Here is a 56,622-nt window from a genome sequence, read left to right on the forward strand (position 1 = left end):
CAGGGCGACCTCGGGGATGGCGGCGATTTCCAAAGGTTGAGGATCAAGGTGTCGGCGGCGTTGAAATACTGCACCCACCACACACCGTCGAGCGCGGTGGCGGTGATCCGGCAATTGCCATAGCCCCGCGATAGCAGGCTGACCCCGCCCCCGGCCCAGCGCGGCGTCGAGATAGGCCAAATCCTCCGGGGTCATCGGCAACAGGGTGAGGTTGACGACATGGCCGGTGCCGTGTTCGCGGTAGCGCCCGGCGCGGGCCAGGATTTCGGCCAAGAGGGCGGGGCGTTCATCAAACCGGGCGGGTGGGCGGAATCTCGATGCCGGTCGCACCCCTGGCCCGTTCGCGGACCCGGCGCGGCAGGGTCGAGGCTTCCAATGTATCGGAAACCGGTTCCCCGGACCGGCGATGCGCACCCGCCAGATGCCGGCGAAGGCGGTTTCCTGGACCTCGGTGCGGTCGCCCAGCTTGGCGGAAACCTCGCCTTCGCCCAGGGTTTCGTTGAGGACACGGATAACGCCGGGCGGCAGGCCGTGTAAATCGAAACCGGGCTGCTCCGCCCCATCGATCTCCTGGGCGTCCATCCGGGCCAGGAATTCGGCGATGACGGCGGCGGCGGCGTGTTCCTCCTCGCGGGTCGCCGGGGCGCGGCGTAGGGGCATACGGAACACGGCCATCTCGCCGGGGCTGACGATGGCGAGGGCTTCGTCTTCTTCCTGCGGGGGAAAGGGCGACTCGCCGAACACGGGGATGGGGAAGGGTTTCATCGGTGGCTCCGGGATCAATGGCAGGCGGGGGAATCGCCTGCCACGGGAATATTCAAGTTCAGCGGCGGTCGGCTGGCCGGGCGCGACAGGATTTGGCGGGCCTCGGCCAGGAACACCGCCCAGTCCTTCATCCCCTCGATGGCCCCGAGATAGCCGCCATCGCGTAGGAAGACCAGGGCAGGCCAACGTTTGAAACCATAGCGCTCGCGCAATAGGCGGCCGTTGGCGGGTGGAACCACACCGACCCGGCAAGATTCGGGCAGGCCTTGAGCAACTCGGGCAGGATCGCCGCCACGTCCCAGCTTTCCGGCACGCGCTCGGGGTCTTCGGGGAAAAACAGCAGGTTGACGCCGGACGCGGCGGCGAAAACCTCCACGCCGGTCTCGTCCAAGAGGGGAAGGCCGTGATGCTTCACCAGCCGGGCCAATAGCGTGGCGAGCCGGTCCATCGGAATATCGTCGTTCATGAGTGGCCACCACGCAGGAAATCCGGGAGTTGCGGTTCCCGGTCGATCAGGTCGGCGAAATAGGCCGAGACATCTTCCGCGCCCGCCAGCACGGCGTCGAGCGCGTCCAGGGCGGCGTTGCCCTGCCGGGCTTCCTCCTCGGTCAGCGGGGCGCGGGCGGCGTCGAGGAAGGTCATCAGCCATTGGCCCGGTTCCGCTTCGCCCACCAGCATGAGGTCGATCCTGGGGTGTTCCGCGCCGTGGCGGTCGCGGCAGCGGGCGTAGCGGCCTTCCACGGCCAGGATTTGCATGGGTATCCCTAAGCACATGGCTAGCGCCCGTAGAGTACGCGCCCGTCGCCGTGGCGGCAGGCGGCTTGTTCGGAGGGACGCCCCGATTCGTAGGCGTCCAGTTCCAGGCTGGCGTCGTTCAGCGGGTCGGAGGCGTTGCCCAAGGTTCCAGGACGTGCCCCATTGCGCCAGCCGCGCCGCCGCCAAGATTACCGCCGGCCGATCTGCGCTTGATGGCGCCGGAGGCTGCCGCCGTAATCGTCCAGTTCCACCGGCTGTACGCCGATCAGGAGGCATGTGTTCCGGTAGTTGGCCTGTGAGCAGGGCCGCCGCCAGCACCTCCTGAAAGCCGGTCTGGTGCAGGCTCATTTTCTTCGCGCCCATGAAGCGCGGCACGGCATCGTCTTCGACCCAATGCAGTGGTGGCGGGCGGTAGGCCGAAATCTACTGCGTCGAATACCACCAAGCGCCGGGCTGATTGCACATAGGGGCAGGAGGTATAGACCTTGGGTACCGCCGTCCATGGCCGTCACCCGGGCGGTAGGCGGTAGCCCCGTGCGAATTCCTCCACGCAGCGCACTCCGAAGCCTTCGTCGGCCCATTAGGAGATTGCCGATGCCCAGGACCAGGGTTCCGCCGTCCACCGCCATAGCCTAGCCCTTGAAACTGCGCCAGCCGGTGGCGATGGTCTTCAACATGCTCTGACCGGACATCTTGTCCTCGCGGATGGCGATGTAGACATGGATCATCACGAACCAGACCAAGACCCAGGCTATCAGATGATGCCAGGTATGCACATCCTGGCTCTGCCCGAACAGCGGGATGATCCAGCCGAACAGCCGGTCTTGCCAGGAACCTTGGCCCTCGCCTTCGCCATAGAGCGCGAAGCCGGTGCCGATCATGAACACCGCGCCCAGGGTGAACGCGGCGAACATGGAAAGCTGGGCCAGGGGGTTGTGGCCCAGATAGCGGCGCGGTGCGGAATCGAGGAAGAAGAACCAACGCAGTTCGTGCCACAGCCCATCCCACCAAGCGGGCCTGTGGACCGGCACGATGAACAACTCGCGGGCGTGGTGGTTGCCTGCAAAAGCCCAGTACACCCGTCCCAGGAATCCCACCGCGAACACATAGGCGGCGGCGAAATGGGCGAAGCGGATATAACCCATCAGGAAGTTGGCGCTGGCTTCACCTTCGGGCGTGGCCAGGGGATGGGCGATGAGGTAGCCCGTCACCGCCAGCACCACCACGCTGAGGGCGTTGACGGCGTGCCAGAGGCGCACCGGCAGTTCGTAGACATAGACCGGGGCGTCCGGCGCGATTTTCGGTTGAGCGGACATGGTTCCCGTTCTCCCCTCAACGGACCTTGACCCGCGCCATTTCCTCGCCTTCCGGCGACATGACGTGGGTGGAGCAGGCAAGGCATGGGTCGAAGCTGTGGATGGTCCTCAGGATTTCTAGTGGCTCGTCGGCCTTGGCCAGCGGGGTATCCATCAGGGACGCCTCGTAGGCACCGATCTGGCCCTTGGGATCGCGGGGGCTGCCATTCCAGGTGGTCGGTACCACGCACTGGTAGTTCTCGATCTTGCCGTCGGCGATATGCACCCAATGGCCCAGCGCGCCACGTGGGGCTTCGGTGAAACCGACGCCCTTGGTTTGCTTGGGCCAGGTCGAGGGTTCCCATTTCTGGATGTTCGCGGTGGCCAGGTCGCCTGTCTTGATATTGGCGATCATCTTGTCGAAGAAATAGCGCATCTTGTACGCGGCCCATTCGCATTCCAGGGCGCGGGCGGCGGTGCGGCCCAAGGTCGAGAACAGCGCGTTCAAGGGTAGCCCCAAGTCTTTCAGCAGTTTGTCGGTCGGTTCCTTGAACTCCGGGTTGCCCTGGGCGTAGCCCACGATGTAGCGGGCCAGGGGACCGACTTCCATGGCGTGGCCCTTCCAACGCGGCGCTTTGATCCAGGAATACTTGGCGGCTTCGTCCAATTCCTTGATATCGGTCTTGGTGCCTTTGAAATTGGGACCCAGCTCGAAATTGGGAACCGTCACGCCGTCCCAGGGATGCAAGCCTTTTTGCTCGTCGTCGTAGCGATACCAGGAATGGGTGACGAATTCCTGGATTTCCTCCGGGTCGCGCATGTCCACGGCATGGACCTTGGAGAGGTCGCCGCCGACGATGGCCCCGCGTGGCAATAGCAGGTTCCCGGCGGAATAGTCGTTGGCCTTTTCGGGAATATCGCCGTAGGACAGCACGCAGGTCGAGGACAGGCCACCCCCGTATTGCCAATCCTTGTAGAACGAAGCGATAGCTTTGATGTCCGGTAGGTATACCTGTTCGACGAACTCGATGGTCCGGTCGATGATGCTGGATACCAGGTTCAGCCGTTCCATGTTGATGGCTCCGACCGCGCCGACACCGTCCAGATTGATGGCGCAGGGCATCCCGCCGACCAGCCAGTTCGGGTGCGGATTCTTGCCGCCGAACACGGTATGGATTTTGACGATTTCCTTTTGGAAATCGAGGGCTTCCAGGTAATGCGCCACCGCCATGAGATTGGCTTCGGGCGGCAGTTTGTAGGCGGGGCTGCCCCAATAGCCGTTCATGAACGGGCCGAGCTGGCCGGATTCCACGAATTTTTTCAAGCGGCTTTGCAAATCGCGGAAATAGCCGGGCGAAGACAGCGGCCAGGGCGAAATGCTTTGGGCCAGTTCCGAGGTCGCCTTCGGGTCGGCGGACAGGGCGCTGACCACGTCCACCCAGTCCAGGGCGTGCAGGTGATAGAAATGCACCAGGTGGTCATGGACCTGTAGGCACAATTGCATCAGGTTGCGGATGCTGTTGGCGTTTTCGGGAATGGCGATCCCGAGGGCATCCTCCACCGCCCGTACGCTGGTCAGGGCGTGGGTGCCGGTGCAAACACCGCAAATCCTCTCGGTGAAGGCCCAGGCGTCGCGGGGGTCGCGGCCTTTGAGGATGACTTCCAGTCCACGCCACATGGTGCCGGTGGATACGGCGTTGCGGATGACATTGTTTGCGTCGAGGTTGACCTCGACCCGGAGGTGCCCTCGATCCGGCACACCGGATCGACCACGACCCGCTTGCCGCTGTTGTCGAGGTTGAAGCCCTGGGTTGAGTAGGCGGCCATGGCTTAGTTCCCCCCTGGCTGGTTGTTGTTGTCGGATGGCTTGTTCTGCGCCTTCTTGAGGGCGCTGACGGCGGCATGGACGGCGATGGCCGCGCCTACGCCCCCGGCGACGCCGATGCCGATTTGGTCGGCGTTGGATTCGATACCGAACTGGTGGATGCCGGTCACACGGTCGTAGAACCCGCCCTTATCCCAGAAACCGTCCTCCGAACAACCGATGCAGCCGTGCCCGGACTGGATCGGGAAGGAAACGCCGTCGTTCCAGCGCACGGTGGAGCAGGCGTTGTAGGTAGTGGGTCCCTTGCAGCCGACCTTGTACAGGCAATAGCCCTTGCGCGCCGATTCGTCGTCGAAGGCTTCCACGAACTGCCCGGCGTCGAAATGCGGTCGTCGATAGCATTTGTCGTGGATGCGCTGGCCGTAGAACATCTTGGGACGGCCTTGGCGGTCGAGGTCGGGAATCTTGTCGAAGGTCAGCATGTAGGTCACGACGGCTGTCATCACCTCGGCGATGGGCGGGCAACCCGGTACTTTCACGACGGGTTTGTCGATGATGACCTTGTGGACCGGGGTGGCTTTGGTCGGGTTGGGATGGGCGGCTTGTACGCAACCCCAGGAGGCGCAGGAACCCCACGCGATGATGGCTTTGCAATCCTTCGCTACCCGGCGCAGCACTTCCACGAAAGGCTTGCCGCCGTGGATGCAATACATCCCGTCCTCGTTCAGTGGTGGGTTGCCTTCCACGGCCAGGATGTAGTTGCCTTTATATTTTTCGATGATCTCGTCGAAGATGGCCTCGGCTTGATGGCCCGCCGCCGCCATGAGTGTATCGTCATAGTCGAGTGACAGCATGGATAGTACCACATCCTTCGCCAGCGGATGGGCCGAGCGGATGAAGGATTCGGAGCAGCAGGTGCATTCCAGGCCGTGCAGCCACAGGACCGGGGTGCGGGGTTTGGTTTCCAGGGCTTCGGCGATCCTGGGGACGTAGGCTGCGCCCAGTCCCAGGGAGGAAGCCGTGAGGCTACAGAATTTCATGAAGCTGCGGCGGGTGATCCCCTGGCGGCGCAGCACCTCGTAAAACGTTTCGGTCATTGTTCTCCCCTCTGTTCCGCGTGATGTTCCAACCGTTCTTGGCGGTTGTCTGCCTTGTCGGTGGGTGTGGGCGCGTGTTATGGCGGCGAACCCGGAAGCAGGGTTCGGGCCAGATGTGATATCCCGTATTGAATGGGTGGAAAAGGCTCCCGTATCCGCCCCTGCCCTGTCGGCTTTGTTACAACGGCTTACGAATTGTCGGGTTTTGTTGGTTTCACGACAGCCATCGTTTCCCAGTGTCGATTGTCCCGCTTCGTCGTCGGGCCGGGTCGATGTGGATTGGCTGGTTAGGGCCGCTGTAATCGATTTTAAGGCGGGTTTCTGTGTGGGGCGCTGTGTTGGGGTGGGGGATTGGCTTTCCAGCGCTTGGTTGGCGTTTTAGAGGGCTTTCCGGCGCTTTGCGGCCATTGGCTTTCGGCGGTGTTCCCGGATTTGGCTTGATCGGGCCGGCTTGGATTTCCGTTTCCCGCTGTTTTCGGGCGGTGTTGTTTCCGGTTGCGCCGGACCTGGTTTGGTTGCGGGGTTGGGGGCGCGTGGGATGGCCGGTCGGTGCTTCCCGGTTTCGGGGTTGTTTCCTCCGCGTCGCCCGGCTCCGGGAAGGGGTGTCCGGGGTGGATTCCCGCGGCGCGGGGCCGGTGGGTCGGGCATCCGTTTTCGGTCGGGTGGAGGCGGTGTCCGGGCACCGTTTCCGGGGTGGCTCCAGGGTCGATTCGGAGGGCGATTCCGGAAGGAATATTAAAAGGAAGAAGGATAAGAAAAGGAGGAGGCGAAAAATGGATGATAAGTTTTTGTTTTTTTAAGTTTTTTTTTTTGACTTGCGGCTTAAACCTACCACTTCCTGCGGCTTAAACCTACCACTTTGGCCGTTTTTTCGGCCTTTCCGGCGCGACCTGCGGCTTAAACCTACCACTTTTTGGCTGAGTTGCGGGTTAAACCTACCACCTTTTCGGCCAGTTGCGGGTTAAACCTACCATAGTTGCGGCTTAAACCTACCACCTTGGCCTTCCAGCCTGTGGATAACTTTCGATTTTTTGCACATTTTTGGTGCAAAAAAATCAGTTGCGGCTTAAACCTACCACCAGTTGCGGCTTAAACCTACCACTTCCTGCGGCTTAAACCTACCACCCACCCGCGGCTTAAACCTACCACCTGGAGAGGCTCCCCGGAGGGTTCGGCTAGGCGGGGTTTTTGACGGACTGTTGGCGCTTGTTGGCGGCCTTGATTTCGCGGACGAAGTCGGGATGCGGGGTGAGGTCGAAATGGATATCGACGATCTTGTTCCTGGCTTCGCGTTCGTCGCGCCGGACATGGTCGAGCAGCACCCGGTGTTCCTTCAGTTCGTTCAGGGCCGCCTCCAGCTTGCGGAGGTCGTCGTTGTTGCGCTTGCTGCCAAGGAGCCCGCTATCCCTCCGCACGGAGGCGAGGCTCAGGGTGTAGGAGACCAGGATCGAGGCGTTCACGTAGTTATGGGCCAGTATCTTGTGCAGCCAGCGGGCGAGCTGGTTGGTATAGGACATGACCAGGTGGTAGTTGTATTGGCGGTAGGAGAGGGCGTCGATGCTTTGTGTCACCAGGGGGTGGAAATGCGCCACCCAGCGGGCGTCGGGGTCCTTCATCCAGTCGGAGCGCGAGACTGTGGCCAGCGAGGGCAGGTAGCTGGTCTTGGCGAAGCCCTTGCCGTCGGGCAGGCTGATCTCGATATGGCTGCCGACCAGGATGTTGAGGCTACGGATGATCTCCTGGTAGGAGCGGGCGTGGCCGCGCTTCTTGAGTTCGCGGCGTAGCAGGCTGAGCGAGAACACCACGCCGCTCTTGAATTCCGGCTTGTCGAAGAAGCCCTTCTGCTGCTCGGCGGCGATCTTGCGCAGGGCGTCCTCGACGATCTCCTCGTTGCCGCTGGGATAGAACGCTTTGTCCCCGCCGCCTTCGACATCGATGATGGCGGGCGAGATGCGCACTTTATATTCGCGTTTTTTATAGATGAAGGTCTTTTCCAGCCGCGGCAACAATCCTTCCTTGGTCCGGGCCTGGTTCATGGCTTGCTGGGTGGTGGCGTACTTGGGGATGCTGTCCCAGAGTTCGATGGTGTTGGAGAGCCGGTCGCGCTCGTCGTCGCTGTTGCAGAGGAAGGTCTGGAACAGCGAGAGCTGGGGGCTGTTGAAGGCGGAGACGGGCGGGGAAGTGGCGTTGTTGGCGATCTTGGATTTGGGCATGGGTCTGCGTCCGCTTGGGGTAATGGCCGGTGAAACCATTATATATAGCGTCGCGCCCGCTCCCATGCGGGGGGTGGCGAATAGGGAAACCCCTTCGAATCAAGGACTTGGTTCGAAGGTGCCGGGAATCGTGGCCGGTTTGGCGTTCTGGGCGTCCCACAGGGTCTTGTAGGCGGTGTCGAGGCGGGATAGGCGGCGGTTGGCGCTTTCGAGCCGGGCGTATTCCGGGAAGCGGCCTGCGGACCTCCCATACCAATTCTCCATCGCGGCGTTCAGGCGTTCCTTCTCGGCGAACACCGCCGAGATCCGCCGTTTCAGCCATTCCAGCCGGTGGGGCGCGCCCAACTCGGCCAGCCGGTAGCCCACGGCCCCCTCGAAGATGCGGACGCCGCCGCCCTCGGCCACGGTTTGGCGCAGGGTTTCCGGGTCCAGGACTTCGATCCCGGCCAGGGCGTCCACGCCCCAATCGGCCAATTCCGGCAGCCAGGGCACGGTCGGTCCCATCAGCACGGTGTATGCGGAACGGGACAATTCGGCCAGCCGGGGGAAGGTCTTATTGGTCAGGGAACTGCCCGTGAGGAAAACCCAATCGGCTTCCGGGAGCAGGAATTCGCAGGCGGGGTCGGGGAAATCGTTCCCTTCGGGCGTCCGCTCCAGGACGCCGAGGCGGCAATATTCGCCCAGTTTGGCGAGGCCGGGATAGCGGCCCACCACCACCACCTTCTTGCCGGCGAGGCGCGGCAGGAAATACTCGAACAGCGCCAAATTGGCGGGCAATACGGAGCCGGGCCGTACCGCCACGGTTTCCGGCGGCGGGGCGAGGTCGGCCAACGCGGCATTGGTGGCGGCCATGCCGACGGTGGCTTGGTAGGGTTCCCAGGCCGCGAGCCAAGCCGCCAGTTCGGCCACCGGCCTCCCGTACAGTGTGCCCGGCCAGGACAATGTGCGGGTCGGAATTTGCGGGCTCATCGCCAAACCGATGCCCCGGTCGGTGCGGCACAGGGTCCAGATCGGCCCGATGACGACTTCCCGCACCGGGTCGGGCGGGGAAGCGTAGTCGGTCAGGAGTTCGTAGAGGGCTTGGGGAGTCATCGGTGCGGGTTTATTCCAGGGCCGGGATCAATTGCGGTTCGGCCTTGATTTCGGTGCCTTGGCCCCAGGCGGTCACGCTTTCCACGAACCAGCGGCGGTCGGTCGGATGCGGTTCGGCCACGTCGAATTCGGCGTAGAAGCTGCCGTTGCCGTGGAATTTCAGTCCGCCGATGCGGTAGCCGCGGGCGTTGGTCCAGGTGCCGACCAGGGTTTCCTCGCCGCTGTAGGGATCGGTCTCGGAGTGGTAATGGGCCAAGTCTGGCAACGGGCGGGGCCGGGATTCCCGCGGCGGGAAGCCGAGCTTGCTGATTTCGGTTTCGAGCCGGGCGCAAATGGCCTCGGCCAGGGGCCGGATTGCCGCCAGCTTGGCGTCCAGCATGGGATGGCTCATGGCGCTACTCCTTAATATATGGTCTACGGTCCCGCCGCCCGCCACGCCTCGTAGCCATCGATGAGGTCGTAGACTTCCTTGAAGCCGAAATCCTTGAACATCTGGGCGTAGGTCTGGCTGGCGTTGCCGTGGTAGCAATAGATCAAGACGGGATCGGCCTTGGGCGTGCCGAACAGCACCCGTTCGAGGTTGGCCTCCGACAGGCGCTCCGCCGTGCCGATCCGGCCCGCTTCGAACGAGGCCGGGTCGCGGGCGTCGTAGACCCGGAGCGCGGGGTTGTCGAGCAGGGTCCGGGTTTCGGTGGCGGTGATCCGCCGCCATGCGTTGTCCGCTGCCATGTTTTTTCCTCCCATGGGTTCAGAGTTCGTCGTCGTGGACCGCCATCCAGCTATAGCCGCCCTGGTCCCAGAGCTGGGCCAGCACTTGGTCGGCGGTATAGCCGGGATATTGCGATTTCACGGATTCGTATTCGGCCAGGAAGGCATCGCGCTCCTCGCCCTCGAAATAGACGGCGCTGTGTTCCTCCTTGGCGCGGAGGGCGTAGGTGGAGCCGTCGCCGTAGGACAGCAGCGCGAATTCCGCGCCTTCCGCCACCACCGCGACGGGTTCTGATAATTCGGGCATGGTCATCCTCCTGGGGTTGGATCGCGCCCGGCGTAGGGCGGCAAGGTGAGTATCCGGGTATCCACCAGCGGGAAACCCACGGTGAAATGGTAGAGCGATTGGAAGGCCGGCCCTTCGAGGCCCAGCAGTTGATGGAATACATCGTCGAAATAGCAGCCGATGCCGGTGCCGCGCACACCCAGGGCTTCGGCCTCCAGGTACAAGGCTTGTCCCAACAGCCCGGCTTCCCAATAGAGCCGCCGGTAGGCCCAGGGTGCTTCAGCCAGGGACGCCTCGAATTCGGCCAGCATCCCCAGCGCGAACGAGCTATCCGCGCCGATAGCCTGATGGCAGTTGATGGCCCGCCCGATCTTGGCGCAATCGCCCGCCACCAGCCGGAACAGCGGCAAATGGCCGGGACAGCCCGCGGGCCGGGTCCACTCGAAATCCGGCTTGCAGGCGGCGCGTAGATCGGTTTCGATCCCGGCGCGGCGGGGCAGGGCGTAGAGTCCCGGTTCCAGTCCTGCCACCCGGTGTACGAACAGCACCGGATGCAGCCGGGGCGCGGCGTTCCAGGTGTCGAAGGGCGCGGTATCGGCGCGGGGCAATAGGCCGTCCAACAGCCGGTAGAAGGCGGCGGCGCTCATGGTCTGTTTGCGGTCGAAATGCTGGGCGCTGCGGCGTTGGCGGATCAGCGCCGCCACCGGGGTGGGGTCCAGACCTGGCAGGGATGGATAAGCCACCGCTGTCGATCCGGGCGTTTCGGGCACTGCTTCGGGTGTGCGGCTGGCTTCCGCGACTTCGTCGATCACCGGCCAGTGGTACATGGGATGCGGGTCGAGCCGGTTGGCCTGTCCGCGCCAAGCTTCGGGCGGGAGGACGAAATCGGGCGCGGCGGCGCTTGGGGCGGCGTCGGCCAGCAGTTCCAGCAGTAGTTCCGGTTCTTCCTCCTCCACGCCCAGGAAATCCCCGCGCCGGTCCAAACCGAGCAGCGCCGCCAAGCCGGCGGAACCCAAGCCCGCCACGATACCGACCCGCCAACCCAGGGCCGCCGCCGCATAGCGCAAAGCGCCGATGGCATGGCCGGTGTCGAGCTGGCAATAGCGGAACGCCCGCTCGCCGTATTTCCAGGCTTCCCGCCAATGGATGGAACTCAGGGCCACGAAGACCCGTGATTCCACAACGGACGCCGGGTCGCACGCAGCGCGTTGTTCCAGCACATGGTCGCGGCTGAGGTAGTGATAAACACCGTCGGCGAGGTCGGCCACGCCCCGGCACAGCACATAACCCTCGGTCGGGTGCAGGTTCCCGCTGGAAGGATTACAGCGCAAGGCCCAACGGTCGGGTCCGTATTCCTTCCAGGCCGACAGGCCCAGCGACAGTTCCAGCAGGAGGGCGAGGTTTTCCAGCGAGAAGGGGCGCGGCGGCACGCCCCCCGGCCGGCTCAGCGCGGCGTAGGGCGTGGCGGGGCCGGCCGCCGCCAGGGGCAGCCGGACCTGCGGGGCACCTTCGTACCAGCGGAAAGGTTCCGGCTGGGCCGACCAATCCAGGGTTTCCGGTCCCGCCGCGTAGCGCTCGAAACGGTGCTTGGTGCGCTCGTGATAGGCCAAAACCGCGGCCAGCGCCGGAGCGCCGGGTTCCAAGGGGGGATTCATGGGGTTGTGGACTCCGGGGGCGGGCAGGGGTGGGGGCGTTGGCATTGTTCCAGGTGGGCGGCGGGCGCGTCGGCGGCGGAACCCAGGCCGATCCAGGCGGCGACTTTTCCGGGGTCGAAACCGACTTCCCGTGCTTCCCCGACCTGCATCAGCGGGCGGCGGATCAACAGCGGGTCTTTGAGCATCAAGGCCAGGGCTTCGGTTTCGTCCAGGTTTTCCGGGACCACTTCGCCCGCCTTTACCCTGGGGGCGGCGCGGTTGAACCATTCCGCCACCGGACGCCCGCCGAAGAAGGGCCGCAGGGTCTCGACGGTCCAGGGGGTGGTCAGGAGGTTCCGCACGATCAATTCATGGCCGGCCTCGGCCAGCAGGTTTTTTTGCCGGGTGTTGTTGCCGCAGCCGGGTTTTTCGTAGAAGACGATGGTCGCCATGGGTGGGGTTCCGGGCGTTGGGATGGGGTTAGGCGGTGGAAAACCGTTTGGCCAGGAAGGCGGCGGCCCCCGATAGCGCGAAGGCGGTGCCTTCCGCCAAGGGCGCGGCCTCCGGGGCGGGGTTTTCCGGCGGCTTGTTGCGGCGGACCAGGGCGGCGGCGTAGGCCCGGCACTGTTCGGGCGCGGCCTCGGCGTAGCTGTAGCACAGTTCCTCCCCGGTATCGATATGGCTTTCCCAGCCTTCCAGACCTTCGGGGTTTTTGAGGCTGGCCCGGACATCTTCCGCCGCGCCGATGTACACCAGCTTTTGTGGCGAACACGCCTGCTTCTTGCCGCTGTAGATGCAGGTGTAGACGCAATAAATCCCCGGTGCCGCCGGGACGGAGGCTTTTTTCTTGTCGCGCCAATAGCCCTGGAATTCGAGGGTGATTGCGGGGGATGCGTCCATGGTCGTGTCCTCTAGGGATGGGACGGCAACGGGGCCGACGCCCGCCGCAACAGGCCCATCCCGCCGCCGATGTGGGTGGGTTCGAGCAAATCGCCGCGCTCGGCGAGGTCGAGCAGGGCGTCGGCCTGCCATTCGATCTGGCGGCGGATATCGGGGTCCAGCGCCTTCAGCCAGCGGGTGGGGATCGCCGCCGCGCCATAGGCCGCGCCCGCCACCATGCCGGCGATGGCTCCGGTGGTGTCGGCGTCGTCGCCGCGGTTCACCACCCAGGTCAGGCAGTCGGCGAAGTTCTCGGTGCTGAACAGGCCATACAGCACGGTCTGCAAGGTATCGACGATATAGCCGCTGGCCCGGCCCGGATAGGGATCGAAGCGGAATTCGGGATGGCGCGCGATCAGGTCGGCGGCGATGGACCGGCAATCGTCCAGGGTTCCGCCCAGGATCAAGCTTTGCGCCATCTGTCCGGTCGCCAGGGTGGCGGCGTCCGACAGCGGATGGTGGTGGGTGATATGGGATTGCTCGACCGTGCAGCGGGTGAACGTGGCCGGTTCCCCCAGGGTGGCGAGGACCACCGGCACATTCCTCATGCACGCGCCGTTGCCGCCGTCGCCCGGATTCAAGGGTGCCTCCAGGCTGCCGTCGGTCATGAAACGGCGGATGCCGCGGCGGCAGGTGTTGCCGACATCGGGCGGGCGGCGTTTGAGCCAGGCCGTGAAGGATTCGGCCACGGCGTGGAGGTCCCAGCCGCCGCTCTCGACGATGGCCCGGCCCAGGGCCAGGGACATCTCGGTGTCGTCGGTGATCTGCCCGGCCTTGAGCTTGAGCCAGCCGCCGCCGACGATCTTGTCGTGGACGCCGTAGCGGTGGCTGATCTCCCGGGGTGTCATGAATTCCACGGTGGCTCCCAGGGCGTCGCCGATGGCGACGCCGAGATAAGCGCCCAGGGCGCGTTCGCGGCGGATCGAGGTGTTCATCAGTAATAGGTGGCCTTCACCCGGTATTCGCCGCCGACGATCATGTACTCCGATTCGGCCTTGAGTCCGTGGCCCGGCAGCAGGTCGTTGAAAAACAGGATCTTCACCAGGGGCACTTTCACCTCCAGGATGAAATCGCCGAATTCGCAGGCGATATCGCGGTTGGCGGTGAACGACACCAGGTTGTTGAGCCTGACCGTCATCCAGCGGCCCTCGCGCGGGCCGATCTGGCGTTGTTCGTGGAAGCCGTTCTCGCCCCGGTAGAGGGTGACATGGCGGCGTTCCAGAAGGCTAAAGCGTTGCATCGTCCATTGGCAGAATTCGTACAACAGGTCGAGTTGCAGGTTGATGCTGTTGTTGTGGAAGCGGCTGGACATCTTCTCCTCGACATAGCCCATCCAGGCGGGCGAGGGGAAGCGGCCCAAAGGCTCCTTGTGGAAGGTCGGGAACAGGCCGAAGCGGCTTTCCACCCAGCCTTTCAACACCGCGCCCTGCGGGTTGTTGGAATCGAACCCCCAACCGCTCAGGAGCTTGAGGTAACTGGAACGGAACCGCCTGGGCCCGTCCCCGCTTTTTGGTTTTTCCCCGTACAGGCCGAACACCAGGTACATGTAGTCCTGGAAGATTTCCGCCGCCGCCTGGGGGTCGGGGGCGGTGTCGAGGCGGTCGAACAGGCCGTAGTTGGCTTCCCTAACGCCCGCGATCCGCAGCGGCTGCGGATACTCGTTGAAGGCGCTGCTGGCCAGCAACCGGGTGGGAATCCCCACCAGGTGGTTGATGCTGTGGCCGATGCTGGCGGGTTCGTCTGCCATGGTGCGGGCGCTGCCTCTGTGGGGTTTTGTAGGGTGGGCATGCGCCCACCCAGTCCGGGCCATCCCGGTGGGCATGAATACATGCCCACCCTACCGTCCTTACACCGGGCGGTTTTCCGGGATTTTGATCGGACCCATGACCTGCAGGCCTTCCTCGAAGCTGATCTCGGGGAATTTCTCGTCGAACCCGGCGGCGGCGTCGGCCACGATTTGCAGCTTGCCGGCGGTGTCCATCTTCTTCAGGTCGCCGCGGTCGATCATGAACATATCCCTGAGTTCGTTATATACCGTGGCTTCTTCCAGGGGCAGCACCCAGAAGGTCGCGCCGCCGTAGCTGATCTGGAATTTCTTGTCGATGGGCAGGTTGCCGGCGAAGAAGAAATACTTGCCGGTCGGCGACAGCTTATCGCCCAGCACTTCGCACAGGAGCTTCAGGTATTCCAGGGACAAGGCCACCCCGGCCAGGAATTCGATGGTCGGTTCGCCTGCTTTGGCGACGATCATCACCTGGTCGAAGCGGATTTCCGGCGGGCGGGCCTCGTCGCTGAACTGCTGGGCGAACTTCAGGGCGATTTCGCCGCGGAAGCCGAAATAGCCCGGTTTGGTTTGGCCTTTGAAGACCGGGGACAGCAAACGCTTTTCGGCGTCCAGGCTGGCGAGGGCGGTTTCGGTGATGGTGGTCATAAGACTCCTTATTTGAGGGTGGTTGCGAAATCTAGGGTTGGTTGCGGAGGAAATCGGCGGTCTTGTGGAAGGACGCGGCCAGTTGGGCACGGAGTTCCGCGTCGGGCACCTGTTCCTCCAGGGCTTGATTCATACAGGACAGCCAGGCATCCCGCGCCGCCGCGTCGATGGGGAACGGGAGATGGCGTTGCCTGAGCTTGGGCGGGCCGAAACGCTCGGTGAACAGCGGCGGTCCCCCCAGCCAGCCCGACAGGAACAAGTACAGCTTCTCCTTCGAGGAGGCCAAGTCCTCCGGGTGCATGGCGCGGATGGCCCGGGCTTCCGGCTTCCGGTCCATCAGTTCGTAGAAGCGCTCGACCAGGTTGCGCACGGCGGTTTCCCCGCCGAGCCGCTGGTAATGCGGATTGTTCGGGGTCTGCGGGAGGGCGTTGGAAGGGACCGACATCGTTACATCACCTGGACCGGGATGCTGAGCTTCACCGAGCGCCCGAGCTGGGCGTCCACCTTCTGGCGGGCCTTCTCGATGGTCAGGGGCTTGGCCAGGATGGAGTTCGCGCCATTCCTGAGGCATTCCTGGGCCAAGGGGTCGGTGGCGGAATCGGCCACCATCACGATCTTGAGGTTGGAAATCTTGGAGCGGATTTCGGCCAGGACGCCGACGCCCTTCTCCTTGACGATGCTTATGCCCAGGAAGATCAAGTCCGGCTTCCAGTCCACGGCCTTGCGGTAGACCGCTTCGAGGTCGGGGATTTCGTGGGTCTCGTTCTCGTCGTGCAGCATGAATTGCAGCGCCGCGCTCATGATTTCGTCGTTGTCCACCACGAACACGCGCTTGTTATCCACGGCCTTATTACTGTCTACACCGATCTGCATGGAGGGTTCCTCGGGTTGGTGGATGGAAGCTGGGCATTCCCGGACTGCGGTCCCGCCTGGCTTCTTATAGGAGCGGGGATCATCCGGGAAGCTTGAATCGAAAGCTAACAGCCATTCAGCAATATCCATTCCACGTTTGTTTGATTCCCGACAAAATCCGGGGGGATTGGGCCAAGCAATTGATTCGCAAGGGGAAGCCGGAGCTTGTGCGAATTTACCCGCAAATTGAGGGGTTTGTGTCGTTCCTTACAAACTCAATGGTTTTGTCCACTTGATAACACGGGAGCGCATCCCCATGGGGGTCGGCCATATCCGGTTTTTTCCTTTTAAAACAAGTGGATATAAATTCAAAACGAACATGGCACGGTCTCTGCAACATAGGGTTCGGGCGGTATCCACACCGGGAGAAACGGTGAAGCCACCAAGAAAAAAAAGAAATGCACACCGATTTCGGCGCAGATTTTTTCTTTCGGCGGAGTTTACCGGTCCATACACCCAGAGATCGTTTTCGATTAACACCTGTTACAACTGGAGATAAACCATGGCTAGTTTGAGACAGATTGCTTTCTACGGCAAAGGCGGCATCGGTAAGTCCACCACCTCCCAGAACACCCTGGCCGCTCTGGCCGAAATGGGCCAACGCATCCTGATCGTGGGCTGCGACCCCAAGGCCGACTCCACCCGTCTGATCCTGCACGCCAAGGCCCAGGACACCATCCTGTCCCTGGCCGCCGACGCCGGCAGCGTGGAGGACCTGGAGCTGGAAGACGTGATGAAGGTCGGTTTCCGCGACATCCGTTGCGTGGAATCCGGTGGCCCGGAGCCGGGCGTCGGCTGCGCCGGCCGCGGTGTCATCACCTCCATCAACTTCCTGGAGGAAGAAGGCGCGTATGAGGACATCGACTATGTGTCCTACGACGTGTTGGGCGACGTGGTCTGCGGTGGTTTCGCCATGCCGATCCGCGAGAACAAGGCCCAGGAAATCTACATCGTCATGTCCGGCGAAATGATGGCCATGTACGCGGCCAACAACATCTCCAAGGGCATTCTGAAGTACGCGAACAGCGGCGGCGTGCGCCTGGGCGGCTTGGTCTGCAACGAGCGCCAGACCGACAAGGAACTGGAACTGGCCGAGTCCCTCGCCGCCAAGCTGGGCACCAAGCTGATCTACTTCGTACCGCGCGACAACATCGTGCAGCACGCCGAACTCCGCCGCATGACCGTTATCGAGTATGCCCCGGAATCCAAGCAGGCCCAGCACTACCGCAACCTGGCCGAGAAGGTCCACGCCAATTCCGGCAACGGCATCATTCCGACCCCCATCACCATGGACGAGTTGGAAGACCTGTTGATGGAACACGGCGTCATGGCCCAGGTCGACGAAAGCCAAGTCGGCAAGACCGCGTCCGAACTGGCCGCCTAAACCGGTAGCCCGGACGGGACCGCGCCCTAGTTACACCGCCGGGCGCGGTTCCGGTCCCTCTTGCGGGTCGTTCGAGTAGCCCGGCCCGCCGGGAGGGAACCGCGCCGCCCGCCCTAACCCTACGAACCCCATCAGGAGCGACCATGAGCCTCACCGCAGAGCAAACCAAAGAACGCAACAAGGCCCTCATCAAAGAGGTTCTTGAAGTCTACCCGGACAAGACCGCCAAGCGCCGTGCCAAGCACCTCAACACCTACGAGCAAGGCAAACCGGACTGCGGCACCAAGTCCAACATCAAATCCGTCCCCGGCGTCATGACCATCCGTGGTTGCGCCTACGCCGGTTCCAAGGGCGTGGTGTGGGGTCCGATCAAGGACATGATCCACATTTCCCACGGCCCGGTCGGTTGCGGCCAGTACTCCTGGGCTTCCCGCCGCAACTACTACATCGGCACCACCGGCATCGACACCTTCGTCACCATGCAGTTCACCTCCGACTTCCAGGAGAAGGACATCGTGTTCGGCGGCGATAAGAAGCTGGAAAAGATCATCGACGAAATCGAGGAGCTGTTCCCGCTCAACCACGGCATCACCGTGCAGTCGGAATGCCCCATTGGCCTGATCGGCGACGACATCGAAGCGGTGTCGAAGAAGAAGTCGAAGGAATACAACGGCAAGACCATCGTGCCGGTGCGTTGCGAAGGTTTCCGCGGCGTGTCCCAGTCCCTCGGCCACCACATCGCCAACGACGCCGTCCGCGACTGGATCTTCGACAAGGCCGACAAGCGTCCGGAATTCAAGACCACCCCGTATGACGTCGCGATCATCGGCGACTACAACATCGGCGGCGATGCTTGGTCCTCGCGCATCCTGCTGGAAGAAATGGGCCTCCGCGTGATCGCCCAGTGGTCCGGCGACGGCTCCCTGGCCGAACTGGAAAACACCCCGAAGGCCAAGTTGAACGTGCTGCACTGCTACCGTTCGATGAACTACATCTCCCGCCACCTGGAAGAGAAGTACGGCGTGCCGTGGGTCGAGTACAACTTCTTCGGCCCGACCAAGATCGCGGAATCCCTGCGCAAGATCGCCAGCTACTTCGACGACACCATCAAGGCCAACGCCGAACTGGTCATCGCCAAGTACCAGCCGCTGATGGATGCCGTCATCGCCAAGTACCGTCCGCGCCTCGAAGGCAAGAAGGTCATGCTGTACGTCGGCGGCCTGCGTCCCCGCCACGTCATCGGCGCCTATGAGGACTTAGGGATGGAAATCGTCGGCACCGGCTACGAGTTCGGCCATAACGACGACTACCAGCGCACCACCCACTACGTCAAGGACGGTACCCTGATCTATGACGACGTGACCGGCTACGAATTCGAGAAATTCGTCGAAGCCATCCAGCCCGACCTGGTCGGTTCCGGCATCAAGGAAAAGTACGTGTTCCAGAAGATGGGCGTGCCGTTCCGCCAGATGCACTCCTGGGATTATTCCGGTCCCTATCACGGCTACGACGGCTTCGCCATCTTCGCCCGTGATATGGACATGGCGATCAACAACCCGGTGTGGGCCATGACCAAGGCTCCCTGGAAGAAGGCCGCCGCCTGATCCCGTAGGGTGGGCCGGTATTCCCGGCCCACCGCGACGCTACGGAAAGCTGGGCATGGGTAACATGCCCACCCTACGAGTACCACGAGTACTAGCCGTATAAGAAGACCCAGGGCGTGTCCGGCCACGCCACAAGAATCGTCCGGTGAGCCCCGCAAAGGCCCGCCCCGCCACCCGCCATTTAGGAGTTACTTCCATGAGTCAGAGCGCAGAAAAGGTCCTAGACCATTTCAATCTTTTCCGTCAGCCCGAGTACGTCGAGCTGTTCGAGAACAAAAAGAAGGAATTCGAGTTCATGCCCCCCGACGAGCAGGTGGAGCAGGTTCGCGAGTGGGCCAAGACCGAAGAGTACAAGGAAAAGAACTTCGCCCGCGAAGCGTTGGTCGTGAACCCGGCCAAGGCCTGCCAACCGCTGGGCGCGGTGTTCGCCGCCGTCGGTTTCGAGGGCACCATTCCCTTCGTCCATGGTTCCCAGGGTTGCGTGGCGTACTACCGCAGCCATTTCAGCCGCCATTTCAAGGAGCCGACTTCCTGCGTCTCCTCCTCCATGACCGAGGACGCGGCGGTGTTCGGCGGCCTCAACAACATGATCGACGGCCTCGCCAACACCTACAACATGTACAAGCCGAAGATGATTTCGGTTTCGACCACCTGCATGGCGGAAGTGATCGGCGACGATTTGAACGCCTTCATCAAGACCTCGAAGGAAAAGGGCAGCATCCCGGCCGATTACAACGTGCCGTTCGCCCACACCCCGGCCTTCGTCGGCAGCCACATCACCGGTTTCGACAATGTGATGAAGGGCGTGCTGTGGCACTTCTGGGATGGCAAGGCCGGCACCGTGCCGCCGATGGTGCGCGTCCCCAATGACAGCATCAACTTCATCGGCGGCTTCGACGGCTACACCGTCGGCAACCTCCGCGAGATCAAGCGCATCTTCAACCTGTTCGATGTGAACTACACCATCCTGTGCGATAACAGCGACGTGTGGGATACCCCGACCGACGGCGAATTCCGCATGTACGACGGCGGCACCACCATCGAACAGACCGAGAACGCCCTGCACGCCAAGGCCACCATCTCCATGCAGGAATACTGCACCGAGAAGACCCTACCGCTGATCGCGGACCATGGCCAGGAAGTCGTCGCCCTCAACCACCCCATCGGCATCAAGGGCACCGACAAGTTCATGATGGAAATCTCCCGCCTGACCGGCAAGCCGATCCCGGCGGAACTGGAGAAGGAGCGTGGCCGTCTGGTGGACGCCATCGCCGACTCCACCACCCATATCCACGGCCTGAAGTTCGCCATCTACGGCGACCCGGACCTGTGCTACGGCCTAGCCGAGTTCCTGTTGGAACTGGGCGCGGAACCGACCCACGTCCTGGCCACCAACGGCGGCAAGGCTTGGGAAAAGAAGATGCAGGCCTTGTTCGATTCTTCGCCCTTCGGCAAGAACTGCAAGGTCTATCCGGGCAAGGACCTGTGGCATATGCGCTCCCTGCTGTTCACCGATCCGGTCGATTTCTTGATCGGCAACACCTACGGCAAATACCTGGAGCGCGATACCGGTACCCCGTTGATCCGCATCGGCTTCCCGATCTTCGACCGCCACCACAAGCACCGCTACCCGGTGTGGGGCTATCAGGGCGGCATGAACGTGCTGGTCTGGATCCTCGACAAGATCTTCGACGAGTTCGACAAGAACACCATCATCCCGGCCAAGACCGACTACAGCTACGACATCATCCGTTGATGGGCTGACCAGTTCAGGGTTGGAAAAGGAATACCGGCGGCCTTCGGGCCGCCGGTTTTTTTGTGCCTGGAATTTTCGGGTGCGGGCTTTCACGCGTGAAAGTGCCGGGGCGTGGCGTTCGCGTATCGGCCCGGACCAGGGTAAAGGCGGAAAAAAAGGGGCGGATATGGACCGCCCCGGTGGAGGAAATGTCTGCGCGGTCCTACTGGTTCCAGTCGGTCGCGCTCACCCCGTTCGGCGTCCAATACTTGCCGTCGTCGGCGCTGTTCTTGTAGTAGCTGTTCGGCACCACACGCCATTTGTTGCGCCGCCACAGGTTGCCGTTGCCATCGGTCCAACCCGGATACAGCGGTCCGAAATAGGGCTGGATATCGGTGCCGAAGGTATTATCGGTGAAGACGACGTTTTTATTGTTCTGCTTCCCGCCGATGGCCACGGTATAGCCGAATCCCGAAAAATAGTTATTGGTGATTGTTACATTGGTATATCCAGCGCCACCGGCCAAGGATAAACCCTGGGTATTGCCGACCGATGAAATCTTATTGTGGTCGAATATCATATAACCCTGTCCACCCCAGTTATCCAATATCCCGTCGGTGTGGTCCACCCCACCGCCATCGTCCCTGGCGTCGTGGAACCAGGTGTTCCTCACCACAACGGGCCGGGCCTGACTCGAATACTGCATCTGGATACCTCCGCCGAAACCCCAGAAATCGGAATGATCGATGGTGATCTGCACGGCGCCGCGCTGATCGATACCGTAGCCATAGCCTTGGCTATAGGCCGTGGGCGGCGCGGAAACCACCCGCGGCTGGAAGGTGACATAATCGAAAACGATATTGTTCCCGCAGGTTTTGTAATGGTCGCCGATGACGACGTTGGCGTTGTTGTTGGGGTCGGTCTGGGTGTAGGCGAACCGGCTGCCGTAGAAGGTGACGTTGCTCACATCGCAGGGCACGGTCAGCCCCTGCGTGAAATCGTAGAACTTATAGGTCTGGCCGCTCTGTAGGGTCCCGGTGAACGGGGTGAGGTATCCCGGATAGCCCGGCGCGTTCTTGTATCCGGTATTGGTCGCGTCCGGCCATTGTCCCGCTGTCGGTGGCGGGGAGGTCGGAGCGCCGATGCGGAGGTTGGCCGGGGGTGAAAGGGCCGCCCCGGCTGCGGGGCCGTACAGGCAGGAGACCGCGACCAGGGCGGTGAGGGTGCGAGGAGTCGATATATTCATGGAATGCTCTTTTCAGGCAGGGTGCCGACGGGATTATGCCGTCGGCACGGGGGATTAATACATGGCGCGATGGACGTACGGGCATCTTATGGCAAGGCGCTTGGCATCGAGGCAATAGGATATGGCCGGGCTAAAAAAGGATGGGAGACCGATTTTGCCGTCGATCTGGATTCTCCCATCCAAGCTTCACCCATGATCCTATCGATACCCATGGCTATCAAGGCTTGAATACCACGTCCACCCAGTAATTGGTGGATTGATAGCTGCTATCCGGGAAGGCCGGGGTGGCGCTGTAGCGATAGACGCCATTGGCATTGCCGGACCCGCCCAGGGCGTGCAGTGGCGCGTTGTCGTAGCCCGCGGTGGCGAAGAAGCTGATGTTATGGGCATACTGGCCGACATTGGTATGGTAGGACGCCACATAAACGGTATTGGCCGCGATTTTCACCGGGGTGGCGAAATTGACCTGCTGCCAGCCGGAAGCGGTTTCGCCGCTGAAGGTAGCCCGCGCCAACTGTTGGCCGCCGACGCTCCATAGGGTGGCGACATGGGTGCCGGTGTTGGTCGTGCCCTTATAGAAGCGGATACCCGTGATGGCACCGGCCACGTCGGATTTGAACTTCAGGCCCACTTCCACCGGCGAAGTATCGCCCGGTTCGGTCGGGTTGGCCGGCACGGTGGAGGTTTTCCACAGGCTGTTCAGGATCGGCTTGTTACGGTCGGCGGCGATCTCGGCCTGGTTCAAGGCCCGGTTGTACAGCCTCACCTCGTCGATGCGGCCCGCGAAATAATCGCCCAGCACGCTATGCCCGCCGATACGCAGCGCCCCGCCGGAGACCTGGATGGCGCCGTTCACCGCGCCCTGGGCCACCGGGTTGGCGTCCACGTAGAGCTTGAGCAGGCTGCCGTCGTAGGTGGCGGCCAGGTGTTTCCAGGTGGTGGCGGGCAGGCTGGTCCCGCCGGGCAATTGCCACCAAGTGCTGGTCATGACGCCCGCCGCCGCTTGGTTGGTCGCGGCGTTGGCGAACAGGCCATAGGCCGAACCGGAGCCGGATTCCTTGTTCAGGACGCCGGACACGCCGCTCATCGCGGCCTGCGGATAGACCCAGGCTTCCAGGGTCATGCCGCTGGTGAGGTCGAGCGAGGCGGCGTCCTTGACCGAGACCCAGGCGCTCGTGCCGTTGAAGCTCAAGGCCCGTCCGAATTTGCCGCTGTTGGTCCGCGTCGCCGCGCTGAGCGTGCCGTGGTTGTTGAGGCCGGACGAATCCAGCGCGGTGTTGCCGGTCGGTTCCTCGAAGCCGTAGGCCGCGACCAAGCCATTGGCCCCATCGCCGGAGCCGCCGGAACTGGAACCCGTGACCGTGACCGTGCCGGTCTTGTTGCTGGAACCACTGGCGTTGCGGGCGGTGAGGGTGACGGTATAGGTGCCCGCCGCCGCGTAGGTGTGCGAGGGACTGGCGACCGTGGCAGTGCCGCCGTCGCCGAACGACCAGGACCAGGCCGTGGGGCTGCCGGTCGAGGTGTCGGTGAAGCTCACCGGCAGGGGCGCGGTCCCCGTGGCCGGGGTGGCGGTGAAATTGGCGACCGGTGCGGCCACCTGGGTGGCCTGCACGACATAGGCTTGGGTGGCGGTATTGCTGCCGCCGGGGCCGGTCACCTTGAGGGTGACGGTATAGGTGCCCGCCGCGCTGTAATTGGTGGAAGCGGACTGGGCGGTGCTGGTGACACCGTTGCCGAGGTTCCAGGAACGGCTGGTCACGCTGCCCTGGGAAGTGTCGGTGAAGGTCACGGTCTGCCCGGCCTTGGCCGAGCCCGAGGCCGGGCTGGCCGCGATCTGGGCGGCCGGGGCGGCGACGTAGGAGACTTGGTTGGAATAGCCGCTTTGCACGGTCCGGGTAGTGTCGTAGGCCTGGGCGGCGATGTAATAGGTCGCGCCGTCGGCCAGGTTGTTCAAGGTGTAGGTGGTGGCCTTGCCGACATCGACATTGGTGGTGTAGTTGCCGCTGCTGGTCCCGTAATAGAGTTTGTAGCCCCCGAGGCTGGATTCGGTGTTGGCGTCCCAGGAGAGCGTGACCTGGCCGGCTCCCGCCGTCGCGGCGTGGCCTAGGAGCGCGAGCCATCCGCACAGCGCGGTGCGGCCGATCTTATGGGGTTTGGGGTTGGTTGCCTTGCTGCTGAACATGATGGTCCTCATGGCTATTGTGTCCCCCGCCGGGCTTGCCGGGACGCGGGGCCGGGGCTGGTTTCAGCCCGGTGGGCATGATGGGTGTCCTTACGTTGGCCGCCGTGGGCGGGTCATGGATTGGGGCTTCCCTGTTCACGCCGGGGAAAGCGCAAAAGCCGGGCCAAACGGGTTCGGGCGGGGTGGCGGGACGCTGTCCCGGAGCGGGCAAAACCCTGTATCCATAAAGGATTGGGTGGATCGTGGGGCGGCGGGAACCGGAGGCGGGAGGCGGGGAATGGCGCTGGCCCGGACGTCCGGCGGGTGCCATCGGCGTCGTCGATCACAGACAGGATACGCAGGACTACCTATGCCCCCGGCGGCGACAGGGGGGTGTCGCCACGCGCTGCTGGCTTGGGCAACCCCGGTCCGGCAGGGTGCGGACCTGTCCGTGGCCGGGAAGGGCGGGGGACGGTTTTGTCGCTAGCGCTGGGCGGGCGTAGGGATTCCGGGATGGTCTGGCCGGGAAAGAGGCGGAATCCGGGGGGATTGCCATGGCGGCGGCACAGCCGGGGCGGGATGGAACGGTGGACGATGGCGCGGGACGGAGGATCGGGAAGGGCCGTCGCCGGACGGAGACGCCGCTAAAAATCCTGGGACTTGCGCCGGTCCGGGCTGGAGTGGCCGCGAGGATGGGCGCGGCGTTCCCCGCGCCTGCGCTCGGGGCCTACCCCATCGCGTGGCAGGGCGAGCCAGCGGCGGCAGACCCAGGGGCTGGCGATCCAGACCAGGAGGCAGTTGAGGAGGATCGTTCCCAGCATAATCAGGATGCCATCCAGCATGGCTCGTCCTCCCTGGCCGGTTCGGTGGAAGCGTCCCGCGCCGTCCGGGCCGGGCGGGATGCGGAATTCCATCATCTTACCGACCACCGGACCCGGCCAGTCGGGAGGATTACCTAAGCCGGCGGGGGACCGGCCGTGGCGGATTCATTCCAGGAACCGCGCCGGGGCCAGGTGTTCCATGCCGAAGGCCGCCGCCACGCCCGCGTGGGTCACATAGCCCTGGGCGATGTTCAAGCCTTTGCGCAGCGCCTCGTCGCCGCGCAACGCCTGTTTCCAGCCCTGGTTCGCCAAGCGCAGCAAATAGGGGAAGGTGGCGTTGGTCAGGGCCAGGGTCGAGGTGCGCGGCACCCCGCCCGGCATGTTGGCGACGCCGTAATGGATGATGCCATCCACCACGTAGGTGGGGTCTTCGTGGGTGGTGGCGTGGATGGTCTCGACGCAGCCACCCTGGTCGATGGCGACATCGACGATCACCGCGCCGGGCCGCATCAGCTTGAGGTCTTCCCGGCGCAGGAGCTTGGGGGCCACCGCGCCGGGAATCAGCACCCCGCCGATCACGAGGTCGGCCTGGGCCAGGTATTCCAGCACGTTGTGGCGGTTGGAGAACACCAACTGCACATTGGCCGGCAGCACATCGCTGAGGTAGCGCAGCCGTTCCAGCGAAATATCCAGGATCACCACCTGGGCACCCAGCCCCGCCGCCATCTTGGCGGCGTTGATCCCGACCACCCCGCCGCCCAGGACCACCACCTTGGCCGGGGGCACGCCCGGCACCCCGCCCAGCAGCACGCCGCGCCCGCCGTGCAGTTTCTCCAGGTATTTGGCCCCTTCGTGGACCGCCATCCGGCCCGCCACTTCCGACATGGGCGTCAGCAAGGGCAGTTCGCGCGAGGGCAGCTCGACGGTTTCGTAGGCGATGCAGACCGCCCCGGAATCGAGGTGCGCCCGCGTCAGTTTCTCGTTGGCGGCGAAATGGAAATAGGTGAACAAGGTCTGGCCGGAGCGGATGCGCTTCCATTCGGGTTCGATGGGTTCCTTGACCTTGACGATCAGGTCGGCCCCGGCCCAGACGCTGTCGGCGTCGGGCAGGATCTGGGCGCCGACGGCGGTGTATTGGGCATCCTCGAAGCCGCTGCCGACCCCGGCCCCGGTTTCGAGCAGCACCTCGTGGCCGGCGGCGGTCAGCGCCTCGACCCCGGCGGGGACCACGGAGACGCGGTTTTCGTTGGTTTTGATTTCTTTGGGGACACCGATTTTCATGGGGATGGTCTCGCTATTCTTGGGGGATGGTGGGTGTGGCCGGCTTGGGGATGGCGGGGGAGCGGCACCGGGCCGGACCCTGCTGGGAGGGATGCGGAAGCCGTCCCGCTCCCGCCGGTCGTTGTGATGCAATCAATCACGGGAAGCAAAGCCCGAGCCAGGACGCGCGGATGTGCCGGAAGCCGCGCCGGGCTTGGGATCGGGGGGGATGGGCGGGGGCGGGCGTGGTGGGATGGAACCGGGGATTTGTTGCAATCGGCACAAGCCGGCGCGGGCATGGCTCAATGGCTGGTGGCCCGCATCTTCCGCCAATCCGCTTCCGGCACCTTGGCCAAACGGCCATCTGGCAAGACCCAGAGGCGTCCGGTCTCGACCCGGCCCAGCACCTCCACGCCCCAAGGGTTCAAGCGGCAGACCTCGCCGTTATCGACCACGCGCACGGCGGGGACGTGGCTGTGCCGGGCCACGGCGGCGTTGGCGGCCAGATGGCGCGGCGTGCCGTGCACCGGGATCACCACCGGCGGCTGCACCCAGCCATACAGGCGTTCGAGGTCGGCCTGGGCCGGATGGCCCGAGACATGGACCAGGGCGTCGTGGTCGGTGGCCACCCGCACGCCCAAATCCCGCAGCCGCTGTTGGATGCGTTCCACCGAGCGTTCGTTGCCGGGGATCATGCGCGAGGAGAAGATCACCAGATCGCCGGGGTCCAGTAGCAAATCGCGGTGGCGGTCCGCCGCCAGCCGCGCCAGGGCCGAATTGGGTTCGCCCTGGCTGCCGGTGCAGGCGGCGAACAGGGCTTCCGGCGGCAGGTGGCCGAGGTGCGGGCCGTCGACCGGCTCGGGCAGCTTGTCCGGCCAATAGCCCAGGCCGCGGGCGGTCGCCAGCATCCGTTCCATGGCCGGGCCGACCACGCCGAAGCGCCGCCCCAGGGCGTCCGCCACCCGCGCCAGGGTCGCCAGCCGGGCGACATTGCTGGCGAAGGCGGTGGCGACGATCCGGCCCTTGGCGGTCTTGCCCAGGTCCAGCAGGGGTTTGAACAAATCGCTCTCGGAGCCGGTGCTGCCCGGCACCATGGCGTTGGTGGAATCGCAGACCATCGCCAGCAAGGGTTCGCGCCGGAGTCCCACCAAGCGCCGATGGTCGTAGACCGGGCCGATCACCGGGCGCTCGTCCAGCTTCCAGTCGCCGGTATGCAACACCGAACCCACCGGGGTGCGGATCAACACCGCGTTGGGTTCGGGGATGGAATGGGTCATGCCGATATATTCCAGCGCGAACGGGCCGGCCTCGAAACGCCCGCCCAGGCCCACCTCGACGATGGGTGCGTCCTCCAACCCCACGCGGGCCAGCTTGGCGCGGACCAGGGCCGCCGTGAACGGGGTGGCGTAGATCGGGCAGCGCAGCCGTTGCCAGAGGTAGGGCAGGGCGCCGATGTGGTCCTCGTGGCCGTGGGTCAGGACCAGCCCGGCCAGCCGGTCGCGGCGGGCGGCGATGAAGGCCGGGTCCGCCATCATGACCTCGTAGTCGGGAAAATCGTCGCCGCCGAAGGTGATGCCGAAATCGACGGCGATCCAACTGCCGCCGTAGCCGTACAGGCTGAGGTTCATGCCGATCTCGCCGACGCCGCCCAAGGGAAGGAACAGCAGTTCTTCGGTGCTGGGGGTGGGGTAGAAGCTCATCCGGGGTGGGCGGTCCTGGGTGGATGGGAAGGGGTCGCGCCCCATCCTGCTCGATATGGCGGCGTTTGTCGAGACCGATGCCGCTCCGGCCAAGCTTCAAGGGTGGGCGGCCCGGCGGCTCCACCCGGACCATGCGCGGGCCGGATTCAATTGCAGACGGACCCATTCACCGTTGGATTTTGGTTGTCGATGTTTTGGCCGGTTTCCAAGATCACATTGCCGCTGCGATGCCAGCCATCGGTGGGCGCGGCCCTGGGATACCACACCCCGAAATAACCGGCGCAAGGGTAAAGCGCCGTGGAGAATTTATTATTGGTATGGGTGACGTTGGTGGTGGTGTTTCCATTGGCGGCATAGGCGTAGACGATGAACCCGCCACCGGCCATCAGATTATTAGTGATGGCGATGTTGGCGGTCGAGCCGAAATAATCATCGACCATGATGGCCGAGGTTTGCTGATAAGCATTGTGCAGGGTATTGTGGATGATCGATATATTGGAAGTGCCGCCATCGATTTGGATATTGTCATAATGCGGCGAACCCGGTGCCCCCAGGTCGTGTATATAACTATCCTGGAGGCTCGAACCACTGAGCGGGGTGAAGCCGTTTTCCACCCCGTAGATATTCGAGCGCAAGACCGTGGCGGGACCGATGACCCCCATGGAATTGGTGCCGCCCGCCGTGCCCCGGCCATCGAGCTCGCAATCCTCGATCCGGGCACCGCTGATGCCGTCCTTGACTTGGATCAGGGCGAAAGCGCTGCCGCGGACACGCGAGCGCTTGATGGTCACGTTATTGGCGCTGATATAGATATTGCCGCTGATATCGCGGCTATCGATCACGGTGCCGGGCGTGGTGATGGTCATGCTGCCGCCGGGTGTCAGGGTAACTCCGGTGGGTTGCCAGCCGGTATTGCCGGGGCCGGGCCAACCGCAGGCTTCGAGGTTTTGCCAAACCTTGTGGACGCAATCGACACCGCTCCCGGAGCCGATACGCAGGTTGGCCGGGGGATTGAGCGCCGAGACGCTTTCCGTATACAACGATCCACAGGCCAGGGAGACGAGGGGTAGAACCCATAGGGTGGGAGCGATGCGTGCGCGGTATTTCATGGTGATACCTATAGCCCATGGGGATATGGGCGGCGATTAGAAACTCCTTGGAAAGCGGTGGATTCCTTGTATTCCACAGGGTATCTGGCCGGTCGCGATCCGGCCAAATCCAGACGCCGACGATAGTGCGAAAGCCATGCCAATCGCCTGAAACGGCCTGGGTTTTGGCCGTTCAAGCCATTTTGGGCGGATTACGGGGGGGATTGGCGCGGTCTGGCCATGGTCCGGCCTAGCCATCCGGTGGCGCGGGAACTGGCAAGCGTCGTTAATCCAAGACACCCGCGGCCAGCGCCAGGGTTCCGGGCGCGGGCCGGGTGGGTTTGAAGCGGGGGCGATCCCGATTGAAACCGGCTTTTTCCGTGGGGAAACAGCCGGATCGGTCCAATCGGGTGTCTAAGGGCCGGGGCGGCTCGGGAAGGCGTCGCCGCGAAGAGACAGGGATCGGGACGGCGGGCGGTGCAGGGGCCGGTCCGCCGGTCAATTCAGCGGGAGGCGGTCCTGGGCGCCCATCGCGGTGTGGTAGGCCTTGGCGTCCAGCACCTCGACCCGCGCCATCACGCCGGGACAGCCGTCCTTGCCGTTTTCGGGTTCCACCTGGATGGCGGGGGCGAGTTCCGCCCGGGCCTGGTCGCTCAGTTCCCGGCCCCGGATTTCGAGGTAGTCGGCCTGACCCGGCGCCAGATGGACGCGCTTGGACAGCGTATGTCCCGCCGTGTCGCGCATCAGGTTGCCCGCGCCGTCGAGGAAGCCCAGCAGCACATCGCAACTGCCCGCGACCTCGGTTTGCGCCACCACGTCGAGGCGCAGGGTTTGGTCGGCCCCGAGGGCGATCCGCCCGGCGTCTTCGCCGGCCTGGGCGCAACCTACGGATAACAACAAGGCGAGGAGGGCGGGGGTCTGGTTCATGGTCGTTCTCCGGTGGGCGGGTCTTGGGGGATAGTCTGCACCCGTGGGAGTGGTTTCGACAGTGAACTGGACAGCGGCGGTTTTGTGAATTATTACCAAAAACAGCCCTTGACCTGGGGCCGGTCCTGGGCTTAGGCGATCTCGTCCAACCACGCCATCTGTATGGCTTCCAGCACTTTCTCGTTGCATTTCTCGACGTTGTCCGAGAACCCATCGAGGGCCAGGACCCAATCCAAAAGATCGGTATAGCGGATGAATTTCGGGTCCACGTCGGGATGGGCCTCGGCCAGGGCGATGGCGATATCGAAGGTGTCGCTGAATTTCATGGGGAATTCCTCGCGGGAAGTTGGGGGAGGGGGGATGGCGCGGCTCACTCGGTCCAGCGCTCGCTGCGTAGCGCCTGGGCCACGGCCTGGGCGCGGGACTCGAACAGCTCCGCCGCCGTCCGCGCCGGGGCCGGTTCCACGCCGGTATAGGCCGCCAAGGCCCGCCGCAGCTTGTCGGCCTTGGGATAGGTTTCCAGCGCCTGTCCTGGATAGGCCCGGTAGTCGCAGGCGCAGATGTCGAGCAAACGGGCGAAGCGTTCGGGATGGCGCGGGGCTTCCGCCCGCTCCAGCAAACCGGCGATGGCGGTCGCCCGCATGTCCACGGCGCGGTGGACCCGGTCGCATTCCCGCACCGCCAACCGCGCCAAAGCCAGGCAATCTTCCGGCACCTGGAACCTCGCGCACACCGCTTCGACCAGCGGGATGCCGCGCGCCTCGTGGCCGTAATGGCCGGGCCAGAATTCGCGGGGGGAACCGGCCTTGCCCAGCTTGTGCAACAGGGCCGCCCAACGGGTGGCGAGCGGGGCGTCGATCTTGGCGGTTTCTTCCAGCAGGGCGCATTGGTGCAGGCCGATATCGACCTCGGGCGGGTCGTCGGCGCTTTGCGGCACGCCGAACAGGGCATCGACTTCCGGCAGCAGCGCGAGCAAGGCTCCGTGCTGGCGCAGCAGCAACAGCATCCGCGCCGGATGCGGACCCATCAGGCCATAGGCCAGGATCGGCCAAGCCTGGGGCGGTTCCAAGGTATCGCATCCGTCCGGCAAGGCGCGGAGGCCGGGCAGTGTGGCGGGTTCCGAGCCATAGGCGGCCAGCGCCGCCGCCCGCAGGGCCAGCAGCAGTTCCGGGCCGGACAAGGCGTGGGTTGCGGCGGACATCACGAGGAGCAACTGACTTCGATAGGGCTCAAGGCTTCCGACGGCGGCTCGGCGTAGGCTTCGAGTTCCGGCTGTTCGTCGTAGGGGCGGGCCAGCAGGTCCAGCAGCTTGGCGACCTCGCCATCGTCGCCGGCCTCGGCTTGCGCTATCGCGGCTTGGGCCAGATGGTTGCGCAGCACGTATTTGGGATTGACCCGGTTCATGGCGAAGGCGCGGGCCGCGTCGTCGGTGTTTTGTTCGGCGCGGAGGCGGGCGCGGTAGGCCACGGTCCAGGCGTCGAAGGCGGCGATATCCAGGAGTTCCTCGCGGGCACCGTGGGCCGGGTCATCGTCGGCGGCGCGGACCTTGGCGAGGTGGCGGAAGCCGCGGGTGAAGTCGCTCTTGCCGCGTTGCAGGATCGCCAGGAAGTCGTTGACCAGGGCCAGGTCGCCTGCGCGGATTTCGCGGAGGCCCAGTTTGTCGGCCCAGCGCCGTTCCATGGCCGCGGCATAGACCGGGGCGTAGCGCTCGAAAATGCCGGTGGCGATTTCCAGGGCTTGGGACTCGTCGTCGGCCAGCAAGGGTAGGCAGGCCCGCAGCAGCCGCGAGCAATTCCATTGGCCGATCTGCGGCTGGGCGTAATAGGCGTAGCGGCCCTCGGCGTCGGAATGGTTGCAGACATGGTATTGGCGGAACCGGTCCATGAAGCCATAGGGACCATAATCCAGGGTCAAGCCCAGCACCGAGAAATTGTCGGTGTTCATCACCCCGTGGCAGAAACCCAAGCTTTGCCATTGCGCCATCAAACGGGCGGTGCGTTCGACCACTTCGCCCAGCCAAGCGGCGTGGCGGTCGGGCTGGTCGATCAGGTGCGGATAATGCTCGGCGATGACATGGTCGGCCAGGGGCGCGAGGGCGGTTTTGCCGCCTTGGTGGCGGAAGAACTCGAATTGGCCGAAACGGGCGAAGCTGGGCGCGACCCGGCAGACCACGGCGGCGGTTTCCAGGGTTTCGCGCTGGACCGGCGCGGGCGAGGCCACCAGGCTCAAACAGCGGGTGGTGGGCACGCCCAGGGCGTGCATGGCTTCCGAGCAAAGATATTCCCGGATCGAGGAACGCAGTACCGCCCGTCCGTCCATGCCGCGTGAATAGGGGGTCGGCCCCGCGCCCTTGAGCTGGAGTTCCCGGCGCTGGCCGGCGGGTGTCTGTATCTCGGCGATCAGGAGGGCGCGGCCATCGCCCAATTGCGGCACCCAGGTTCCGAACTGGTGGCCGGCATAGACCGAGGCCGTGGCCGCATAGCCCGGCCAGGGCGCATTGCCCGCCAGGATGGCCAGCAATTCCGGGTTTTGCGTCTCGCCGACATCCAGACCCAATTCCAGCGCTAGGGGCGCGTTGAAATGGACCAGCCGGGGTTCGGGCAAGGGGGTGGCGGGCACTTCGACCTGATAGGGCCGGCCCAGGGCTGCATAGCGTGGGGCCAGCGGCAATTCTCGATGGGGATAGCGGGGAGTGAAACCGTGCATGGCGGGTCTATGGGCGTTCCGCCCGTGGCAAAGTGGAAATCCGGCCCCCGGTCGCGCCCGCGAACACCTTGTTTCCCGGCCTATATCCCGGAAAATTAATAAGGGTATTGCAATCGGTCCCGCCCTATCGAAATATAGGCGGGTTTATAGCGAACCATGGGGAGTCATCTAATGGCGGACAAAGCCGGTCCTTTGGACTTTTTTAAGGCGCTACATGGCGCGTTTTCCGAAACCCTGGCCGCACGGCGGGGCCGCGCGGATTTGATCGACGGTTTGTTGGCCCAGGCTTTCGGCAGCTTCGAGGGCAATGTCGAAATCCAGGCCGAGGGCATGCCCGCCGTGGCCTGCCATAAGGGCTGCGCCACCTGCTGCACACTGCGGGTCACGGCCACCGCCCCGGAAATCTTCAGGGTCGCCCGCGCCGTGCGCTCGGTGTCGGCCACCTTGAAACAGCGCACCGGGATCGACTTGATCCAACGCCTCGCCGCCGCCGACCAACAAACCCGTGGCCTCGGCGAGGAAGCGCGGGTGGCTTTGCGCTGCCAATGCCCGTTCATCGTCGAAGGCATGTGCGTCATCTATCCGGTACGGACCCTGGCTTGTCGCGGCCACGCCGCCTACGATCAGGAAGACTGCGTCCGGGCGGCGATGGGCGAACTCGCGAGCATCGCTTTTTCAGGTCCGCATCTGACCGTGCGCGGCTTGGTGCAGAACGCCATGCAATCGGCCCTGCGCGATGCGGGCTATGCGTTCGGGCTATACGAATTCAACCGGGCCTTGTCCATGGCCTTGGCCGACGAATCCCTGTTGGCGCAATGGCTGGCGGGCGTCGATGTTTTCGCCGAGGCGTTGACGACCGAAGTCAGCCTCGCCGAAATGGCTTCCACCTTCGACGCCATCAAGGCCCATCCCACCTGATGGACGATCTTCCGGCGTAGGGTGGGTAGGTACTCATGCCCACCATTTTTGGGTTATCCCGGTGGGCACGGAATACTTGCCTACCCTAGGGTTTATCCAACTCCATACCGCGGAAGATCGAGCAACGCACGAACACCTCGCGGCTGGGCGGTACCTGCTTGCGGTTGCAAAACTTCGCGACCAGTTTCGCCAAGCCCTTGATATCGCGGCCCGTGGCTTCCGGGAACAGGTCCACCAATACCTCGATCAAATCCGGCTCCACGTCCAGGCCGAATTGCTCGGTCATCACGCCCCAAATCTTGCGGCGGTCCTCGCGTTCCGGCGGATGGAACTTGATGAGGGCGATACAGCGCGACACGATGGCCTCGTCGATATCGTCCACCCGGTTGGTGGTGAGGAACAGGAGGCCGTTGAAATATTCCAGCACCCTGAGAAACACCCCGACCACGGCGTTCATGGTGATATTGTCGTCGCGGCGCTTGATGTAGACATCGGCCTCGTCGATCAACATCACCGCGCCCCAGCGCTGGGCGCGGGTCAGGACATCCTTGAGCGCGGTTTCCATCGCCGCCACGTTCAGCCCCAGTTGCCCGGAATGCACCCGGTACAAGGGCCGTTTGATGATTTCCGAGTACACCTCGGCGGTGAGGGTCTTGCCGACGCCGGGCGGCCCCGCGCACAGCACCGTGGTCCCGCCGGATTTGCCCGCCACGATATCGTCCATCAGCACGTCCATCTCGGCGGTGAGGATATCGATCAGGTCGGTCTGTTCTTCCGGCAACACCAGCTTTTGCTTGAGTTCCGGGTGGTATTCGTAGGGCCGGATATCGTCCACATGCACCCACAGATAATGGTGCAAATCCAGGTGGAACATCAGGATGAAGGCGTGGACCGGCAATTGGGTGAACATGCCCTTGGCCATCGCGGCCTGCGATTCCAGGACTTCGTCCTCGGCCTCGTAGTGGTTGCTCTTGGCTGCCTTGCGCAGGTACGGCCCCAGGATATCGCCGGTGGCGTCGAGGGTCAGGGCGCGGTTGGTGAGGATGCCTTCGTCGTTGACCAAGCGGGCGTCGCCGCCGCCCGAGGACAGGATCACCACGTCCTTGCGCGACCAATCGGTATCGCGGTGGGAGGAGGTCGGGTCTTCGGCGTAGAAGCCCGTGCCCTTGCCCGCGAACTGGGCACCGTAGCGGGCGCGCCAATCGAAATAGCGTTCGCTGGTCTCGTCGTAGGCCCGGATCAGTTCCGGGGTTTCCTTGAGGAAGCCTTTGGCGGCGAGGATTTCCGGGACGGTCTTGCCCGCGATATCGCTGGACGCGATCCGCATCGTGTTGGTGGCCAAGGCGCCCTTGGCGTTGGCCCTGAGTTCGATGAAGATTTTGCCGATCTCGTCATTCGAGGCCGGGGTGTAATCCAGCCGGGTGAGGAGATAGGGCAGGGGACGTCCGGCCACGTTGGCGGTGAACAACCAGCCCCGGATACCGCCTTCGGCCAGATAGCGGGCGATGGCGGGCAGGACCATTTCCAGGTCTTCGGCGGCGAAGCGCACGCCATCGTCGTTCATGGCCTGTTGCAGGGTGGCGAGTTGGGCCGCGCGGGCCTGCATTTCCGGCCCGCCCTTCTGGTACAAATCGCCCAGGAAGGCGATGGCCGGACCGGGAAGCTGTTGGAACGCCACTTCGACGCGGTTGCCGAAGCGCAGTTGTTCCTTGAGATGGGCGAGATCGGGGAATTCCTCGACCATCGCCTCGATATAGGGGCGCTCGATGTGGAGTTTCATGGCTTACCTACCCAATCAGGTTGTCTATCGTTCCCACGCCGGAGCGTGGGAACGATGGCGCCGGGAATCAGGCCACCGCCGCCAAGGGCTGGGCCGCGCCGGTCAGTGCCGCCACGAAATCGGCCAGCGGGCTATCGATCAACTCGATACCTTGCTCTTGCAGGAAGCGCTTTTCGTTGCGGGTCAAGGGGCCGGTCATCACCGCGTAGTGCTTGTCGCTGGACCGCTTCATCACCTGCCGGGCATAGGTCCGCTCCAATTGGTTGCGGAACCTACAGCCCATGAACAAGAAATAGCGCCCGCTCCGGATGTCCTTCACCCGCTCCGGGATCGGCGTCTGGATGTCGATCTCGGTCAGCACCTCCACATAATCGGAATCCGAAATGATGAAGTTGGACGCGGGCGCGATGCAACCCAAGGGCTTATACAACAAGGTGTTCCAGACCGCCGCGGCTTCTGGCCCGGTCTTGCTGCCGTCGGCGTTGAAATAATGCACCCATTCGCCGAAATGCTCGGCCCGGCTCACGCCCTGCACCTGGCCGAAATCGGTACGTCCGGCCAAGGCCGCCGCCATGGTGGCGTCGTACCAGACATCGACGATCAAGGGCAGGGATAGCCCCGCCAGGAAGGTGTGGAGCGCGGTCGGCTTGGCCGCGCCCTGGAACGCGGTCTGCGTCAAGCTCACCAGGGTTTTCCGGTGCTTGAAGTTCTCCACGTACTGGCTGGCCGCGGTCAGGTTCTTGCGGATCTTGTGCGGCACCGTCACCTTGCTGGTGATGAGTTCCACCAGGACCTCCGGCGTGGAGGGAACCTCCACGTCCGGGGCGAGGGCCAGCACTTCCGGGCCGAGATAAGGGATGACCTTGCCGGCCACGAGATCGTCCGCCAGGAAAGCGGGCAGGGTTTGGGTCATGAGGATAGCTCCTGGGTGCATGCGGCTTTCAGGCTCTCGATCTGGGCTTTGGGCAAACGGAACAGGCCGCGCCCGCCGGAGAGGACCTGGAAGCTGTCTTGGGTGTGGTTGGTCAGGAATTTGTACCAAGCCTGGGCTTGGACGCCCGCCGGACGCTCGCCGATTTCACTGACGGTGCCGTCCAGGTTATAGCGCAGGTGAATGACGCATTCGGCGGTGGCGGAGGTGGCTGCTTCGGTCATTGTCGTATCCTCATATTGGAGTGGTGGTGATGGTGTCTAACCGGCGGTTGTCTTGGCAACCGCCTTATTGCTTTATCAATTGGACCGTGACGCTGTGGGAACCCAGCACGGCTTGGCAAGCCAAGCGCGACAGGGATTTTTTGCCGTCCAAGCGGGCCAGCCGTTCCAATTCCGCCTTGCGGACCTTGGACAGGCTGCGGCAGCCCTCGCGCACGATCACATGGCAAGCCCCGCACAAGGCGCGGCCACCACAGGGGTGGGCGATCTCCTCGCCCGCCGCCAACGCGGCTTCGAGCAAGCTCGAACCGCTGGACACCCAGACGGTGCGGCCCGAAGGCAGGAGGGTGACTCCGGCCTGGGTGGTCCGCCGCTTTCCGGTCCGCAGAAAGCCCGACATGGGCGTTTACAAATAAATCGCCGCGCCCGCCCCGATATTGATCGAGGAATCCTTGGCGGTTTTGACGATGAAACCCACTTGATCCTCGGTGAGATGGTTATGGAACGGCAGGGCGACGGCGCGGTCGGCCAGCTTCTCGGTGACGAAGAAATCGCCCTTGCGGTAGCCGTATTGGCCGTAGAACCGTTGCAAGTGCAGCGGATGGCAATAGGCTACCGACTCGATCTGCTCGGTCGCCAAATCCTGGATGATGGAATCCCGGCTGGACCGGCTGAACCGCGTGCCCAGGTGGACCAGGTAGAACATCCAATGCACCTCTTCCACTTCGGGGGCGATGTACGGCGGCTTGATGCCCTCGAACGACAGGATGTGGTCTTCGTAATAGGACTCGACCTCCTTGCGCCGCTCTAGGATGCCATCGAGCCGCCGCAACTGGATCAAACCCAGGGCGGCGTTCAGTTCGCTGAGTTCGCAGCGGTAGGGCGGAATGTCGCTCAGGACCACCGAATAGCGCTCGTTGGGTTTCCGGGACCGCAGCGCCCGCAGTTTGCTGGCGATCTGGTCGTCGTCCGTCACCACCATGCCGCCTTCGCCGCAGTTGAGGGCCGAGGGCTGGGAAAACTCGAACACCGCGCTATCGCCGAAATTCCCCACCAATTGGCCTTGGTAGCGCGAACCGATGGCCTCGCTGGAATCTTCGAGCAACAGCAGCCCGCGCTGGTTGGCGAGTTCCCGCAGCGCCCCCCACAGGGCCGGATGGCCGTTGGTGTTGGAGGCCACGATGGCGCGGGTCTTGTCGGTGATTTTGGCGGCGACCTTGTCGGGGACCAGGGTGGCGGACCAGTATTCGATATCGGCGAACACCGGCGTGGCCCCGGCCAGGGCGATGCCATGGATGGTTTCCCGATAGCTGAACGAGGAGGCGATGACCTCGTCGCCTGGCCCGATGCCATAGGCTTTGAGGGCCAGCATCAGCCCCAGGGTGGCGCTGCCGACCGCGATGGCGTGCTTGCGCCCCAGGTATGCGGCGAATTCTTGCTCGAAGGTCTCGACCGTCGGCCCGGAACTCAGGCGCGGCGACCTGAGGACGGCGTCCACCGCCTCCAATTCCTCCATGCTCATGTCGGGATCGGACAATAGGATGGTGGGCTGCTGGTCGCTCATGGAATCACCGTTTTTGCGCGAGGACCAGGCCCGTGGCCTTGGCCGGATCGAGGGTCAGATGGACGCAGTGTTCCGAAGTGTCGATCAGGTACACGGCGAACTGGTCGGTCTCGAACGCCGGGGTTTCGGCGTCCATATCGCTGGCATCGCAACGGGTGAGCGAGACGCCCGGTAGGGCGGCCCGCACCTGGGCGACCCGCTCGGCCATGGGCGCGTCGCCTTCGAGGAGGCCGCGCACGGTGTCCAGGGCTGCCTGAGTGAGCGCCGCCATGGTTAATCTCCGCTGATCCGGCGGGCGTCCACGGTGATGGGCAGCGTGGTTTCCGGCGGCATTTCCGGCAAAGCCAACTCCCAGCCGTTCGCCAAGGTCACCATCCCGCCCCACAGCCCCGGATTTTCCTGGGAGACTACCGGCTCCTCCAGGTCTTTCTTGGGGACGTAGACGGACAGGATGCCCTCGGCGTCTTTGCGGATCATGATCTTCATGCGGTACTCCAGGCTAGGTTGAAAAAATCGGTCGGTTCGCAGCTTTTGGCCTCGCCGTAGCCCGGATGGCGCGGTGGCGGAATCCGGGATGGGGCGCGTTACGGCTTGTTTCCCGGATTCCACTGCGTTGCATCCGGGCTACTCAATTAGGCGGCTTGCGCCATGAATCTCTGGGCGATGTCGGGCAGGGTGGCGACCACCCGGTCTATTTCCGCCGCCGTGGTGTAGCGGCTCAAGGAAAGGCGCAGGGTGCCGAGGGCGGCGTCGGGTTCCAGGCCCATGGCGATCAATACATGGGAAGGCTCGGTGCCGGCGGCGGTGCAGGCCGCGCCCGCCGAGGCGCAGATGCCGGCCCGGTCCAGTTTGTCCAGCACGGGTTCGGCCTCGAACCGGCCCAGGCACAGGCTGGTGGTGCCGCCGACCCTGGGCGCCCTGGCCCCGTTGATCATGGTGCCGGGCATCCGCGCCACCAATTCGGTTTCCAAGCGGTCGCGCAGGGCGGCGACCCGGATTTCCTGGTCGAGCAGGGTTTCCTTGGCCAGTTCGGCGGCGATGCCGAGCGCGGCGATGCCGGGGACGTTCTCGGTGCCGCCACGGCGTCCGCGTTCCTGGTGGCCGAACAGTACGGTCGGTGGAATCTTGCGGGACTTGCGCACGAACAAGGCTCCCACGCCCTTGGGCGCATGGATTTTATGGCCGGAGAACGACAGGAAATCCACCGGTACTTGTTTCAAGTCGATGGCGACCTTGCCCACCGCTTGCACGGCGTCGGTGTGGAACAGCACGCCCTTGGAGGCGGCGATGCGGGCGGCTTCGGCGATGGGGAACAAGACGCCGGTTTCGTTATTGGCCCACATCAGTGAAACCAGGGCGGTGTCGGCGGCGATGGCCTGCTCGAATTCGGCGAGGTCCAAACGGCCCTGGCCATCCACCGGCAGATAGGTGACGCGCGCGCCCTGCCCTTCCAGGTGGTTCAGCAGGGACAAGGTGGAGGGATGCTCCACTTGGCTGGTGACGATGTGGCGCTTGCCCGGCATCAGGGCCAGGGCGGCCAGGATGGCCTGGTGGTTGGATTCGGTGCCGCCGCTGGTGAAGACGATTTCGGGCGGAGTGGCCCCCAGGAGGCCCGCGACCTGGGCGCGGGCGGTCAGGGTCAGCTGCTTGGCGGCTTCGCCGGCGCGGTGCTTGCTGGACGGGTTGCCGTAATGCTCCATCGCCTTGGCCAGGGCCGCCGCGCATTCGGGGGCGACCGCCGTGGTGGCGTTGTTGTCCAGGTAGATCAATTCGTCGCTCATTGCCAGAACTTCCGCTCGGGGTCTTCTTTCAACAATTCGAGGATTTTCGCCAGGGTCGGGTATTCGCCATGGCGGACCCATTGCCCGGCTTGATGGTCCTTGCGGTACAGGTTCCAGGTGCCGCCGGGTTGGAATAGCATCAGGGCGATATCGACGATGCCGCCCGCGGGGTCCACGTTGCGCGAGCAGCAGGCGCTGACGATCTCGTAGCCGCCGGGGATGCCATGCACTTCCGGGGTGACGTAGCGGTAGCGCTTGCGGTCCTTCAAGGCCCGCTCGATGCGGCGCTGGTCCATCGCGTTGGGATGCGGGAGGGGGGTGGAGGCCGGTCCCGCCGCGGGCGGTTCCGGTGCGGCCTGATCCGGCGACGCTTGGCCCGATGACGTGTTCATGGCGATGATGCCTCCCCGTCGCAAATCCCGTTCCGCCGTCCCGCGCTTCATGGCCTGGCTCCTACAAAAGGCCGGCCACTTGGACCGTGGCGTGTTCGGCGCTCAATTCTTCCTCGAAACAGCCCACCACCCGGCCATTGGGGAACTCCACCATATAAATGGGGATGTTGGCTTCCTCGTGGTGGCCGATCTGGACGATCTCGCCTTCGGTGCCCGCTTCCACCAGCAGGCCTTCCGGTTCGCAATCGGGATAGGAGCCATCGTTGTAGAGGGCTTCCTCGATGCGGACCTTCTGACCCCATTGGTAAATCGGTTCGCGTAACTCGATCATGCGGGCTCTCCCTCGGCGGCGGCGGCGGTCTTGCTTTCTTTGGGGGGGGGTGGGTTGTCCAGGGATTCGATTTCCCGGCCCTTCATACCGACGGCATAGCCGCGGTCGGGGAAATCCACCGCGTAGATGTAGAACTGTTGCAGGAAGGTGTTGATGCTCTTGATGTAGCCCACCTCGCCCTTCTTGACCAGGACCTCGCCGATCTCGGCCCCGGTGAAGGTGCCGTCGTTGCGGACCACCTTCTTGGATTTGACCTTCTCGCCGAAGTTGAAGCGCGGCGGGTCGTTGAGTTCGTTCACATCGCTGTCGCGGACAATAGTGGTGGCCATGTCGATCTCCTGGGGTGGTCAGTCGTTAGTGGCGAGTGGTTAGCGGCGGTAGCGGCGCGAGGGATGGTGGTGGGTCGGGCGGGGCGGACCCCGCTTGAATTCTCTCGCCACCCACCACTAACCACTCGCCACTAGCCTCTGGGCCACGATTTCCCGTACCGCCTCCTCGGGGTCGGCGCGTAGCGGGTCCAATTCGGCCGGGTCGATCCGGCTGGCGACTTCGTAGCGGATCCGCCAATCGGGGTCGTCCCGGTAGCGTTTCAATTGGGCGGGTTCCATCCGCCGCAGGGCTTCCAGCCGCACCGGCAATTCCCGGTCGGAGGCCAGGGTGTGCAGCCACTCCCCGCCGATCCGCCGCGCCACGACCTTGCGGACCTCGGGGTCGCGGTCGTGCAGCATCTTGACCAGATGGCCGGGCGGCAAGCGCCGCGCCACGATCTGCCGCACGAAATAATCCTTGTCGCCGATCATCGCGGCCAGATCCTTGGTTTCCAGCCGTTCCGCCACCCGGATGCGGACCTCGCGGTGCGGGTCGCGGACCAGGGCCAGGAGGTGTTTGGAATTCACCGGCAGGCGCTGGGCCACGCTTTGGCGCACGGTCTCGTCCGGGTCGTTGACGAGCCTCGGCAACAGGAACACTTCGACATGTTTGGCCGCGACGGCGCGGGTCTCGAAATACGGGTGTTCCAGGTAATCCTTGGCCCAGTCCGGATTCCAGCGGAAACAGCGGTCGATGCGGCGGGCGTAGCGGTCATGCACACAGGCATGGCCCAAACGGCAACGGCCCTCGGCTTGTGCCTCGCGGCGCTCGCAGTTGGCACAGTCCAATAATTGGCCGTGCCAATCGCGGGCTTCTTCGATCTCAGTCGTCGTCCCCATCGCCATGAATCCGCCGTTCGTAGACGTTCATCAGCACCTTGCCCCCGAGTTTGTCGCCGGGGTCGAGTTCCAGCAACTTCTGGATGGCGGCCCGGCCTTCCTCCAGATTGCCAAGGCGCATCTGGAGATAGCCGTAACCCTTCAACGTGAACAGGAAGAACCGGGGCAACAGCGCCTCGAAACTGCCGAAATCGGCGTCGCCCGGTCGGGTCTCGCGCCAATCCTCGGGCAGGCCGTTGTCGAGCGCGGCTTTTTTCAAGCATTCAATAGCGACGCCCAGCGCCTCGCCCAGCCGGTTCTTATAGAAATAAAACCGGTACATGCCGATATACACCGCGGCATGGCCGGGCGCGGCGTCCCACGCGGCTTGGAGATGGGCCAGCGCTTCCTCGTCGCGATGGTAGGCCAGCCCCGCCAACCGCAGATGCCGCTCGGCGGCTTCGGGCAGGCCCACACCCAGACAGGCCAGGGTGGCGGCGTCCTGATCGAACGCTGCGGTGCCGGGCGCGGGTTCTGGGGCAAGAGTGGCGGTGGCTGCGCTCATGGGGCACTCAATGGCTGTGTTTGACTTGGATGCTGGATATCGACACCGAAGCCGTGCCCGGCGCACCCGCCGGGGCGCTGCTGCTGCACGAGCCGCAACCGGCCGCGTTGGGATTGGTGAACACGAAACCGCTGGAGGTCGGGGTTTCCGAGAAATCGATGGTGTAGCCCTGCAACAACAAGCGGCTTTCCGCCGGGAAGAAGAACTTGATGCCGCTGACGGTCACGGTGGCGTCGCCGTCCTTGGGACCGGCCTCGACGCTGAATTCGGCGGACAGGCCGGAGCAGCCACCGGGGCTGACCGACATGCGGAATCCGGCGTTCGGGATGCCGCCGAAACGGACCATGCGTTTGATGAATTTCTCGGCGCTCGCGGTGACTGTGATATCCATGTTTTTATAAGCCCTCAGGCTGCTTGGTAACGGGGGTAGTCGTGGTCGATGATGCAGGTTTCTTCGATGGGGCAAACCGCGACGCATTGCGGCTCATCGTGGTGGCCGATACATTCGGTGCATTTGGCCGGGTCTATGGTGAACAAACCGCTGGCCATTTCCGATATCGCGGTGTTCGGGCATTCGGGTTCGCAGGCGCAACAGCCGGTGCAGTTATCGGCGACGATCAAGTAAGCCATGGTCTGATCTCCGGTCTCGTGGGGCGGGCCGTGTCACCCGCCACTTTGGGAATCTCGTGGGTGGGCATGTACTCATGCCCACCCTTCGCGGGCCGTCACGGTGGGCACGGCATACGTGCCCACCCTACGGATTACGGATTTAGGCCGCTTCGGACATCAACGCGCCTTGGCGGATTTCGGCGTCGCCGCGTTCGATATGCTCGATCTCGCCGCTGGCCACCTTGCCCAAGTAATCCTTGAAATAGGCGATGGCGGATTGCTCGATGAACTCGCCCGCGTATTGGTCCACCGGATCGATCCCGGCTTTCTTGAGGTCGTTCTTCGGGCAGCCGCCGATCTTGGAAACGAACACCGCGTGGCAGTCGTTGATGGCGCGGATGACGGTTTCCAGCGAATCCTCGTCGCCGAAGCCGCCTTGGCAGTACAGGTCCACCCGGCGGTGGCCGACGAACTTAGCCCCGTCGGTCGAGAGTTCATAGACCTGGAATTCCTTGGCATGGCCGAAGTGTTCGTTGACCTTGCCGCCGCCCTTGGTCGCCACGGCGATCAGCATCTTGATGTCGGAATGCTCGCCCGCCAGGGTTTCCATCTCGGCCCGCTTGGCCGCGACCACGGTGTCGCGTTCCTTCTCGACCGCGGCTTGGTAGGCCTTGCGCGATTCGAGGTCGTACTCGACTTCCATTTCCATGATCTTGTCGGTGGTGAACTCGGCGCTGCGGTCCTCGCCCAGGAGGCCCACGGCGTCGGCGCGGCACTGGCGGCAGTGGCGCATCATGTTCATCTCGCCTTCGCAGCTATCCTGCAAAGCCTTGAGTTCCTGCGCGGTGGGGCCGCGCTGGCCGGTCAGGCCGAACACCGTGCCGTGTTCCGGGGCGGAGATCAGCGGCATGATGTTGTGCAGGAACGCGCCGCGGGATTTCACGGCCTTGTTGACATCGACCAGGTGCTTGTCGTTGATGCCGGGGATCATCACCGAGTTGATCTTCGACAGGATGCCGCGCGAGGTCAGCATTTCGAGACCTTCCAACTGGCGTTCGGTGAGGATCTTGGCGGCCTCGACGCCGGTGTAGCGCTTTTTCTTGTAGTAGATCCAGGGGTAGATCTTGGCCCCGATCTCGGGATCGATCATGTTGATGGTGATGGTCACATGGTCGATGTTGAACCCGGATAGCCGTTCCACGTGGTCGGGCAGGGTCAGGCCGTTGGTGGAGACGCAGAGCTTGATATCGGGGGTGTACTTGGCGACCAGCTCGAAAGTCCTGAAGGTCTTTTCGGGATTTGCGAGGGGATCGCCCGGGCCCGCGATGCCAAGCACGCTCATTTGCGGGATGGTGGCGGCGACGGCCAGCACCTTCTTGGCGGCTTGTTCCGGGGTCAGCTTCTCGCTGACCACGCCGGGACGGCTTTCGTTGGCACAATCGTATTTGCGATTGCAGTAGTTGCATTGGATGTTGCAGGCCGGGGCCACCGCGACGTGCATGCGCGCGAAATGGTGGTGGGCTTCTTCGCTATAGCAGGGATGGTTCTTGACCTTTTCCCAGATTTCCGGAGGCAGGTCGTTCTCGCCCGCGCCGGAACCGCAACTGGCCTTGCCGGAACCGCCGGAAGTGCCACAGCCTTTGTGTTCGGCCACTTTCTGCATCATTTCATCGACCATCTCGGGGTCGGGGATGTGGACGCCCGCCGCGCCCGCTTGAAGCTCTGCTGTCTGCATGAGTTTGCTCCTGAATTCTGTTTACTGGCCGCTGTCCGGTTGCCGCGCCGGGGCTGTTTGTGTGGAACCGGACCCTGGAACCCAACACCGATGCTCATTGAGCAAATTGAGTGCCATCAAAAAAGACTTTTGGAATCAGTCATATGCGCGATTGAAGCGGCGGCGGGCTATGTTGGGAGCGGGACAAAGGCGGCGGGCTTTGTTGGGAAAGGCACAAAGGGGGCGGGCTTATCCGCCCGGCGGCGGGATGGGGGGAGGGGCGTCCATGCTTCGTAGCTCCATGGCGGCGGGGTGCGGCCCGCCGCCGTCGGGGATGGCGTTGGGTCCGCCGATTCAGCCGCAGGCCAACTGCCCCGGCACCGTCCCGCTCACCGGGGAGAGCCGCTTGCTACCGCATTGTTCGGCCAGCAGGGTTTTCATCTGCGATTCGACGCCGGCCACCGCGGATTGGCCCGCCAGGTTGGTCAGTTCCAGCGGGTCGTGGGTCAGGTCGTACAACTCGAATTCCTCGGTGGCTTGGGCATCCTTCACGGTCTTCTGGAACCTCACCACGTAGGTGCCCACGTCGTTCTTATCGCCGAGTTCCCGCGTGGTTTCATCCTGGACGCCGCTGTCGCCGGGCGTGCCGGGGTCGCTCCAGTATTCCGGGTTGTCGTAATAGCGGGAGTATTTCCACAGCGTCCCATCGCCCAGCCGGGTGATCACCGACTCGATATGGTTGGGTTGGACCACCGAGGCGTAGGACAGCCCGATCATGTTTTGCTGGCTCAAGCCCCGGCTGGGGTCGTCGTCGGTCATGAAGTAGACCGGGGCGTCCAGGGTTTCCGGGGCGGCCGCGCCCAGGATCGCCGCCGACACGTCCTTGCCGACCAGGGGCCGCGCGTCGGTGAAGCTGTCCTCGATCTGCTGGCGCAGGCTTTCCGCGTCCAGCCCGGCCAGGCCCAGCAGGGTGGGCAGGATATCGACATGGCTGGTCAGGATATCGGTGCCGGTCGGCTGCGCGAACAGCGTCGGGTTGGAAAAGATCAAGGGTACGCGCAGGGCTTCCTCGTAGGCGGTATACCACTTCTGGTATAGCCCGCCGTGGGAGCCGAGCAGGTCGCCATGGTCGGAGGTGAACAGGACGATGGTGTTTTGGAAGAACCGCGAGTTCTTGAGCCGGTCGTAGACCCGCGCTAATTGCTCGTCCACGTCTTGGTGCAACTGGTAATACAGCCGGTAGTACTGATCGGTGGTGGCGGTCGGCTGGAACACCTTGCGGTAGGACTTGCGATAGCTGGCTTGGGCCTGCGGCTTGGTGGACAGATCGTCGCGGCGGGTCTTGGCGAATTCGGTCCTGACGAACAGGTTTTGCGGCACTTGGTCGCCCACCGAGAAATCCCAAGACCCCTGCGGACCCGAGGCCAGCCGGCTAAAGAAGCCGAACAGGGTGATGTCGTGGGGGTTGAGCATGCTGCATACGGTCAGCCAGGGCGTGGTGTCGGAGTCCTTCTCCAGGCGATCGAGCAGGTCGATGGTCTGGCCGGCGATGGCCTCGTCGCGGCCTTTCTTGTCGCGGGCCGAGGAGGCCGAGTTCAGGGGGTCGGTGCCGTGCGGCTCGGGTCCGATCCAGCCGGTGAAGCCGAATTCCCGCAAGCGCTTGGCGGCGAGGTATTGGGCTTCGGCCTCGGGGTCGCGGTTGCCGTCGGCGTCGTAGCTGACCAGGGATTGGCGGGTGCCGGGCACGGTCAGGTCGGCGTGGGAGAGGTGCCATTTGCCTTTATAGAAGGTGCGGTAGCCGGCCGCGCGGAAGTAGTTGCCGAGGGTGGGGATGCTGTTGGGGTCCAGCCAGAACATGTCCGGGTCGTTGACCGACTTGGCGGTGCCGTCGGTATTGCCGACGCCGTGCAGGGAGGGGTAATGGCCGGTGTAGAAGCAGGTGCGGCTGGGCGCACAGGCCACCGAGGCGGCGTAGTGGCGGTGGAATTCCATGCCGGTCTGGCGCAAAGCCTCCTGGGTCTTGAGGTAGGTCTTGCGGAAATCCTGGAGGTCTTGCGACTCGTAGGGGGTGGGATAGCGCTGCTCGTCCACCATGAGGATGAGGATGTTGGGTTTGCCGGCCAGGGACGGGGTGTTCTGCGCGGCCTGGGCCTCGCCGGTGTTCAAGCGGCCGAGTCCGGCCAGTCCCGCGGCGGCGACGCCGGATTTGAGGAATTGGCGGCGCTGGGTGGAGAGGGTGTCGTCGGTCATGGGAACTCCTGGTTTTGGGTGTTGGTATGGGAGCGTGGTTCGGGCTTGCGGCTGGGGTGGACATTGACATTCCCAGGGGGGCTTATGGCCGCCGCCCCAGGTATTTTAGTCCACACCTAGGCAATCCTCCCGGCTTTGACGCCGAGCATCAGTTCAGGGCGATGAGCCAAACCATCCTGGCTAGATCGCCCGCTTGATGGACACCTCAATGTATCTATTCCCAAGCGATTTTCCTGTTCAACACTCGCCTCCTCTATTTTGGAACATTGTTCCCGAGTAGCTTCAATCTGCCTTGGAACGATGGTGCCTATCCGCGCGGTTTGTGTCATTTACAGCCGTTTATCGTGGACTTCACGCCCGACCCGGAATATTAGAAATTCATAAATAGCTCATAAAAATTTCAATTTCCATAAAAAGTGCGGATTTTTGAAATATATCGGAAATAGCACGGATTGCGCCGATGAGCTTATCGATCTTGAGTCAACACCTCATATATGCGTCAAATACCATAATAAATAAAACAAATGGCATATCTTCATAGCAAGACGGCATTAGCCGTCCAAGCAAGTCTTTGATTTACAAGTCGCAGGACTTTGGTCCGCTTCGTGCTTTGAAGCGATTATCGCTTAATGAGCTTTTATACAGATAGCCAGTCAATTTGTAACGCATAGACACCTGGAGCCCAGTGTCCAGGACGCCCTTATACAAACCGCCGCAAAGGAAAGAAGCATGGCTTGGGACGCAGAAGACAATGCCACGATGTATCAAGTTGTAATCAATGAAGAAGAGCAATACTCGATCTGGCCGGACTATAAGGACTTGCCGGCAGGCTGGCGGGCGGTGGGCAAAGCTGGGGAGAAGCAGGCCTGCCTGGACTACATCAAAGAAGTCTGGACCGATATGCGTCCCTTGAGCCTGCGCCTGCGCATGGCTGCCGCCGAAACCGGCACCGGAGGGGAAGCGGCCCCATGATCGTCGCCGGGAACCTGTCGGCAGCGCCGACCCTGACCGCGCCGGATCGTCGGCACTTTGCGGACGTGGAGCGGCGGGAACGACTCTCCCCCGAGGCTTTCTTCGCCGAATACGTGGCGGAAGGCCGGCCCGTGCTGGTTCCGGGGGCGTTGCGGGAATGCCGGGCCTTGTCGCGTTGGAACCTCCCCTATCTGCGGGACAGCGCCGGACAACGCAGGGTCCGGCTCAAGCGGGGGCTCACCGAGGGTGGCTTCGGCGGGATGACGATGGAGTCCACCTCTTTGGCCGATTACATCGACCACCTGCAAAGCCACGAGGCGGCGTTGCGGCGGGGCGCGGTCCCGCCTCCGCAACAGCGGCCCGCTTATCTGCACGATATGCCGCTCCTGAGCTTGTTGCCCGAGGCGGCGGACGATCTCGCGGGGTTTCCGGCGGATTATTTCCCGCCCTGGTACCGGAACCATTGGTGCGAGTTCGCCCAGTTCTTCCTGGGGCCGTCCCATAGCCTGACGCCGCTGCACTTCGATTGCCTGCTCACCCACAACCTGTTCTTCCAGGTGGCTGGGCGCAAGCGCTTCATCCTGTTGCCCCGCGAACAATGGGCTTGGTGCTACCGCCGCGATTGGCGGTGGTGCGAGGTCGATCCCGAAGCGCCCGACGAGCTACGCCATCCCCTCTATCGACAAGCCCGACCCCTGGCCTGTGTCGTCGAACCCGGCGATTTGCTCTATATGCCGCCGGGGATGCTGCACCACGTCCGCGGCCTGGAGTGTTCCATCTCCTTCAACGTCGATTGGCATACGCCGGACAGCGCCCTCAAGGGCGTCCTGGCCGGATTCCAGGGGATGCCGCGCAAAAACGTCTACTACAACGCGGTCATCGCGCTGGGGCTTTGGACGGGGATACCGGCCCCCAAGCTCCTGCCCTGGTATCGGTCTTATTTGAATTACGTCTCCTAAGGAAATCCCGCCGTGCGTTATTTGGAAGAATCTGGATCGTTGGAAATGCCCTTCCCCACGACCACGGATATCGTGGCTTTGCTGTGCGCCAGGGCGCAGCGTAAACCGGCGGCGACCGCCTACTTGTTCCTGGCCGATGGCGAAACCGAATCCGGCCACCTGAGCTACGCCGATCTGGACCTGAAGGCCCGCGCCATCGCGGCCCGGTTGCAGGCGGCGGTCGCGCCTGGGGAACGCGCCTTGTTGCTGTATCCGCCCGGACTGGATTATGTGGCGGCGTTCTTCGGCTGCCTCTATGCCGGGGTGGTCGCGGTGCCGGCCTATCCGCCCTCGCGGCGGCAACTGGCCCGCCTGAGCAGCATTGTCGAGGACGCCGCGCCCGCTGCCATCCTGGGCACGGCGGAATTGGTCGCCCAATGCCAAGACGGCTTGGTTCCCGCCGCGCCGGACCGGATATGGCTGGCCACCGACGATCTGGACCCGGCCTGGGCCGGACGCTGGACGCCGCCGGTTCTGACCCCCGACAGTCTGGCCTTCCTGCAATACACCTCCGGCTCGACCGGCCAGCCCAAGGGCGTGATGGTGAGCCATGGCAACCTCATCGCCAACCAGGAAGCGATCCGGCAGGGTTTCGGCCATACCGAGGCTTCCACCGTGGTGGGCTGGCTCCCGCTCTACCACGACATGGGCCTGATCGGGAACATCCTCCAGCCTTTATATGTCGGCTCCACCGCCGTCTTGATGCCGCCCCTGGCCTTCCTGGAACAGCCGGTGCGCTGGCTGCGGGCCATCTCCACCTACCGGGCCGCGACTTCCGGCGGTCCCGATTTCGCCTACGCGCTCTGCGCCCGCAAGGTGACGGAAGCGCAAAAGCATGGCCTGGACCTGGGCTGCTGGACCTTGGCCTTCAATGGCGCGGAGCCGGTACGCGCCGCCACCCTGGAACGCTTCGCCGCCGCCTTCGCCGGTAACGGTTTCCGTCGCGACAGCATTTTCCCGTGCTACGGGCTGGCGGAGGCGACCTTGTTCGTGAGCGGCGACAGGTTGGGGCGGGCGGCGGGTGATCCCGTGTCCTGCGGCCAGCCCTGGACCGGCCACGCAATCCGCATCGTCGATCCCGAAACCCGGCTGGCCTGCGCCGAAGGGCAAACCGGCGAGGTCTGGGTCGCGGGCCCGAGCGTGGCCCAAGGCTATTGGAACCGTCCCGAACTATCGGAATGGACCTTCAAGGCCGGGCTCGAAGAAACCCGGCCCGACGCCACCTCGCCAAACACCTTCCTCCGTACCGGCGATTTGGGCTGCCTCCAGGCTGGCCGGCTTTATATCAATGGCCGCCTCAAGGATTTGATCATCGTCCGCGGTCGCAATTTTCATCCCCAGGATATTGAACACGCCCTGACCGACCGTATCGAGGTCTTGCGGCCCGGCGGCTGCGCGGCGTTCCCGGTGACGGTGGATGGCGTGGAGCAAGCGGTGGTGGTCGCGGAGATCAGCCGGGAAGCCGTGCGCGGTGCCGATTTCGAGGCAGTCTTCACGGCGATGCGGACGGTCCTGGCCGAAGAATGTGAATTATCCGCGGTCGGGCTGGCCTTGGTCCGGCCCGGCGCGGTACCGAAAACTTCCAGCGGCAAGCTACGCCGCCGGGATTGCAAACAAGCCTACCTGGACGGGTCGTTGCCGCTGCTGGCGCGTTCGGGGGACACGGCGAATCCCCTGGAAGCCACGCGAACCCCGGAAGAGGCGCGTCCGGTCCAGGCTGAAAATGACAATACCTGGCTGCTGCGGGAAGCCTTGTCCGCCCTGCCGGCAGCGGGGCGGGCACCGCTGATCGCCCGTTTCCTCCGTGCCCAGGCCGCCCGTTTGCTGCGGACCAGCGAGGCCGGGCTGACCGGGGAGGTGTCCTTGCGCGGCTTGGGCTTCGATTCGCTCAAGGCGGTGGAACTCAAGCACGCGGTGGACGACCTCCTCGGCGGCGCGACACCGCTGACCCTGTTCCTGTCTGACGCCACATTGGCGGATATCGCCGGGCAATTGGCCGCCCAGCCCGCCGGGGTGGAATCCCAGGCAAGCCCCGATGCCTCCGATCCGCGCCTGCTCTCGCCTACCCAGCGCTCGATCTGGGCCATACAACAGCGCTACCCGGACAGCCCGGTCTACAACCTGCAAGCGGCTTTGCGCTTGCGCGGTGGTTTGGACGCGCCCGCCTTCGAACGCGCCCTGCGGGTCTTGCTGGCCCGGCACGAGGTTTTACGTACCGTCTACCGCGCCGAGGGCGAGGACATCATCCAGACGGTGCTTGCGCCGGAATCCCTGCGCGACGATTTCGCGCTGATCGACGCGACCGCCTGGGAAGAAGATGAATTGCGGCGGGATATGGAACGGCGCGCCGCCGACCCCTTCGATCTGGCCGCAGGCCCCATTGCGCGGACGACCCTGTACCGGCTGGGTGTGGACCACCACGCCCTGTTGTTCTCGGTCCATCACATCGCGGTGGACCTGTGGGCGGTGTTGCTCCTGCTGGAGGAACTCCGCGCTCATTACGAAGCTTTACGGGCGGGCCGCGCCATCGACAGCGCCCTTCCCCGCGTCGGCTATCGCGATTTCGCGTCCTGGCAACGACATTATCCCGAATCCGCCGCCGGACAGGCGGAGTGGGATTACTGGCGGATCCAGTTGGCGGACGACCTGCCGATCCTGGAATTGCCCACCGATTTCCCGAGGCCTACCCTGCCCAGCTACCGGGGCGGTTCCTGCACCCTGCGAATAGATACCGAACTGGCGGATCGGCTGCGTGCCCTGGCCCAGCGGCGGGGCGCGACGGTTTTCACCCTGTTGCTAGCCGCCTACTCGGCTTGGTTGCACCGATATACCCGGCAGGACGATCTCATCGTGGGCACGGCGGGCACAGGCCGTTCCGAGGCCCGCTTCGCCCCGGTGGTCGGCAATTGCGTCAATCCGTTGGCTATCCGCGCCCGGCTGTCGTCCGGGGAGAGCTTCACGGCCCACCTGGACCGGGTGAAGGCCACGGTGCTGGACGCCCTGGCCCATCAGGACTTGCCATTCTCCAGCTTGGTCAAGCGCCTGCGGCCAACTCGGAGCGGCAATCATTGGCCGATTTTCCAGACCTTGTTCGTTTTCCATGCCGCGCAATCCGGCGTGGCTGGCGATTTGGTCGGCTTGGCCCAGAGCGAACAGGGCGGCGAAGCGGTCTGGGGACCGTGGCGGACGACGCCCATCACCCTGCAAGAGCGGGGTGTCACCTTCGATCTGGAACTGACGGTCGCCGAACACCGGGGCGGTTTGCTGGCTTCCTTCCGTTATCCGCTGGACTTGTTCGCGCCAGAAACCCTGGCCCATATGGCGCGGGCCTTCCAAACCCTGTTGGAGGGCATCGCCGCCGACCCGGACCGCCCCGTGGGTGATTTGCCGCTGCTGACGCCGGAGGAACAACGCCGTCTGCGGCTGGAATGGAACGCCGTCGGCGCTGCTCCTCCGGCGCTACGGCTGCATCAATTATTCGAGGCCCAAGTGGAGCGCGACCCGGCGGCGACCGCGCTGGTTTGCGACACCGCCAGCCTCGCCTACGGGGAATTGAATGCCCAGGCCAACCGTCTGGCCCATGAGCTACGGGGCCGGGGGGTGGGGCCGGAAAGCCGGGTGGCCTTGTGCGTCGAACGCTCGCCCGCCCTGGTGGTGGGCCTCCTGGGGATACTCAAGGCCGGTGCCGCCTACGTGCCGGTGGACCCCAGCTATCCCCAGGAACGGATCGAGTATTTGCTGGCGGATAGCGGTGCCCGGCTGCTGCTGACCCAAGCGGCCTTGCTGGAGCGTTTGCCCCAGGATATCGAAACCTTCTGCCTGGATCGGGACGCGGAGGCTTTAGCCCGGCATTCCGGGGAAGACGCGGCCTATCCGGTCGATCCCGACCATCCGGCCTATCTCATCTATACCTCGGGTTCCACTGGCCGCCCCAAGGGCACGGTCGTCACCCACCGCAACGCGGCCTATTCCACCGCCGCCCGCTTGGAATACTACCCGGTGCCGGTGGAGCGCTTCCTGCTGCTGTCCTCCTTCGCCTTCGATAGTTCGGTGGCGGGTATTTTCTGGACCTTGAGCCAGGGCGGTTGCTTGGTGCTGCCCAAGGAGGGTGCCCAGAAAGATCCCAAAGCCCTGGCCGAGACCATCGCCGGGCACAGGATTTCCCATCTGCTGTGCCTGCCTTCGCTGTACGGCCTGCTGCTGGACCAGTCCGAGCCCAGCCAACTCGCTTGCTTGCGTACCGTCATCGTGGCCGGCGAGGCCTGCCCCCGCGATCTGGTGGCCCGTCATGGCGCGCGCCATCCCGAAACCCGGCTCTATAACGAATACGGTCCCACCGAGGCCACGGTCTGGAGCGCGGTCCATGCCATCACCCATCGCGATTTGGCTACGGAGCGGCCCATTCCCATCGGTCGGCCCATCGCCAACGCTGCGGTTTATCTCCTGGATGCCCGTCGCAATCCGGTGCCGGTCGGGGTTCCGGGCGAGGCGTATATCGGCGGCGCGGGCGTGGCGCGGGGCTATCTGGACCGGCCCGAACTGAGCGCCGAGCGTTTCGTACCCGATCCCGGCGGCGTGGGGCGGCTATACCGGAGTGGCGATTTGGCCCGTTACCGCGCCGACGGGGTCTTGGAATTCCTGGGCCGGGTGGATCAGCAAGTCAAAATCCGCGGCTTCCGTATCGAGCCGGGCGAGATCGAGGCGAAGCTGCGCGAAGCTTCCGGGGTCGCCGACGCGGCGGTGGTGGTGCGCGAGGACGTGCCGGGAGACCGGCGTTTGGTGGCCTACGTGGTGGCGCAACCCGCGGCCTCCCTGGCGGTGGATGAGTTGCGCCGCTTCCTCCAAGGCAGCCTGCCCGATTACATGACGCCCGCGGCCTTCGTGGTCTTGGAGCGCCTGCCCTCGACCCCCAATGGCAAGCTGGACCGCAAGGCCCTGCCCGCGCCGGATAGCGCCAGCCTGTCGTCGCAGTCCTACCAAGCGCCGGAAGGCGCCGCCGAAATGCTCCTGGCCGATATCTGGCGCGAACTGCTGCGGGTCGAGCGGGTCGGGCGGCACGATAACTTCTTCGAGTTGGGCGGGGATTCCATCCTGGGTATCCAGGCCGCCAGCCGGGCTATGGACGCCGGTTTCGATATGACGTCCACCCATGTCTTCGAATATCCGAGCGTCGCCGCCCTGGCGGCGGCGGTCGTGTTCCATGCCCCGGCCACCGGCGGCGATGCGGCTATCCCGGCGGCAGGCAAGAAGACCCAGGCGTTCGCCACCGCAGCTTTCGAGGTGGCCGACCTCCCGATGGAAGAGATCGCCGTCCTGTCCCGCGACGGCGATCTCGAAGATATCTATCCCCTGACCCCGATGCAGGAAGGGATGCTGTTCCACACCTTGCTGGAACCCGGCTCCGGCATCTATGTCATGCAGGACCGCTTCGACATCGAGGGGGATATAGACCCCGATTTGTTCCGCCGTGCCTGGCAAAGCGTGGTGGACCGCCATCCGGCGCTACGGACCTCGTATCTCTGGGAAGGCCGGGACCGGCCCTTGCAACGGGTCCACAAGCGCCTCGACCTGCCTTTCGAATATCTCGACTGGCGCGGGCTGACGGAACCGGAAGCGCGGGAGCGCCTCGACGCGCTGCTGGACCGCGAACTGCGGGAAGGCATCGACTTGGCCCGGCCTCCGCTGATCCGGGTGCGCCTGCTGCGGTTGGGCGAGGAGCGCTATTGCCTCGCCTTCACCCATCACCACATCATCCTGGATGCTTGGTGTAACTCTTTGATATTCCTTGAGTTCAGGGCCGCCTATGAGGCATTGGCCCAAGGCCGTCCGTTGGACGCGCCGCCCGTGCGGCCCTTCCGCGATTATATGGGCTGGCTCCGGTCGCAAGACGCCGGGCTGGCGGTGGAGTTCTGGCGGGATTATCTACGGGGTTTCACCGAACCCACGCCCTTGGTGGTGGATCGTGCGCCGGGCCGTCCCGGTGGCGCGGTGCGGGACGCTTTCGTCCAGCTTTCCGCGGTCGATACCGGAGCGCTCACCGAACTGGCCCAGCGTCATCGGTTGACCCCCAATACCTTCATACAAGCCGCCTTGGCGGTGTTGCTCAGCCGCTATGCCGGCCAGCCGGAAGTATTGTTCGGCGTCACGGTGGCTGGTCGGCCCGCCGAATTGCCGGATGTGGAAGCCATGCTGGGGCTGTTCATCAACGGCCTGCCCTTACGGGTCTCGGTGCGGCCGGAACAACCGCTGTTGGAGTTCCTGCGCGGGCTGCTCCAGCAGAACGTGCTGCAACGGCGCTACGAATTCCTACCCTTGACCCAAATCCAGGGTTTGAGCGCCGTCCCACGCGGCCAGGATTTGTTCCAACACCTCCTGACTTTCGAGAACGCGCCCATCGATCCTTCCTTGCGGGAAAAGACCGGCGCGTTCCATTTTGTGGATGTGGTGGTGCGTACCCACACCAACTACCCCATCACAGTGATGGTGATTCCCGGACCCGAAACCCATCTCCAGATCACTTATCAGGAAGAGCGTTTCGAGGCCGCCACCATCGAACGGATGCTCGTGCATTTCCGCAGCCTGCTGGAAGACATGATCCGCCACCCGGATAAGCGGGTCGGCGAACTCGGCCTCCTGGGCGCGGCGGAACGCCGACAGCTGTTGCTGGATTGGAACCGCACCGATTTCGCCTATCCCGAACCCTGCGACCTGGTGGCGCGGTTCGAGGCCCAAACCGCCCGGACGCCCGAGGCCTGGGCCGTGGCCTGCCAAGGCGGGCGGCTCAGCTACGCGGAATTGAACGCCCGCGCCAACCGTTTGGCCCACCAACTGACGGGGTTGGGGATCGGCCCCGAATCCTTGGTGGCCCTGCTGCATGACCGGGGCTTGGAATTCCCGGTGCTGATGCTGGCCATGTTCAAGGCGGGTGCCGCCTACCTGCCCCTGGACCCTGCCCATCCCGACGCCCGGTTGGCCCAGGTGTTGGTGGAAAGCCGGGCCGGTCTGGTCCTGGTCGGCACGCCTTATCTGGAACGGGTGGCGGTCCTTCGCGGCCAGCTTCCCGGACAGCCGCCGACCTTCCTGCCGGTGGCGGAACTGGCCCGGAGTCCCGGCCATGACGACAACCCGGTGCGCCGCCATGGGCCGGGCAGCCTCGCCTTCGTCATCTTCACCTCCGGTTCCACCGGCACGCCCAAGGGGGCCATGGTGGAACACCGGGGCATGTTCAACAACCTCATCACCAAGGTGCCCAAACTGGGCCTGACCGCAGCCGATGTGATCGCCCAGACCGCCGGGCAATGCTTCGATATTTCGGTCTGGCAGCACCTGACCCCGCTGGCTTGTGGGGCGCGGGTGGAAATCTTCCCGGACGAGGTGGTGAAGGAACCCGGCCTATTGTTGGCGCAGGTCGCCGAACGCGGCGTGACCCTCCTGGAAGCCGTGCCGTCCTTGATCCAAGCCTTGCTGGAACTGGCCGACGGGGTCGAACTGCCCCGGTTGCGCTGGCTGATCGCCTGCGGCGAGGCGTTCCCGCCGGAACTGTGCCGGCGCTGGATGGCGCGGTTCCCTGCGGTGCGGGTTCTCAACGCCTACGGTCCCGCCGAGTGTTCGGACGATGTGTCCTATTACGCCGTGCCGGAACCGCCCGCCGCCACCGCCACCGTGGTGCCCATCGGCCGGGCGGTGGACAACACCCAACTCTACCTCCTCGATCCGCAATTGAATCCGGTGCCGGTGGGCGTGCCCGGCGAAATCTGCGTGGCCGGCATCCAGGTCGGGCGCGGCTACCTGCACCGCCCGGAACTGACGGCGGCGGCGTTCGTC

General features: G+C 64.0%; 52 protein-coding genes and 2 pseudogenes (1 of these 54 only partly in view). 7 read left to right on the top strand and 47 right to left on the bottom strand.

Annotated elements, in window-relative coordinates; all coding sequences use genetic code 11:
• From B9N93_RS22055 to B9N93_RS22150, 20 genes and pseudogenes are all read right to left on the bottom strand, one after another.
• The coding region (locus B9N93_RS22055) for a hydrogenase expression/formation C-terminal domain-containing protein (RefSeq protein ID WP_085216759.1) at nt 1–765 on the bottom strand (765 nt) is incomplete at its 3' end.
• A 173-nt stretch (nt 766–938) separates the two neighbouring features.
• Nucleotides 939–1,231, bottom strand: a pseudogene (locus B9N93_RS25805) (hypothetical protein); the annotation flags it as partial.
• The gene (locus B9N93_RS22065) at nt 1,228–1,539 is read right to left on the bottom strand and encodes a HypC/HybG/HupF family hydrogenase formation chaperone (RefSeq protein ID WP_085216546.1); all 312 of its coding nucleotides are present in this window, start codon (nt 1,537–1,539) and stop codon (nt 1,228–1,230) included. The gene B9N93_RS22065 and the pseudogene B9N93_RS25805, both read right to left, overlap by 4 nt.
• A gap of 2 nt (nt 1,540–1,541) precedes the next feature.
• On the bottom strand, nt 1,542–1,664 hold the full coding sequence (locus B9N93_RS26525; protein ID WP_254899515.1) for a hypothetical protein: 123 nt from the start codon (nt 1,662–1,664) through the stop codon (nt 1,542–1,544).
• 489 nt (nt 1,665–2,153) lie between these two features.
• Nucleotides 2,154–2,837, bottom strand: coding sequence for a Ni/Fe-hydrogenase, b-type cytochrome subunit (gene cybH / locus B9N93_RS22075; RefSeq protein ID WP_085216547.1), 684 nt, complete (start codon nt 2,835–2,837; stop codon nt 2,154–2,156).
• 16 nt (nt 2,838–2,853) lie between these two features.
• A pseudogene (locus B9N93_RS22080) lies at nt 2,854–4,643 on the bottom strand (nickel-dependent hydrogenase large subunit).
• A gap of 3 nt (nt 4,644–4,646) precedes the next feature.
• Complete coding sequence (locus B9N93_RS22085; RefSeq protein WP_085216548.1) at nt 4,647–5,738, bottom strand: hydrogenase small subunit; 1,092 nt, start codon at nt 5,736–5,738, stop codon at nt 4,647–4,649.
• Nucleotides 5,739–6,913: 1,175 nt separating this feature from the next.
• Nucleotides 6,914–7,951 (bottom strand): hypothetical protein, encoded by a 1,038-nt coding sequence (locus B9N93_RS22090; RefSeq protein ID WP_085216549.1) that lies wholly within the window; start codon nt 7,949–7,951, stop codon nt 6,914–6,916.
• 99 nt (nt 7,952–8,050) lie between these two features.
• Entirely contained in the window at nt 8,051–9,043 is a 993-nt protein-coding gene (locus B9N93_RS22095) for a DUF364 domain-containing protein (protein ID WP_085216550.1), read from the bottom strand.
• Between the two features lie 10 nt (nt 9,044–9,053).
• Nucleotides 9,054–9,434 carry a hypothetical protein gene (locus B9N93_RS22100; RefSeq protein WP_254899508.1) on the bottom strand — a complete coding sequence of 127 codons (381 nt, stop codon included), beginning with the start codon at nt 9,432–9,434 and terminating at the stop codon, nt 9,054–9,056.
• A 23-nt stretch (nt 9,435–9,457) separates the two neighbouring features.
• The gene (locus tag B9N93_RS22105; RefSeq protein WP_176225401.1) at nt 9,458–9,772 is read right to left on the bottom strand and encodes a rhodanese-like domain-containing protein; all 315 of its coding nucleotides are present in this window, start codon (nt 9,770–9,772) and stop codon (nt 9,458–9,460) included.
• Between the two features lie 19 nt (nt 9,773–9,791).
• Nucleotides 9,792–10,058 (bottom strand): hypothetical protein, encoded by a 267-nt coding sequence (locus B9N93_RS22110; protein ID WP_085216552.1) that lies wholly within the window; start codon nt 10,056–10,058, stop codon nt 9,792–9,794.
• A gap of 2 nt (nt 10,059–10,060) precedes the next feature.
• Nucleotides 10,061–11,692 (bottom strand): SagB/ThcOx family dehydrogenase, encoded by a 1,632-nt coding sequence (locus B9N93_RS22115; RefSeq protein WP_085216553.1) that lies wholly within the window; start codon nt 11,690–11,692, stop codon nt 10,061–10,063.
• A complete protein-coding gene (locus B9N93_RS22120; protein WP_085216554.1) occupies nt 11,689–12,123 on the bottom strand; it encodes an ArsC/Spx/MgsR family protein in 435 nt (144 codons plus the stop codon). The genes B9N93_RS22115 and B9N93_RS22120 overlap by 4 nt, the downstream gene beginning before the upstream one ends.
• A 28-nt stretch (nt 12,124–12,151) precedes the next feature.
• Nucleotides 12,152–12,571, bottom strand: coding sequence for a hypothetical protein (locus B9N93_RS22125; protein ID WP_085216555.1), 420 nt, complete (start codon nt 12,569–12,571; stop codon nt 12,152–12,154).
• An 11-nt stretch (nt 12,572–12,582) separates the two neighbouring features.
• Complete coding sequence (gene draG / locus B9N93_RS22130) at nt 12,583–13,545, bottom strand: ADP-ribosyl-[dinitrogen reductase] hydrolase (RefSeq protein WP_085216556.1); 963 nt, start codon at nt 13,543–13,545, stop codon at nt 12,583–12,585.
• Nucleotides 13,545–14,357 carry an NAD(+)--dinitrogen-reductase ADP-D-ribosyltransferase gene (locus tag B9N93_RS22135; protein WP_085216557.1) on the bottom strand — a complete coding sequence of 271 codons (813 nt, stop codon included), beginning with the start codon at nt 14,355–14,357 and terminating at the stop codon, nt 13,545–13,547. The genes draG and B9N93_RS22135 overlap by 1 nt, the downstream gene beginning before the upstream one ends.
• A gap of 99 nt (nt 14,358–14,456) precedes the next feature.
• Nucleotides 14,457–15,041: a hypothetical protein gene (locus B9N93_RS22140; RefSeq protein WP_085216558.1), complete on the bottom strand. Its 585-nt coding sequence runs from the start codon at nt 15,039–15,041 to the stop codon at nt 14,457–14,459.
• Between the two features lie 31 nt (nt 15,042–15,072).
• Nucleotides 15,073–15,486 carry a group II truncated hemoglobin gene (locus tag B9N93_RS22145; protein WP_085216559.1) on the bottom strand — a complete coding sequence of 138 codons (414 nt, stop codon included), beginning with the start codon at nt 15,484–15,486 and terminating at the stop codon, nt 15,073–15,075.
• Between the two features lie 2 nt (nt 15,487–15,488).
• Nucleotides 15,489–15,914, bottom strand: a complete 426-nt coding sequence (locus B9N93_RS22150; RefSeq protein WP_085216560.1) for a response regulator — start codon at nt 15,912–15,914, stop codon at nt 15,489–15,491.
• Nucleotides 15,915–16,455: 541 nt separating this feature from the next.
• Here B9N93_RS22150 and nifH point away from each other — a divergent pair.
• From nifH to nifK, 3 genes are all read left to right on the top strand, one after another.
• Nucleotides 16,456–17,337 carry a nitrogenase iron protein gene (gene nifH, locus B9N93_RS22155; protein WP_085216561.1) on the top strand — a complete coding sequence of 294 codons (882 nt, stop codon included), beginning with the start codon at nt 16,456–16,458 and terminating at the stop codon, nt 17,335–17,337.
• A gap of 143 nt (nt 17,338–17,480) precedes the next feature.
• Complete coding sequence (nifD, locus tag B9N93_RS22160) at nt 17,481–18,941, top strand: nitrogenase molybdenum-iron protein alpha chain (RefSeq protein ID WP_085216562.1); 1,461 nt, start codon at nt 17,481–17,483, stop codon at nt 18,939–18,941.
• A 196-nt stretch (nt 18,942–19,137) separates the two neighbouring features.
• Nucleotides 19,138–20,697 carry a nitrogenase molybdenum-iron protein subunit beta gene (nifK, locus tag B9N93_RS22165; RefSeq protein ID WP_085216563.1) on the top strand — a complete coding sequence of 520 codons (1,560 nt, stop codon included), beginning with the start codon at nt 19,138–19,140 and terminating at the stop codon, nt 20,695–20,697.
• 202 nt (nt 20,698–20,899) lie between these two features.
• Here the strand turns inward: nifK and B9N93_RS22170 are convergent, their stop codons facing one another.
• The 10 genes from B9N93_RS22170 to B9N93_RS22215 all read right to left on the bottom strand — a co-directional run bounded on the left by B9N93_RS22170 (nt 20,900) and on the right by B9N93_RS22215 (nt 32,585).
• Complete coding sequence (locus B9N93_RS22170) at nt 20,900–21,922, bottom strand: hypothetical protein (RefSeq protein ID WP_085216564.1); 1,023 nt, start codon at nt 21,920–21,922, stop codon at nt 20,900–20,902.
• Between the two features lie 217 nt (nt 21,923–22,139).
• Entirely contained in the window at nt 22,140–24,116 is a 1,977-nt protein-coding gene (locus B9N93_RS22175) for a DUF4082 domain-containing protein (RefSeq protein WP_085216565.1), read from the bottom strand.
• A 611-nt stretch (nt 24,117–24,727) separates the two neighbouring features.
• A complete protein-coding gene (locus tag B9N93_RS25045; RefSeq protein ID WP_125469171.1) occupies nt 24,728–25,000 on the bottom strand; it encodes a hypothetical protein in 273 nt (90 codons plus the stop codon).
• 69 nt (nt 25,001–25,069) lie between these two features.
• Entirely contained in the window at nt 25,070–26,185 is a 1,116-nt protein-coding gene (ald, locus tag B9N93_RS22185; RefSeq protein WP_085216567.1) for an alanine dehydrogenase, read from the bottom strand.
• A gap of 281 nt (nt 26,186–26,466) precedes the next feature.
• The gene (locus B9N93_RS22190; RefSeq protein WP_085216761.1) at nt 26,467–27,864 is read right to left on the bottom strand and encodes a ribonuclease J; all 1,398 of its coding nucleotides are present in this window, start codon (nt 27,862–27,864) and stop codon (nt 26,467–26,469) included.
• 146 nt (nt 27,865–28,010) lie between these two features.
• On the bottom strand, nt 28,011–28,973 hold the full coding sequence (locus B9N93_RS22195) for a hypothetical protein (RefSeq protein ID WP_085216568.1): 963 nt from the start codon (nt 28,971–28,973) through the stop codon (nt 28,011–28,013).
• Nucleotides 28,974–29,450: 477 nt separating this feature from the next.
• Nucleotides 29,451–29,879 carry a hypothetical protein gene (locus B9N93_RS22200; protein ID WP_085216569.1) on the bottom strand — a complete coding sequence of 143 codons (429 nt, stop codon included), beginning with the start codon at nt 29,877–29,879 and terminating at the stop codon, nt 29,451–29,453.
• Between the two features lie 131 nt (nt 29,880–30,010).
• The gene (gene iscX / locus B9N93_RS22205) at nt 30,011–30,205 is read right to left on the bottom strand and encodes a Fe-S cluster assembly protein IscX (RefSeq protein ID WP_085216570.1); all 195 of its coding nucleotides are present in this window, start codon (nt 30,203–30,205) and stop codon (nt 30,011–30,013) included.
• Nucleotides 30,206–30,249: 44 nt separating this feature from the next.
• The gene (locus tag B9N93_RS22210) at nt 30,250–31,080 is read right to left on the bottom strand and encodes a hypothetical protein (RefSeq protein ID WP_085216571.1); all 831 of its coding nucleotides are present in this window, start codon (nt 31,078–31,080) and stop codon (nt 30,250–30,252) included.
• Complete coding sequence (locus B9N93_RS22215) at nt 31,080–32,585, bottom strand: protein adenylyltransferase SelO (protein WP_085216572.1); 1,506 nt, start codon at nt 32,583–32,585, stop codon at nt 31,080–31,082. The genes B9N93_RS22210 and B9N93_RS22215 overlap by 1 nt, the downstream gene beginning before the upstream one ends.
• 171 nt (nt 32,586–32,756) lie before the next feature.
• Between B9N93_RS22215 and B9N93_RS22220 the strand changes: the two genes are divergently transcribed.
• Nucleotides 32,757–33,503, top strand: a complete 747-nt coding sequence (locus B9N93_RS22220; protein ID WP_125469172.1) for a YkgJ family cysteine cluster protein — start codon at nt 32,757–32,759, stop codon at nt 33,501–33,503.
• Between the two features lie 85 nt (nt 33,504–33,588).
• On the opposite strand, the gene B9N93_RS22225 is transcribed toward B9N93_RS22220, so the two are convergent.
• From B9N93_RS22225 to B9N93_RS22305, 17 genes are all read right to left on the bottom strand, one after another.
• Nucleotides 33,589–35,283, bottom strand: coding sequence for an AAA family ATPase (locus B9N93_RS22225; RefSeq protein ID WP_085216574.1), 1,695 nt, complete (start codon nt 35,281–35,283; stop codon nt 33,589–33,591).
• A 67-nt stretch (nt 35,284–35,350) separates the two neighbouring features.
• Nucleotides 35,351–36,196 carry an SIR2 family NAD-dependent protein deacylase gene (locus B9N93_RS22230; RefSeq protein ID WP_085216575.1) on the bottom strand — a complete coding sequence of 282 codons (846 nt, stop codon included), beginning with the start codon at nt 36,194–36,196 and terminating at the stop codon, nt 35,351–35,353.
• On the bottom strand, nt 36,193–36,438 hold the full coding sequence (locus B9N93_RS22235) for a hypothetical protein (RefSeq protein ID WP_085216576.1): 246 nt from the start codon (nt 36,436–36,438) through the stop codon (nt 36,193–36,195). Before B9N93_RS22235 ends, B9N93_RS22230 begins: the two co-directional genes overlap by 4 nt.
• Before the next feature lie 64 nt (nt 36,439–36,502).
• Nucleotides 36,503–36,835: a 2Fe-2S iron-sulfur cluster-binding protein gene (locus B9N93_RS22240; RefSeq protein WP_085216577.1), complete on the bottom strand. Its 333-nt coding sequence runs from the start codon at nt 36,833–36,835 to the stop codon at nt 36,503–36,505.
• Nucleotides 36,836–36,841: 6 nt separating this feature from the next.
• Complete coding sequence (locus B9N93_RS22245) at nt 36,842–37,999, bottom strand: DegT/DnrJ/EryC1/StrS family aminotransferase (protein WP_085216578.1); 1,158 nt, start codon at nt 37,997–37,999, stop codon at nt 36,842–36,844.
• Between the two features lie 4 nt (nt 38,000–38,003).
• On the bottom strand, nt 38,004–38,270 hold the full coding sequence (locus B9N93_RS22250; RefSeq protein ID WP_085216579.1) for a hypothetical protein: 267 nt from the start codon (nt 38,268–38,270) through the stop codon (nt 38,004–38,006).
• 2 nt (nt 38,271–38,272) lie between these two features.
• A complete protein-coding gene (nifT, locus tag B9N93_RS22255; RefSeq protein WP_085216580.1) occupies nt 38,273–38,485 on the bottom strand; it encodes a putative nitrogen fixation protein NifT in 213 nt (70 codons plus the stop codon).
• Nucleotides 38,486–38,631: 146 nt separating this feature from the next.
• The gene (locus B9N93_RS22260; RefSeq protein WP_085216581.1) at nt 38,632–39,780 is read right to left on the bottom strand and encodes a cysteine desulfurase family protein; all 1,149 of its coding nucleotides are present in this window, start codon (nt 39,778–39,780) and stop codon (nt 38,632–38,634) included.
• Complete coding sequence (locus tag B9N93_RS22265; RefSeq protein ID WP_254899509.1) at nt 39,777–40,223, bottom strand: DUF3024 domain-containing protein; 447 nt, start codon at nt 40,221–40,223, stop codon at nt 39,777–39,779. Before B9N93_RS22265 ends, B9N93_RS22260 begins: the two co-directional genes overlap by 4 nt.
• A 10-nt stretch (nt 40,224–40,233) precedes the next feature.
• The gene (locus B9N93_RS22270; protein WP_085216582.1) at nt 40,234–40,503 is read right to left on the bottom strand and encodes a nitrogen fixation protein NifZ; all 270 of its coding nucleotides are present in this window, start codon (nt 40,501–40,503) and stop codon (nt 40,234–40,236) included.
• The gene (locus B9N93_RS22275; RefSeq protein WP_085216583.1) at nt 40,500–40,832 is read right to left on the bottom strand and encodes a nitrogen fixation protein NifZ; all 333 of its coding nucleotides are present in this window, start codon (nt 40,830–40,832) and stop codon (nt 40,500–40,502) included. Before B9N93_RS22275 ends, B9N93_RS22270 begins: the two co-directional genes overlap by 4 nt.
• A gap of 117 nt (nt 40,833–40,949) precedes the next feature.
• A complete protein-coding gene (locus tag B9N93_RS22280; protein WP_085216584.1) occupies nt 40,950–41,711 on the bottom strand; it encodes a 4Fe4S-binding leucine-rich repeat protein in 762 nt (253 codons plus the stop codon).
• Complete coding sequence (locus tag B9N93_RS22285; protein ID WP_085216585.1) at nt 41,695–42,255, bottom strand: tetratricopeptide repeat protein; 561 nt, start codon at nt 42,253–42,255, stop codon at nt 41,695–41,697. The genes B9N93_RS22280 and B9N93_RS22285 overlap by 17 nt, the downstream gene beginning before the upstream one ends.
• A gap of 7 nt (nt 42,256–42,262) precedes the next feature.
• Nucleotides 42,263–42,646: a HesB/IscA family protein gene (locus tag B9N93_RS22290; RefSeq protein ID WP_085216586.1), complete on the bottom strand. Its 384-nt coding sequence runs from the start codon at nt 42,644–42,646 to the stop codon at nt 42,263–42,265.
• A gap of 14 nt (nt 42,647–42,660) precedes the next feature.
• A complete protein-coding gene (locus B9N93_RS22295) occupies nt 42,661–42,885 on the bottom strand; it encodes a 4Fe-4S binding protein (RefSeq protein WP_085216587.1) in 225 nt (74 codons plus the stop codon).
• 139 nt (nt 42,886–43,024) lie between these two features.
• Nucleotides 43,025–44,599: a nitrogenase cofactor biosynthesis protein NifB gene (gene nifB, locus B9N93_RS22300; protein ID WP_085216588.1), complete on the bottom strand. Its 1,575-nt coding sequence runs from the start codon at nt 44,597–44,599 to the stop codon at nt 43,025–43,027.
• Nucleotides 44,600–44,932: 333 nt separating this feature from the next.
• On the bottom strand, nt 44,933–46,828 hold the full coding sequence (locus B9N93_RS22305; protein ID WP_085216589.1) for a sulfatase-like hydrolase/transferase: 1,896 nt from the start codon (nt 46,826–46,828) through the stop codon (nt 44,933–44,935).
• Nucleotides 46,829–47,557: 729 nt separating this feature from the next.
• Here B9N93_RS22305 and B9N93_RS22310 point away from each other — a divergent pair.
• The 3 genes in view from B9N93_RS22310 to B9N93_RS22320 are tightly spaced (at most 12 nt apart) and all read left to right on the top strand, a layout consistent with a single transcriptional unit that may run on beyond the window.
• Complete coding sequence (locus tag B9N93_RS22310) at nt 47,558–47,800, top strand: MbtH family protein (protein WP_085216590.1); 243 nt, start codon at nt 47,558–47,560, stop codon at nt 47,798–47,800.
• Nucleotides 47,797–48,759: a cupin-like domain-containing protein gene (locus B9N93_RS22315; protein ID WP_085216591.1), complete on the top strand. Its 963-nt coding sequence runs from the start codon at nt 47,797–47,799 to the stop codon at nt 48,757–48,759. The genes B9N93_RS22310 and B9N93_RS22315 overlap by 4 nt, the downstream gene beginning before the upstream one ends.
• A 12-nt stretch (nt 48,760–48,771) precedes the next feature.
• Nucleotides 48,772–56,622, top strand: partial view of a non-ribosomal peptide synthetase gene (locus B9N93_RS22320; protein ID WP_125469173.1) — the 5' portion only. It continues 723 nt past the right edge of the window; 7,851 of the gene's 8,574 nt are visible here — the first part of the coding sequence; the start codon lies at nt 48,772–48,774; its stop codon lies beyond the right edge, outside the window.

Origin of the sequence: Methylomagnum ishizawai (assembly GCF_900155475.1) — a bacterium.
Classification (GTDB): Bacteria; Pseudomonadota; Gammaproteobacteria; order Methylococcales; family Methylococcaceae; genus Methylomagnum; species Methylomagnum ishizawai_A.

Coding starts and splice junctions, on each gene's coding strand:
- B9N93_RS22280 (WP_085216584.1), bottom strand. CDS start 41,711: ATGGGGACGACGACTGAGATCGAAGAAGCCCGCGATTGGCACGGCCAA.
- B9N93_RS22095 (WP_085216550.1), bottom strand. CDS start 9,043: ATGACTCCCCAAGCCCTCTACGAACTCCTGACCGACTACGCTTCCCCG.
- B9N93_RS22110 (WP_085216552.1), bottom strand. CDS start 10,058: ATGCCCGAATTATCAGAACCCGTCGCGGTGGTGGCGGAAGGCGCGGAA.
- nifD (WP_085216562.1), top strand. CDS start 17,481: ATGAGCCTCACCGCAGAGCAAACCAAAGAACGCAACAAGGCCCTCATC.
- B9N93_RS22150 (WP_085216560.1), bottom strand. CDS start 15,914: ATGCAGATCGGTGTAGACAGTAATAAGGCCGTGGATAACAAGCGCGTG.
- B9N93_RS22200 (WP_085216569.1), bottom strand. CDS start 29,879: ATGAACCAGACCCCCGCCCTCCTCGCCTTGTTGTTATCCGTAGGTTGC.
- B9N93_RS22220 (WP_125469172.1), top strand. CDS start 32,757: ATGGCGGACAAAGCCGGTCCTTTGGACTTTTTTAAGGCGCTACATGGC.
- B9N93_RS22100 (WP_254899508.1), bottom strand. CDS start 9,434: ATGAGCCATCCCATGCTGGACGCCAAGCTGGCGGCAATCCGGCCCCTG.
- B9N93_RS22290 (WP_085216586.1), bottom strand. CDS start 42,646: ATGGATATCACAGTCACCGCGAGCGCCGAGAAATTCATCAAACGCATG.
- B9N93_RS22250 (WP_085216579.1), bottom strand. CDS start 38,270: ATGGCGGCGCTCACTCAGGCAGCCCTGGACACCGTGCGCGGCCTCCTC.
- nifB (WP_085216588.1), bottom strand. CDS start 44,599: ATGCAGACAGCAGAGCTTCAAGCGGGCGCGGCGGGCGTCCACATCCCC.
- iscX (WP_085216570.1), bottom strand. CDS start 30,205: ATGAAATTCAGCGACACCTTCGATATCGCCATCGCCCTGGCCGAGGCC.
- B9N93_RS22120 (WP_085216554.1), bottom strand. CDS start 12,123: ATGGCGACCATCGTCTTCTACGAAAAACCCGGCTGCGGCAACAACACC.
- nifT (WP_085216580.1), bottom strand. CDS start 38,485: ATGAAGATCATGATCCGCAAAGACGCCGAGGGCATCCTGTCCGTCTAC.
- B9N93_RS22305 (WP_085216589.1), bottom strand. CDS start 46,828: ATGACCGACGACACCCTCTCCACCCAGCGCCGCCAATTCCTCAAATCC.
- B9N93_RS22125 (WP_085216555.1), bottom strand. CDS start 12,571: ATGGACGCATCCCCCGCAATCACCCTCGAATTCCAGGGCTATTGGCGC.
- B9N93_RS22230 (WP_085216575.1), bottom strand. CDS start 36,196: ATGACCCAAACCCTGCCCGCTTTCCTGGCGGACGATCTCGTGGCCGGC.
- B9N93_RS22240 (WP_085216577.1), bottom strand. CDS start 36,835: ATGTCGGGCTTTCTGCGGACCGGAAAGCGGCGGACCACCCAGGCCGGA.
- B9N93_RS22115 (WP_085216553.1), bottom strand. CDS start 11,692: ATGAATCCCCCCTTGGAACCCGGCGCTCCGGCGCTGGCCGCGGTTTTG.
- B9N93_RS22190 (WP_085216761.1), bottom strand. CDS start 27,864: ATGAGCTTCTACCCCACCCCCAGCACCGAAGAACTGCTGTTCCTTCCC.
- B9N93_RS22135 (WP_085216557.1), bottom strand. CDS start 14,357: ATGGCAGACGAACCCGCCAGCATCGGCCACAGCATCAACCACCTGGTG.
- B9N93_RS22315 (WP_085216591.1), top strand. CDS start 47,797: ATGATCGTCGCCGGGAACCTGTCGGCAGCGCCGACCCTGACCGCGCCG.
- B9N93_RS22085 (WP_085216548.1), bottom strand. CDS start 5,738: ATGACCGAAACGTTTTACGAGGTGCTGCGCCGCCAGGGGATCACCCGC.
- B9N93_RS22225 (WP_085216574.1), bottom strand. CDS start 35,283: ATGAAACTCCACATCGAGCGCCCCTATATCGAGGCGATGGTCGAGGAA.
- B9N93_RS22090 (WP_085216549.1), bottom strand. CDS start 7,951: ATGCCCAAATCCAAGATCGCCAACAACGCCACTTCCCCGCCCGTCTCC.
- B9N93_RS22215 (WP_085216572.1), bottom strand. CDS start 32,585: ATGCACGGTTTCACTCCCCGCTATCCCCATCGAGAATTGCCGCTGGCC.
- B9N93_RS22295 (WP_085216587.1), bottom strand. CDS start 42,885: ATGGCTTACTTGATCGTCGCCGATAACTGCACCGGCTGTTGCGCCTGC.
- cybH (WP_085216547.1), bottom strand. CDS start 2,837: ATGTCCGCTCAACCGAAAATCGCGCCGGACGCCCCGGTCTATGTCTAC.
- B9N93_RS22145 (WP_085216559.1), bottom strand. CDS start 15,486: ATGTCGGTCCCTTCCAACGCCCTCCCGCAGACCCCGAACAATCCGCAT.
- B9N93_RS22105 (WP_176225401.1), bottom strand. CDS start 9,772: ATGGCAGCGGACAACGCATGGCGGCGGATCACCGCCACCGAAACCCGG.
- B9N93_RS22310 (WP_085216590.1), top strand. CDS start 47,558: ATGGCTTGGGACGCAGAAGACAATGCCACGATGTATCAAGTTGTAATC.
- nifH (WP_085216561.1), top strand. CDS start 16,456: ATGGCTAGTTTGAGACAGATTGCTTTCTACGGCAAAGGCGGCATCGGT.
- B9N93_RS22260 (WP_085216581.1), bottom strand. CDS start 39,780: ATGAGCGACGAATTGATCTACCTGGACAACAACGCCACCACGGCGGTC.
- B9N93_RS25045 (WP_125469171.1), bottom strand. CDS start 25,000: ATGATGGAATTCCGCATCCCGCCCGGCCCGGACGGCGCGGGACGCTTC.
- B9N93_RS22265 (WP_254899509.1), bottom strand. CDS start 40,223: ATGAAGCGCGGGACGGCGGAACGGGATTTGCGACGGGGAGGCATCATC.
- B9N93_RS22175 (WP_085216565.1), bottom strand. CDS start 24,116: ATGAGGACCATCATGTTCAGCAGCAAGGCAACCAACCCCAAACCCCAT.
- B9N93_RS22285 (WP_085216585.1), bottom strand. CDS start 42,255: ATGAGCGCAGCCACCGCCACTCTTGCCCCAGAACCCGCGCCCGGCACC.
- ald (WP_085216567.1), bottom strand. CDS start 26,185: ATGAAAATCGGTGTCCCCAAAGAAATCAAAACCAACGAAAACCGCGTC.
- B9N93_RS22270 (WP_085216582.1), bottom strand. CDS start 40,503: ATGATCGAGTTACGCGAACCGATTTACCAATGGGGTCAGAAGGTCCGC.
- B9N93_RS22210 (WP_085216571.1), bottom strand. CDS start 31,080: ATGTCCGCCGCAACCCACGCCTTGTCCGGCCCGGAACTGCTGCTGGCC.
- B9N93_RS22140 (WP_085216558.1), bottom strand. CDS start 15,041: ATGACCACCATCACCGAAACCGCCCTCGCCAGCCTGGACGCCGAAAAG.
- B9N93_RS22245 (WP_085216578.1), bottom strand. CDS start 37,999: ATGAGCGACCAGCAGCCCACCATCCTATTGTCCGATCCCGACATGAGC.
- B9N93_RS22275 (WP_085216583.1), bottom strand. CDS start 40,832: ATGGCCACCACTATTGTCCGCGACAGCGATGTGAACGAACTCAACGAC.
- draG (WP_085216556.1), bottom strand. CDS start 13,545: ATGAACACCTCGATCCGCCGCGAACGCGCCCTGGGCGCTTATCTCGGC.
- nifK (WP_085216563.1), top strand. CDS start 19,138: ATGAGTCAGAGCGCAGAAAAGGTCCTAGACCATTTCAATCTTTTCCGT.
- B9N93_RS22195 (WP_085216568.1), bottom strand. CDS start 28,973: ATGAAATACCGCGCACGCATCGCTCCCACCCTATGGGTTCTACCCCTC.
- B9N93_RS22170 (WP_085216564.1), bottom strand. CDS start 21,922: ATGAATATATCGACTCCTCGCACCCTCACCGCCCTGGTCGCGGTCTCC.
- B9N93_RS22235 (WP_085216576.1), bottom strand. CDS start 36,438: ATGACCGAAGCAGCCACCTCCGCCACCGCCGAATGCGTCATTCACCTG.
- B9N93_RS22065 (WP_085216546.1), bottom strand. CDS start 1,539: ATGTGCTTAGGGATACCCATGCAAATCCTGGCCGTGGAAGGCCGCTAC.